Here is a 57,671-nt window from a genome sequence, read left to right on the forward strand (position 1 = left end):
TGGGCAGCAGAGCTTAAACAGCCGGGAAGGCGGAATGATTATTGGCATGGTTGCAGCCTCCGGCGGGCTGGGCAAGACAACGGCCGCACTCAATATATCCAAGCAGCTGGGAAATGAGGGGTATTCGGTTTTTTATTTGAATTTGGAAACGGTGGATTCAAGTTCGTTATTCACAGGTTCCGGCAGTTCTAGTGAAGGAGAAGGAGAGGGGCTGTCCAGACTGCTTTATGATCTCAAGGCGATGGGACATAACGGAAATCCCTTATCTGTCGCTTCGTATTGTGTGCGCCGTTCTGAAATTCAGGCCGACACCTTTCAACCTGTCGATAACCGCAAGGAACTGATAGACATGACCTGTGATGAAGCGGTAGAGCTGATTCGGACGATTGCCGAAAGTGGACAGTATGATGTCGTAATTGTAGATGGCGAGTCTGAAAATAGTGACCGGGCTCAAGCTGTGCTTAAAGCCAGTCATAGGCTGATTTGGCTGCTGGCTGACGATTTAATGAGCATGCACAAGTGCGGGCTATGGCTGGATGTTCTGGAAGCCACACAGCCGGAAGGACTTGAAGCCATGCTGACCAAAACCCGCTTTGTGGTGAACCGTTATATGGGAACTATGGTCAACTCGTTACCTCGGGATTTTATGGAGCTGAACGGGGCGCTGCCTTACATTCCTTCATGGAAGCAGATGCAGCATCGTGAGCTGCTGCTTAGTTCGCCGATTTATCAGCGGGAAATTCGCCAGCTGTGCCGCGAGCTGCTGAATGTGGAGACTGTAACACAGCCGCCCGCTGCTTGGTCTTAAAGGGGGCCGATGAACATGAATGAAGAACGGTTTCGTGCACTACGAGCGGATATCCGGGGAGGCCTGGACGTCACGTCCTCGGTAGGGGATGCAGAGTTAGTGCGGCATATTGAAAATCGAATTTTGCATGACACAGAGCTGGCAGGTTTGACCTCCAGAGAAAAGCATGCGCTGGTCCGTAAAATTTTTAATTCCTTCCGTGGGCTGGATGTGCTCCAGCCGTTGATCGATGATCCTACGGTTACGGAAATTATGATTAACAGTCATCGGGAAATTTTTGTGGAGCGGGCAGGTGAGGTGATCCAGGCACCCGATCAATTTGAATCCCGTGAGCGACTGGAGGATTTGATCCAGACGATTGTAGCCGGGGTGAACCGGATTGTGAATGAGTCTTCGCCGATTGTCGACGCCCGATTAAAGGATGGATCACGCGTAAATATTGTGCTACCGCCAGTAGCTCTCAAAGGGCCGACGATGACGATACGGAAGTTTCCCGAGCGTCCGATGACGATGGATGATTTGATACGAATGGGGGCGCTGGATGCAGAAGCCGCCCATATGCTCAAGGACTTGGTACGTAGCAAGTACAACATTTTTATAAGCGGGGGTACGGGTTCCGGTAAAACCACCTTTCTGAATGCATTATCCCAGTTTATCCCGCCGTCGGAACGGATTATTACGATTGAAGATTCGGCAGAGCTGCAAATTGTAACCGTCCCTAATCTGGTTTCCATGGAAACACGGAATGCCAACACCGAGGGCAAGGGCGAAATCACGATTCGTGATCTGATTCGTTCCTCCCTGCGTATGCGGCCCAATCGCATTGTGGTGGGTGAGGTCAGGGGGAGCGAGGCGTTGGATATGTTACAGGCGATGAACACAGGACATGATGGATCGTTATCGACGGGGCACGCGAATAATATTCGTGATATGGTCAGCAGATTGGAAACGATGGTACTGGGTGGGGCTGATCTTCCGCTTGGTGTGGTACGACAGCAGATCAGCTCGGCCATTGATATATTCGTGCATCTGTCACGATTGCGCGACAAATCCAGACGGGTGCTGGAAATTAGCGAGGTAACTGGCTTTGAAAATGGTGAAGTGATACTCAATCCGCTCTATCGTTTTCAGGAGCGGGGGGAAAGTAAAGGACGCATCGTCGGAAGGCTGGAGTGTTGCGGTGAAGGTCTGCAGCATACGTTGAAGCTGCAAATGGCCGGGATGAAGCCGGAAAGCTGGAGCAGGGGGAAGCGTCGGTATGAAGCCAGGAAAAGCGGCTGTGAAGTCGGGGCAAGCATCCCGTCAGGCTAATTCTCTGCCGGACTATACGGTATATACACTGTCACCTGTGCAAAAAAGCCTGTGTATCCTCTTTAGTGGCGTGCTATTCGCGATGATCGGCTATCTTTTTTATCATCAATGGATATTGTCGTTGCTGTGCGCTGCTGGAGCTTTAGTGACGCCACGTTATTTTCGTCAGCTTTTGCTGCAACGGCGCAGGTCGGCTCTAAGCATTCAATTCAAGCAGGCTTTATATTCGCTCTCGTCTTCCCTTTCGGCGGGAAGGTCGGTGGAGAACGGCTTTCGTGAAGCCGTGGAGGATTTAAGGCTACTTAGCCCGGAAGGAGATCATGATCTGATTTTTGAATTTAACATTATTACAGCCTATCTGGAAATTGGACAACCTGTGGAGACGGCTTTGCAGGATTTTGCTCATCGGGCGCAGATGGAGGATATTACGAATTTTGCGGACGTGTTTGCAGCTTGCAAACGAACCGGGGGTGATCTGGTGGAGGTCGTGCGACGGGCTTCAAGTGTTATAGGGGAGAAGCTGGAAATTCAGCAAGAGATCGGTGTGATGATCGCGCAGAAACGTTTTGAATCGAGAGTTATGTTTGCGGCGCCTTTTTTGTTTGTACTGTTTATGACCATGACTGCGGGAGATTACATGATGCCGTTATACAGCGGGACAGGTATGATTTTGTCTACCTTTTGCCTATTGGTGCTTGGTGGCTGTCTCGTGTGGATCAACCACATTATGAAGATTGAAGTGTAAGGAGAGATAGCGTGGTGATATTGGTTTGTCTGGTCATGCTGGTTCTGCAAGTGGGAGGTTGGGTGGTGCTGAACCGGATATATGGTGCTAAGTATGCGAGCTTTCGTCATATGAAGCTGGAAGGACTGCGGCTGCAAAGGCTCTCGGTTCCTTTCGTACACATGATCCATGCTTCACGTGCCGCCCAAAGACTGCCTTTACTGATGTTCAAGCTACAGCGCTCGGTACAAAAGCTGTACGGTATGCGCAACAGCGGGGAGAAAACGATGATTTTTTTAGCTGAGATGCTCTGCTACGGATACTTGATGGTCGCTGGTGGAGCTTTAATATCGCTCATGATGGGCGGGGATACGACCGGGCTGGTGCTCGGATTAGGGCTGGGTATTCTGGTGCCTATCGCGTTGGTCAAGGATTTGCACGGGAAGGTACAGAAGCGGGATCAGCAAATTTTAATGGAGTTACCTGAATTGCTGAGTAAAATCATGCTTTTGGTCGGTGCAGGCGAGACGGTACAGCGGGCATTGCTTCATTGCGTGGAGCGCAAAGGGGCGGATACGGTACATCCGTTGTATCGGGAGCTGCGTCAGACGGTGGGGGAATTGGAAAGTGGCTATTCCTTTCAACAGGCATTTGAGCATTTGAGCAAGCGCTGCGGCATTCAGGAAATGACGGTGTTTACGACAACGGTGTTGCTGAATATGAGACGCGGCGGAAGCGATTTTGTGATGGCTTTACGTGAGTTGTCCCAGACGTTATGGAGCAAGCGGACTTCGATTAGCCGCACAAGAGGAGAGCAGGCTTCATCTAAGCTGGTATTTCCGATGGCGCTGATTTTGCTAACGGTTATTGTGCTGGTGGGTGCTCCCGCTTTAATGATGATGAATATGTAGGAGGAATACAACGATGATGACATTAGTAACAGGCAGTATTCGTAAATTGTACAAGGATGAAGACGGTTTGGGTACGTTGGAAATGATTCTGATTATCGCGATTCTGATTGCGGTGGCGATTATTTTCAAGGATCAGATCAAGAAGATTGTAGAAGGTCTGTTGAAAAAAGCGGATAAAAAGAGCAACGACTTCATGGATTCATAATGCTGCGCAATTTGGCACACAAAGAAGAAGGGAGCTTCTCATTGGAAGCTTCCCTCGTCTTTCCCATACTGTTGCTGGTCATTTTTGTGATGTTATTTTTTTGCCTGTACATATATCAAAAATCCATCTTGGTGCAGGTCGCTTCTACTGCTTCGGAACGAGCCGCTTATAGCTGGGATAACAGCTTCAAGGAACCGCGTACAGGCGCATTTGCCCAAGGCCAACGGGATTCGCTTTATTGGCGTTTGAAGGATGATGTGATGCTGGGAGCTTTGTTTGGTTGGGCTGGAGCTAATAATCGGGCAAGTGTGCAGGTGCCCGGTGGCGGTGGGGGAGGCGATTTGCCTGCTCAGAAGCTGTCGAATGCCGAGAGAGGCATGCCTGCCGGTATGCAAGGACAGATGACGTATGAGAACAGCCTGATCAGCCGCAAGGTGACGACGGAGCTGAATAAAATAGTGAAAGTGCCTTTGCTGAATCAGTTTCTGGATCAGACGGATTTGCAGGGGACCATGAGCTCAGGGGTAGTGGAGCCTGTGGAATGGATTCGCACGGTGGAGCTGACTCGATATTATGGAGCAAAGTTTATGGGCAGAGGATCAGGGGAAAAGGTAAACCCGGCAGTTGCAGGACAAGTATTGACGCAATATGGACAGAACGGTCAGTAAGAAGCGGGGAACGCGAATGGACTGGAAAGGAGGAAGCGGGTGTTTGGAAGAGGACGTAATGCAAAGGATGGAGAGTCAGGTGCCGTCACGGTTTTTTTGATTCTGATTTTGGCGGTCATGTTCGGCTTCATTGCTGTTTTTATTGATTATGCACGAATTGCTGCGCTACATGTGCAAACCGAACGGTTGACCCATGCGGCGGTTCGTTCAGTCATGTCTGCCTATGATCCAACATTGCAACAGGATTACGGTCTGTTTGCTTATGGTGAGAGCAGCGGAGAACAAATTATGGTCAAAGTGCTGAATGACAGCGCCAAGCGTACGTCGCGGGCAGACACACTGCCGCTTATGAATATGAAGCTGGAGTCAAGCTCTTTGCATATGGAAAGAGAGCTTGGTAAATATGCCATATTTAATGAGCAGATTCGAGAAGAAATGAAGTATAAAGCGCCTGTCGATTTTACAGTGGAAGTGCTGGAAAAGCTGAAGCCGCTCTCTCAGAACATGAAAGAGGCCTCGCATACGGTTGATTTGCTGAAACGGCTGCAAAAGCTGTATGACAAACGTGAGGCCAAGCTGGATGACATGCTGGAAAAGCAGCGTGAGGCAGGAGCTTATATGGAAGAGGTTCGCAAACGGATTATTAAACAGAGGGGTGCGTATATCCCCAATCAGTATATTTGGGATTCGCTTGAGGTTGTAGCCGATATTGCCGCCCAATATAAGCATTACGTGCATGTGTATGAGGATAATAAAAAGAGTGTAGACGACGTTAAAATCATGCAGATCGAGAAATATGCGAGCAGGGCGAGATTGGCACTTGATCGTCTGGGCCAAGCCATGACCAAGGTAGGAAAAGAGCATGATGAGCTGCTTGTAGAGGCTAAGGAGCCGCTGAATGAAGCCAGGCAAATTAACGAAGAGATGCGTCAAGTCATTGCTCAATATAAACAGAGAGCTGCCAATGCAGGGTATGATGAGGTTTCCGCAGCCCCTACTCCGAGTGGAGGCAGCTCCAGTGCTGATCCGTCTGTAGGAAGCGCAAGGCAGAAGGCCGACGATTTATTGATTCCAGATAAGGAATTTGATCAGATGGAAGCGACTATAGAAAAGCAGCGAACGGCTATTCATACGGTTAACAACAGATTAACGAGTGTGATCCGCACATTATCCTTTTATACAGATCCGAATTTCAATACAGATATGTTCAGACAAGAAGTGATCTCAACGCTCAAGGAAATGGATCAATACTTGAATGCGTATGCCTGGTCGGGACCTTCTAATGTACTCGATGATGAAGCCAGAGCAATGGACACGCGACGCGGACCTGATAAAGAACGCAAAAAAATGGAAAAAGAGGCGAAGAACAAGCTCAAGCAAGCCTATCGGATCATTGAAATGCTTTCAAAAGGTACGCAAGGTGCCGGACAATTTCAAAAGTTGGAGCAGTATTACGATGAAAGTATTTCTTTTAACCAGTCTGCATCCAGCCCGTCTGTATCGGCTGATTTGTCCTATGACACCTATGATGCGGCAGGAGCTTCCATGGACAGTATGGATGGTCTATACGGGGCAGCATCCGGCTTGCTGACGCAAATGGGTGATGAATTTTTCCAGAATGAATATGCGCTCTCATACTTTAATCACGTGGATTTTAGTCGATTTGGCAGTTTAGCCGGATCAGGCAGAAGTGTGGGAAACGCAGCGCAAATTTTGGGAGACCAACTGGAGTTGAATAATCAGGAGGTCGAGTACATTCTGTACGGTTTCCATAATCCGACCGGAAACCTGGCCTCCGCTTATGGCGAGATTTTTGCCATGAGGCTGGCCATTCGTACGATGGAGGGATTGGTCAAAAATAGCTCCAAAGGCAATCCGTTGGTCGTTTTGGCGGCAGCTCTTCTATATGGGGTAGAGAAGGCGATTGAAGATATGATTATGCTGGCCCAGAAGGGGTATGTGCCTTTGTCTGATTTTCTTAAATTTCGAATGACGTACAAGGATCATTTGCGATTGTTCTTGATGCTCCATAGCAATAATGAACGCAAAATGTCCCGCATGCTGGCCCTGATTCGCCTGAATACTGATGTCAATCCTGCTGAACGGCAAACGTATGCAAGGGGAGAGGTTAAGAACGGGATGAGGCTGTTGTTTTTACCTGGGGTGATGAAGATGCTGGGCACTGCCTCAGAGGAAGGCGAAAGCATTAAGGGAAGTGTGTACTATGTTACTAAAACAGCCCATTTTTCTTATTAATCGGTATTTACAGCGGATTGGGGGACGGAGTTGCCGTGAACAAGGAAGTATCGTTTTAGAGGCGTCGCTGGTGTTGCCGTTGTTTCTGTTTTTTATTATTTTTCTGATTTATATGGTACAGATGACGCTGGTATCTACGGCCTTGCAGACCACCGCTTCAGAAGCGGTTAAACAGGTTTCGGCTAAAATCTATCCGGTGTCTCTGGCTGTGGATGCGGCATCTGCGAAAATAGATGCAGTTCGCCAACCGCTGGATGAGCTGCCCAAGTTATCTGTGAGTGAATATGCAAGCCAATTCGCTGCCCAACTGCCACCTCCCATCGGTGATTGGGTAGAAAGCGCTGTGCAGGGGGGCAAAAAGCCCATGGAAGAGTTACGAGGACGCTTGACGGAAGCCGTACTTGATCCTGCTCTAAAGCCGCTCTTAAAGCCTTTTATAGAGGATAGCATTCTGGAGTACGACCGTATACACGTAACGAGCGTGCATGTGCCGTCTCTTACGGGAACTAAGGACCCTTATTTTAGGGTTGAGCTGTCTTACGAGCTGCCGATGAAGGTTCCTTTTCTGTATCGTAGTATTGTGCTCCAAGCGGCGGCAGAGGAACGTCTTTGGATCGGTGATACGGGAGAGGGAGCAGGTACAGGAGATGCTACAGCGGCTAAGGATGCGCAGGGTTCCATACAACTGCTTGCCAAGCCTGAGCCTGCTGTGAAGGGTATATACAATTTGATCAAGGCCAAGGTGGAACCTGGAACGTCTGCTAATCTTTCTGTACTTTATAAGTCGGGTCAAAGCACGGCTCAACACTTGGGCTGGACCTCTGCCGATGCGGACGGGATTATTGAATGGAACTGGTTTGTAGGTACAAATACGACACCCGGTCAATGGAGCTTTGTGATCGAAACGGAGGATGGACAACGTATCGAGGTTCCATTTTCGGTGGAGAAGACGGCGGACGGATAGAGGAACACAGATGGTTCGCCATAGCACGGATATATGGGAACGATGCGAATAGGTAGAGAAAATAACGACGGAAAAGGTTTGAAACGCTTCGTGCTTATCATTAAGGGGGGAATTGCATTGACGTGGATGTATATCGTATGTGGTGTTTTGCTGGCGATTGCACTGGTCACGGATTTACGTAGTATGAAAATTCCTAACAAGCTTACGCTGCCCGGCATGGCGATGGGCTTGCTGTTTAATACGGTGTTTGGGGGCTGGCATGGATTTTTATTTGCAGCAGCTGGATTGGGGACGGGATTCGGCTTCATGTTGATTCTGTACTGGATGGGAGCTGTCGGTGCAGGCGATGTGAAGCTGTTTGGCTTGATCGGAGCATGGACGGGGGCTGCTTTTGCATGGCAGTCGGCTCTCTATTCGATTTTTTTCGCGGGTATTATTGGTTTGGTGATCCTGCTGTGGAGACGGGAAACCATGATGAGATTGCGGCGTGTGGCTTTTAATCTGGGAGGATTCTTTCTGTTTCGCAGCGGCAAGGCGCTGACGAACGGGAGGGAGGCACACCTCAGGTTTCCTTTTATGACCGCTGTCATTCCGGGAGCGATCAGCGCTTATCTTTACTTTTTGCCATAACAGGTTCGGTTAGGTAGATAGCATGGTACTCACGGAGATCGGGAAAATGCTAAGGAGGTCATGATTTGTTTGGTTTAAGCAGGGATTTTGCCCGCAACGGCGGGACATTTATGATTTTAAACAAGGAAGGCGGGCTTAAGACCGATGATTTAAATTCCGTGCAAACCGGAATGATGACTGGCAATCGGATTCCCGGTCTTCTGGAGCTGAGAATCAAGGAAGTCGATTTTCAGGTGGAGCTGCACTACGATATTTCGGGTCAACGTATGCTGTCCCAGGTATGGAAGGGAGGGGGAGTGTCGACTTCCGATTTCTATCGTATTCTTTTTGCAGTAGTGGATGCTCTCCATCGTAGTCCGCAGTATATGCTGGATATGCGCCAATTTATTTTACACGAAGATTATATTTTTATGAGCGGTTCAGGTTCAAGGGAAAACGTCAGTTTAACCTATGTCCCTTTGCAGGGTGTATTGTATGAAGGACAGGCTGGGAGCCAATTTAAGCAATTGGTTATTCGCTTGATGACACGTGTGGTTCATTTTCAAGGGGCCCATATGCAGTATATATTTGAATTATGTGATAGGGATGAATTTGATCCGAGAGCGTTGAAGGAACTGCTGTTGCAAGGGATGGCGGTCGGCACTGACAGTGTTAGCGTTCAAGGTGAAGATGGAGAAGGACGCAGCAGAGATACCCATGTTCAAATGGGAGTTCAAGGAGAGCGTGATGGATTGCATTCAACAGCAAACGGAAAATCTTTTCCGTTTGCTAATCAATCCTTATCCGGTCATTCGTCAACGCGTGATCATTCAGCGAGTCAAGAAGGATATGGGCAAGGAGAGGAATACAAATTTTTCGCCTCAAGGGATCCGAGAATCGGGAAAAAAATGCATGAGGATCAGGATACACTACAGGAGATCCAGGAGCTTAAACGGATCAATCGGCTCAAGCCGTCCGTGAAGCCCCAGGAGAATGATGAGGCAGATGTAGAAATAGAAGAAACGGAGCCTGCATTGCAGAAATACAAAACGTATATTGCTTTAGGCTGTCTTCTAGCTTCAGCCATCGTGTGGCGCTATATTTATCTGGACCATCCAGATACGGTGCCGCTGGCTATTTCCGTTGTGCTGACCTTGGTGCTCGTAGCCGTTGCTTATATGAGCTGGACAGGAAAATGGGGACGCAAGGATGCTTCGTCTCATACTTATGCTGATTCAGTCCCTATGCTGGATTCGGAATGGCTTGGCGCAGCTTCTCCTGCACAACGGAAAAATGACCGTTATCAGGTTGACAAGCTAACCGGATTCGTAGCAGGACGTCAGAATAAGGATAAGCACTCTTCCGATTCAGGTAATCAAGGACAGGAAAGCTGGCGCTGGTCTTTTCCTGACCCGGAGTCTGAAAATGTGGGTAGCCGGGATACGGGACAAGGAGATAAAGCTTCTGCACGTCACGACTTGCACGAGCCACAGGGGATAGGTGCGGCTCGAAGAAATGATTTGGAAGCCAGTGATACCAGCGAGGCATATTATAAGTCCTTGTCTGGTGTGACGGAGCTGTTAAATGCTACATCAAGGCAGGAAACCGTGCTGCTTCGTGCAGATCAGGCAGTACATATTCCACACCTTCAACAATCACCGATTGCTTGTCTGGAGCGCAAGCCACCAGGAAGTGGAGCGGACGAGCGCATTCGATTGCAGCCGGATCAATTTGTTGCAGGCAGTTTCTTCATCGGAAGAGACCCGCAATTGGTCCAGTTTGTAGAACATACGGAGGGAGCGTCCCGTTCTCATATTGAGCTTTGTATAGATGCAGAAGGACAAGGTCACATCGTCAAGGATTTGTCTTCGACGAACGGAACCGTTCTGAACGGAGAGCCAATGGTGCCTTACAAGGAGTATGCTATGAAGGACGGAGACACTTTTAAAATAGCCGGAGTATCCTATACTTATCGACTGGAATCTTTTAAATCTTCCTCCAACGCTTCTTGAGTGAAGGGTAGTTTGATACGTATAAAGAAGAAGCCCGATTAATGCTACGGGCTTCTTTTGTATTTTAATAGAAAGGAGGTTTATTCAGTTTCTTCCACTTGAACAACGTCAAATAATTCCCCTAAAGTAATTCCTAAATATCCACAAATATTGGCTAGCAATGAGGTTGAAAGACGTGAATTATCCAGACCTTGATTGTTTACTAGCTTATAGATCGTTCCGATTCTCTCTCCTGTATCTTTTGATAGCTTATAAGGTGTAATGTTTTTTTCTTTAAGAATTCTCTCCAAGTTACAGGTTAATTCGAATTTAATCTTCATGACAATGGATAGCCTCCAAGAACATATTGAATTATTATTGATAACAGATGTATATAGTCTTATATTGTTTATATAATCAACAAATGTTCATGTTCATTAAATGATTATATCATTTTAGTAAAGGGATGTACAACATACCCTTAGCTTTGCTATGGACATTTTACCAAAAAGTGGAGTTATTATAGGCAAAATCTTGAGGCTGTACGTGAATCTGATGTTTTGATTATCACGCATTCACGCTATAAAAAGTTGTGCGAAGACGATGAACTAAGGCGATGGTTCACAAAGGGTAGAATATTAAAATTTAATCCATTTATACCAAAAAAATCATTGGAAACAATTGACTTTTTCCAACCATATACCGATAATATTAACAAGGGGTTATTGCTGTTCTACTAGAAAACGTCATCCTTTTTGGAAATAGGTCTTTATGCTCGGATAGCAATTCATACCACCTTAATAATATTTTTTGGAGGTAAAAAAGTATGAGCATGAAAAAACGTTTAGGTGCAATGTTACTGGCGGTATCCATGAGTGCCGCAATGTCCGTGACTGCATTTGCAGCGGAGCCGAATGTTAAGGTATCCACCAATGTGGCTGGTGAAACTGTCTATACACAGACAGTGGATGTACAGTTAAGTGCCGCTCCCAATGCTTCCAGCAGCAGTAGAACAGTGAGCGCAGGCAAAAGCCTAGGGTTGGCATTAGCCCCCGGCAAAAGCGGTTTTTCCGATCAGGTTAGCTTCCGGTTTACGTCATTGCCTCTTAATGCCAAGGTAAAGTCGATTGAGATTGACCCAGGAAGAGGAATTATCAACAACAACAATAGAAATATGCTGGGGACGGTTGTTTTTTCTAATTTGAATGTATCCTCTCCTAGCGGCAAATCTGCTACTATCGCATGGAAGCCCAGTGGAATGACTGAGAGAGCAAGTTTTCTAGATCAGGAAGCACGTGGTACATGGACAGCACAGGTCTTTGGAACAAACATTGCAAGTTCTACCGGAGATAGATGGTTCGGCAGCCTTTCTTATAAATCTGTTGAAATGACTATTTCCTACGTTTTGGAATAATCCGTTAGGCTAGGGCGGGGTAATCTCTTTGGATTGCCCCGCTTCATTTTTTCTGTCATTCATCTTTACTTTTCCCAAAAAACTGACAATGAATTGTGGTGTACGAAAACATATATTTCCTCATTACAGAATTAGGAGGTAAAGCAATGAACATTTCACGTATGCCGACATTTACAAGCAGTTACGGCCGGTTGCAAAACACTGATATGGGAAAAGACGAAATCAAAAAGACGGATAAAAGTTCCAACGCAGAGAGCAGCACGGCCACATCATCAAGGATTTGTCCTCGACGAACGGAACTGTTCTGAATGGAGAGGCGATGGTGCCATACAAGAAGTTCATCCCGAATGCTGGAGACACTTTTAAGATTGCCGGAGTGTCCTACGCTTATAGACTGGACTCTTTTAAATCTTCCGCCAACGCCTCTTGAGTGAAATAGTTTGATATGTATAAAGAAGAAGCCTATTAATGTTATGGGCTTCTTTTTGACGTTTAATTTGGGGGTAGCTATTGAGTACTTTGATTCAATTTATCATCTGGAGTATGTTCAATGACATCTGTCAAATTACATTCTAGCTTGTTACATATATCGTCGATAATTTTCATAGCTATGTACTCGTTACGCCACATTTTAGCGGCAGTTGACGGGGAGATATTCATTAGTTTTATAAACTCCATTTTAGAGATTTTCTTTTTAATCAAAGTTATTTGTAATGGTTCAAAACTAATCATTTATCATTCTCCTTCTTTAATACCAGATGACATAGAAAATATGATTTAATTCCAATAAGTCGGAAATAATTACGTTAAAACAGTTGAATAATGAAAGGGTTGATGATATCGTTTATAACAAGTCGTAAATATTTACGACAAAGTGAAAAAAATCTAAAAAGGAACTGATGAAACAAAGCTAAGCTATATCATATCATCCTAAAAAAATGATGTACAACACCCTTAGCTTTGCTATGGACATTTTACCAAAATAGAACTGGAGATGACACCTATGATTTTAAAAGAAAAGTTCAATAAACAAGATATTAAAAACATTGTTCGTATGAAAAAGGTCTGGGGACAGGAAGTAGGCAACGGAGAAACAGAGTTGTACTATTATCACATTATTGACGTGCTTAATCGAAAATGGCAAACGATTGGCTATAACGTTTCCGATGCTATTCGAGTATTTCAAAATGGAAGCGACGATAAATGGATGTATATTATAGAGCAAGCCCCATTTAATCCTGATCTCACTACTAATGATCTAATTAATATGCTTGGTATTACTTCTGATGCTTCGCGTACTCGAAATGCTATACAAATTATACTGAATACGGTTGAAAGACGAAATGCTTTTGTTAATCGAATTACTAATGTGAATGAGGAAGTGTACTTTTTCTCCTAGAAGTGATGCAAGAGCAATATCTTACGTATAATCAACTTTTAGACGAAGAGTTTATGAAACTGTACACTGCAAATCCAGTGAATGCCTTAGCTTTATATTTCCTTGAACCCGTTGACATCATTGCGTTTTGGGAGTGGGAAGCTGCTGGTGGTACGTGTGAAAAAGCCATTCAATACAAACTTGAAAAACCTTTGATGACTTTGATTCAGGCGATAGAACGTGCTGAGGATGAAACAAGAGGTTTGGCATCTGGATATTAACCTCTCTATAACCTACATAAAGGGAAAATACATCCGACTACCCAAAATATAAATAGCTTTAAACCTGTAATCAACAACCCCTCTATTCCGTAAAGGAGCTTATCTATGTACAAAACCGGAAAACTCATTGACGGTAAACTTTTTTCTCAAGACTTGGGACGATAAATGGATTAGCCTTCGATTGCTCATTCTTCTTGTGAAAAGAACGTGTGAATGACTATTTGCGATACTCAGGGCTAAGTCTTTTGATACAGGTATAAAGAAACACTCTTTCTTATAACAATTTAGGAGATAAGGCTGTTTTCCATAAATTTGAATAATGCTATCATGTCATAATGAACTTGAACCGAGGTAAATTATGACAACCATTAAAGTGACTCCTGAACAACTTATAACCGTCTCCAAGCAATTTGACCTTGCACAGAAAACAGCGATTCAGATGAATAGTCAATTGATGCAGCAAATTTCTTTTATGCAGCAATCATGGGATGGTACAACTAAACAACAATTTTATAGTCAATTTCAAGTCTCTCAGAAGAATATGACTGACTTTGTTACCCTGACGGATTCTATTGCGAGGGAGCTACGTCACCATGCAGACAAATTCAGATTAGCTGATCTGATGAAAGCAGGTTACATTGACGCAAGTTGTTTACCACCTCCACCTAATGCATGTGCTGTTCCTCCTCCAGATACACGAAATGCGTTTCAGAAATCGGCAGATAGTTTATTGGAGCTTGGTCAAGATTTCTTGAACGCTGCTGAGGAAAGGTATGAAAAACGCTATGATTCAGTAGGAGGATTTTTAGACTATTGGACATTTGGTATTCCGAAAGGTCTGTATCAAGGATATGCGGAGCGAGCATCCAAGCAGTTTGATTCAGCAAATGATTTTTTTAACTTCTGGACTTTTGGTGTACATGGAACGATCAGAGAAGCTACAATGCCTACAAATGCTTGGTCAAAGGAACATTGGGCCAATATGATTAGTACAGCAGCAATATTTGGAGGAGTTAGCTCAGTAATTAAGCCTAAAGTTGGTTTGGGATCGTCAATAGAATATGAGGTGAAATCTGGGACTATTGTTGAAGCCGAAGGGACTTCAAAACGTTTATCTGATAATATGTTAGGTAAAAATGATGCTGACCCATTTAGGGATATTTATGGTCCGGGAAGACTTTCTCACCCAGAAGAGTGGAGTAACATTATTAAAAACACACAAGAAGCGGGCGTTGAAGTTAGGATTTTGGATAGAGATATTATGGCGTATGCTCCCAAAGGATCAGGGAAGCCTGGTCAGCTGAATATATATGAGGATGCTTCAATTAGTGCATTGCGACATGAGTATCAACATTTCCTTGATGATAAGGCTAAAGGATTTCCAAGTTTGGATGTAACATATGAATTCAAAAATAGAATTATCATGGAGCTTAGGGCTTATATGGTGGAAATAAAAGAAGCAGAGAGAATTATTGTATAATGAATCTACTTACTTTATCAAAAGAAATACGAGAGGGAAAGATAAGTGACGATAAATTGGTGGAGTGTCTGGATATTCATCATAACCAGGTTATGATGAATGCTATGAGTCAGATAGCAAAAAAGAAGCTCTGCAACGAAAAAATTATCGAAAAATTGAAGCATATTAGCCAGTTCAGAGATCCTAAGGTAAATAAGCTATTTGGTATTGATACTCTTGGACACTACAGTATTGCTGTACTTCGAGTATTGAACACCTCTGAATCTATAAAACAATATGATCTTTTAATGGCTGAACTAGATGATTTTGATAAGGAAATAGTTGAGAGGATAGCTGAAGGGATAGGCTAAAATGAAAATAGATTATCTAAAAAAGGAACTCTGAGCTGGTGAGATGCCGCCACATAGAGTTCCTCTTTTTAAAATCAATTCAATGCTGCTTATGAGGAGAATATAATTCCTCCAGTGCTTCCTTCAGTGAAGGATATTTAAACTGAAATCCGTGCTCCAGCGCCTTGCGCGGGATTACTTTTTGACCATCCAATACGAGGGTACTCATCTCACCGACTAGCTTTTGTACGAGAACGCCGGGAACGGGAAACCAGTGTGGACGGTGGTATACCTCAGCCACGGTTCTACCAAACTGGTCGTTCGTCAACGGATGTGGTGATGAAGCGTTCACAGCCCCAGTGATATCCGGCGTATGGATGCAGTGGGTGATCAGGCGGACGATATCCTTAATATGAATCCAACTCATCCATTGATGGCCGCTGCCTATTTTTCCGCCGAATCCAAAGCTGTAAGGCAGCTTCATCAGTGGAAATGCACCGCGTTTGCTGTCCAGTACGAGACTAATGCGCAGCTTGATTAACCGGGTATCGGAAGGGTAGGCGTTGGCGGCTTCCTCCCACTGCTCGACCACTTGAGACAGAAAGTCTTCCGAACGGCGCGGGCTGGTTTCATCGAACGTTTCAGTAAGAGATGTGCCGTAGGCGGCGACAGCCGAAGCCTGAATGATAACTTCCGGCTTTTTTTGCAGAGCATTTAGTGCTTGGGCCAATTTGGCAACAGACAGCAGGCGTGATTGGAGAATTTTTTGTTTGGACTTATCCGTCCAGCGCTGATTCAGCGTTTCGCCTGCCAAATTAACGGCCACATCTGTGCCCTCTAATGCTTCCGGCTTTTGTTTCAGTTCGTTCCAGCTCATATATTGCAAGCGTGGGCTCGCTTCGTGACCTACCATGGGTTTACGGGTGATTACCTTCACCGTATGCCCGTCGTTGAGCAAGCTTTTGGTCAGCGCACACCCTACTAATCCAGTACCTCCGCATATGACGATGTTCATGGAGTTTGACTCTCCTTCCGATTCGCAAAAAAATATGTATGTTATAGAATATAACCCTTTTCAAGAAAAAAACCTCATTCGAATGTATCTGTATACGCTAAAGGATGTCAATCCATGCTTTCATTTACCTCGTTTCCCTTCGTGTAATCCTGATTTGTGTGTGCACTACCATAAAAGCCATGTTGTTTGATTTCGATAATCACGTTAAAATGATTAAATCAAAATAAGATAAGCATAACAGAATAACAGGGATAAGGGGATGAAACCGAATCATGCTGAAAATTGGTTCTCATGTGTCCTTTTCGGACAAGGGTCTGCTCAGCGCTACAAAAGAAGCGTCTTCATACGGGTCCAGCTCGTTCATGATATACACGGGTGCACCGCAAAACACGCGTCGTAAGCCGATGGAATCCATGTATCTGGAGGAAGGCAAGCAGTTGATGGCTGAAAAAGGGATGGATGATATCGTGGTGCATGCCCCGTATATTATCAATCTCGGCTCTTACAAAGAAAATACCTATGAGCTGGCAGTCAGCTTTCTTCAGGAGGAAATTCGTCGCACCCACGCGATTGGCGTGAAAAATATCGTGCTTCATCCGGGCGCTTTTACCGATAAGGATGCAGAGTATGGCATTCAGCGTATTGCTGATGGCTTGAACGAGGTACTGAACGGTGTGAAGGAGACGGATGTTAACATTGCGCTGGAAACGATGGCAGGCAAAGGCACCGAAATGGGACGTAGCTTCGAGGAAATTGCCTCCATTATAGATAAAGTAGAGCACAACGAGCGTCTTACTGTCTGTATGGATACCTGTCACATTCACGATGCGGGCTATGATATTGTGAATGATCTGGACGGCGTGTTGGAGCAATTTGATCGTATTGTCGGGCTGGATCGCATCGCAGTGGTTCACGTCAATGACAGTAAAAATCCAGTCGGCGCTCATAAAGACCGCCATACTCCGATTGGATCGGGCTGGATTGGCTATCAGACCATTCATAATGTGGTGCATCATGAAGCACTTCAAGGACGTCCATTTATTTTGGAAACGCCATGGATCGGAAAGGAAGCCAAAACTCAGCGTCCAATGTATGAGGTTGAAATAGCTTTGCTTCGCGGGAATGTGAAGGAGCGTTTTGGCGATGAATTTTTGGGTCAAGTAGAGCAATTGAATTCGTTTTTCAAAAAGCAGGATGTGGATGTACGAAAATTTGTGCTAGACACCTGGACGCTGCTGAAAAATGATGCCAAAGCGAGAAAAGCCGACCCACGTGAGCCGCTGGAGCGTCTGTACGACATGATCACGGAAGCAGCCCTGTTTCCAGAGCTGAGCGAAGAACATATTAATCATCGTCTGATTGCCTGGTTTGCCGGCAGTCATTTGCCAGTGACAGTATAAGCCAAGGGGGATTTGTAGCCACATGGAACTTCACGTAAAACATCAGCCAAACAGTACTCAATCTGCGCATGAAAACCGTGCGCGTATGCTCGTATCCTGTCCTGATGGCCCGGGTATTGTAGCGGCCGTGTCTCGCTTTTTGTACGAGCATGGAGCCAATATTGTTCAATCTGATCAATACACGATGGACCCGTCCGGCGGTATGTTTTTTATGCGGGTTGAATTTGATCTGCCATATTTGAGTGAAACCCAGCCCCAACTGGAGCAGGATTTTGCCGCGGTTGCAGAACAATTCCGGATGGAGTGGACGATTTCAGCGGTCAGCCGCAAGAAAAAGCTCGCTATTTTCGTTTCCAAAGAAGATCATTGTCTGGTAGAGCTATTGTGGCAATGGCAGGCAGGGGATCTGGACGCGGATATTTCTTTGGTCGTCAGCAATCATCCGGATATGAAGGAGTACGTGGAATCATTCGGCATTCCGTATCACCATATTCCAGTGACAGCCGATACCAAGCCGGAGGCGGAGCGCCGTCAACTGGAGGTTATTGGTGAGGATATCGACGTCATTATTTTGGCCCGGTACATGCAGATTATTTCACCCAAGTTCATTGAGCATTATCGCAACCGGATCATTAATATCCATCATTCGTTCCTGCCTGCATTCGTGGGTGGAAAGCCATATGCTCAAGCCTATAATCGCGGTGTGAAAATTATTGGCGCTACTGCGCATTATGTAACTGAGGAACTGGACGGCGGCCCGATCATCGAGCAGGATGTGCAGCGGGTAAGCCACGGTGATGATGTCAATGAGTTAAAACGGATCGGTCGCACCATTGAGCGGGTCGTTTTGGCAAGAGCCGTGAAGTGGCATGCAGAGGACCGAATTTTGGTTCATGAAAATAAAACGGTCGTTTTTAACTGATTTTTATATTTTTTAAAATGTAAAAGTTCATACTTCTTACAAGCAAAGCCCGTCGAAATGACGGGTTTTTTGCTTTTTTCTACAGCTGCGGGTGTCAAAACCGGACAAAATGCATTATTTGTCGCGATTTTATGATTTTTAAACGATTTTCTAAATTAAGTCTCCATCTTCAAGCGTGTTAAGGAACGTTAGTTCCAATGGTAAGGTGGAGATGAATTTCAGTTTGGCGTAGCCAAAAAGGTTTGCTTATTATTTGGGTTGGTTTATAATCAGTCGTATCGAGTATAAGGATTGGTATATCAATGAAATTAGATAGTAATAATCATTCAGTGTTCTTATTGTATTATCATCTCGTACTTGTCGTGAAATATAGAAGAAATGTATTTGATGATGAAATATCCGATTATGCAAAAGACATGTTTGTGCGACTTGCGGAGGGTTACAACATAACTCTGATGGAATGGAATCATGACAATAACCATGTTCACGTTCTGTTCAAAGCACATCCGAACACTGAAATGACAAAGTTCATAAATGCGTATAAGAGTGCAAGTTCTCGACTCATCAAAAGAGATTTTCCGCAAGTCAGAAAGAAGCTTTGGAAAGAAATGTTTTGGTCAAGAAGTTTTTGCTTACTTACAACAGGTGGCTCGCCTGTTGAGGTAATAAAGAAGTATATAGAAAATCAAGGCCAAAAGTGAGGTGAGAATATATGGCTAAATATAATAAAGCATATAAGTTCCGTTTGTATCCAACAGAGGAACAAGCCCACCTTATGCGTAAAACTTTTGGTTGTGTTCGTTTTGTGTATAACAAAATGTTAGCTGAACGCAAGGAAGTTTACGAACAATTCAAGGACGATAAAGAAGCCTTGAAAAAGCAAAAGTTCCCTACCCCTGCAAATACAAAGATGAGTTTGTGTGGCTGAAAGAAGTCGATTCTTTGGCATTGGCTAATGCCCAATTAAACTTGCAGACTGCTTACAGAAATTTCTATAGTGGAACGACTGATTTCCCTACATTCAAGAGTAAGAAGGCAAGAAAATCATACACAACCCATGTTATGAACGGAAACATTATGCTTATGAATGGCTATATCAAATTACCAAAGCTCAAACGGGTGAAAGTAAAACAACATAGAGAAATCCCTGCTGAACATATCATGAAGTCATGTACGATCTCGATGACATCCACTGGGAAATACTACGTGTCTATTCTCACTGAATATGAGACGGAACGTATTCAAAAACAAGTCGAAACCGTCGTTGGGTTAGACTTTACAATGGCTGAACTATATGTCGGTAGTGAGGGTGAGAAAGCCAATTATCCTCGTTTCTACCGTCAAATGTTAGATCGTTTAGTGAAAGCACAACGTACCTTATCCAGACGTGTGAAAGGTTCTTCTCGTTGGAACAAGCAAAGGATGGTAGTAGCAAAGATTCATGAAAAAATCACCAACCAACGAAAAGACTTTCTACATAAGGAATCACACAAATTGGCCAAACGGTATGACGGAGTGGTCATTGAAGACCTCAATATGAAAGGAATGTCGCAAGCCCTGAACTTTGGCAAAAGCGTTGCTGACAATGCTTGGGGAATGTTCACGACATTTCTCCAATACAAGTTAGAGGAGCAAGGAAAAAAACTGATAAAAATAGACAAGTGGTTTCCATCGTCTAAGACTTGCTCGTGTTGCGGTAAAGTAAAGGAATCTCTATCCCTTTCTGAACGTATATTCCACTGTGAATGTGGTTTTGTGTCAGATAGGGATGGGAACGCTTCTATCAATATCAGAAGCGAAGGATTGCGGCTGTTAGAGCAATTGTAGCCCACAATAGAGCATGGTTCAGGCTTGATAGCTCGTACCGTTAGGTACGATTACCTTAGAAGCCCTCACCTCTAAGCGTTAGCGTAAGTGGAGGGTAGTACACATGAGGTTAATACTTTGCGGGTATATTTATATGAGGACTCGGTACGACATTTCGACAACCATCTTTATAAACGATCTGGCAAACCTGCACGGCAAATGGTACAATATTTAAGGATGTATAAGTCATATTGAAACATTCAAGCAGATTCACTCACTTCAATGGGCGTCGTTACTATATCGGACGGCGGTATTGGAGAGCATGACCAAATGCAATTGGCATACTTTTTACAATATGAGGAGGCTAACTATGACTGACCAGAATCAAGCGATTCAAAAGGATGAAAACTCCACGATCGACAATTTGTCCATTACGACAATCCGTACGTTGGCAATCGATGCTATCGAGAAAGCAAACTCGGGACATCCCGGCATGCCGATGGGTTCCGCGCCGATGGGCTACCAACTTTTTGCTAAAACGATGAATCATAACCCGAATCACCCTACATGGATTAACCGTGACCGTTTTGTACTGTCCGCAGGACACGGCTCCATGCTGCTGTACAGCCTGCTGCACCTGAGCGGCTATGATCTGCCTATGGAAGAACTGAAACAATTCCGTCAATGGGGCAGCCTTACACCAGGTCACCCTGAGTTTGGACATACCGCTGGTGTAGACGCTACGACCGGACCTCTGGGACAAGGTGTAGCTATGGCCGTAGGTATGGCAATGGCTGAAGCTCAACTGGGCGCTACCTATAATAAAGATCAATTCAAAGTTGTGGATCACTTCACGTATGCAATCTGCGGCGACGGCGATCTGATGGAAGGCCTGTCTCACGAAGCGGCTTCGCTGGCTGGGCGTCTACAATTGGGCAAGCTGATTGTATTATTTGATTCCAACGATATTACACTGGACGGCAAGCTGAACCTGTCCTCTTCCGAAAGTGTTGCAAAACGTTTTGAAGCTTACAACTGGCAAGTGCTGCGCGTAGAAGATGGTAACGACCTTCCAGCGATCCAAAAAGCGATTGAGGAAGCGCAAGGCGACTCGACACGCCCTACGTTGATTGAAGTGAAAACAGTCATCGGCTACGGAAGTCCGAACAAACAAGGTAAAGGCGGACATGGCGGTACTCACGGTTCCCCACTGGGTGCAGACGAAGCCAAGCTGACTAAAGAATTTTACAAATGGGTATATGAAGAGGACTTCCATGTACCGCAAGAGGTTCGTGAGCATTTTGCTAAAGTAAAAGAGCGCGGCATCGCAGCTAACAAAGCATGGGATGAGCAGTTCGCGAAATACAAAGCGGCTCACCCTGACCTGGCAGCTCAGTTCGAAACAGCCGTAAACGGCGACCTTCCAGAAGGATGGGACCGTGATCTTCCGAAGTACACGACCGAAGACAAAGCAGTTTCGACTCGTGTGGCTTCCGGTAATGCACTGAACGGATTGGCTCCAAACGTACCGTTCCTGACTGGCGGATCTGCCGATCTGGAAAGCTCCACGATGACACACTTGAACAACCTGACGAACTTTACACCAGAAGACTATGCCGGCCGTAACATCTATTTCGGTATCCGTGAGTTTGGTATGGCTGCTGCGATGAATGGTATGACATTGCACCAAGGGGTAAAAGTATTCGGCGGTACATTCTTCGTGTTTACGGATTACCTGCGTCCGGCCGTTCGTTTGGCAGCTCTGATGGGATTGCCTGTTACTTACGTTCTGACTCACGACAGTATTGCTGTTGGTGAAGATGGCCCGACTCATGAGCCAATCGAACAATTGGCTTCCCTGCGTATTATCCCGAACCTGACGGTCATTCGTCCGGCGGACGGCAATGAAACTTCTGCTGCTTGGGCTTACACGCTGGAAAACAAGAAAAACCCGGTTGCTCTGGTATTGACTCGTCAAAACCTGCCAATCCTGGCTGCTACTGCTGAGCATGCACGCGAAGGTATCAAACGCGGTGCTTATGTCGTTGCAGATGCGACAGACAGCAAGCCGGTTGCTCAAATTCTGGCTACGGGTTCCGAAGTACAACTGGCTGTTAAAGCCCAGGAAGCACTGGCGGAGCAAGGTATCCAAGTACGCGTTATCAGCTTCCCAAGCTGGGATCTGTTCGAAAAACAAGACAAAGCATACAAAGATTCCGTTCTACTGCCTGAAGTAAAAGCACGTTTGGCTGTAGAAATGGCTTATCCACTGGGCTGGGAAAAATATGTCGGCGACCAAGGCGACATTCTCGGTATCAGCACATTTGGCGCATCCGCACCTGGCGACCGCGTCATTAAGGAATATGGCTTTACGGTAGAGAACGTTGTTAATCGTGTAAAAACTTTGTTGAAATAAAACAATCTTTAAACAGACAGTCGTAACCTGAGCAAGGCTTACGGCTGTTTGTTTCATACATTGAGGAATTTTGTAGCCTTGTGTATTTTCATACTGAGGCTTGGATCAAAACTATGTTATGATCCATAAATATTCATTCAACCATTGATGAGCAGATGAGGGGATAACGAATGACACAGTTTGATGGAGTCAGCGTAGTTAAAAAAGCAAATGTATATTACGGCGGTCAGGTCACAAGCCGTACAGTTATTTTGGGTGATGGCAGTAAGGTTACATTGGGTATTATGCTGCCTGGAACGTATGAATTCGGAACGGATTCTCGTGAGATTATGGAGATTTTGGCAGGGGATTTGAAGGTGTTGCTTCCAGGTACTGAGGAATGGCTGGAAATACAGGGAACGGCAACGTTCCACGTGCCTGCACAATCTTCATTCAAGCTGGAAGTACGAAGCGTAACAGATTACTGCTGTTCTTACCCGGAATAAGTAGTGAAAAAAGGGCAAGCACCACTCGACTCTAAGTCAAGTGTGCTTACCCTATAAGCTATGCGATATGTACAAAAGCACAGCAACATGGTTAAAAAGAAGGATGCGGCTTATTCGAGTGGCTTACCGCCAATAGTGCGGCCGATCCACGATTCATAGGTCTTCACGACAGCGGATAAGTCCTCGTCGCCATAGCCTTGCGTTTGCCCGGCTTGAAACAGGCTTTTGGCAATGGACAGCATAGGCGCCGGGATGGACTGGCTATCCGTCAGCGAGGCAGCAAGCTTCAAGTCTTTGAGCATCAAGGCCAGTGAGAACTGGTTGCTGAAATCATGCTCGATGATTTTGCGTCCTTTCAGGTCAGCAGCCTTGCTGCCTGCCGATCCGAGCTGTACCAGTTCAAGGAAGCTTTCCGCCGGAATGCCGGACTTAGCAGCAATGGCGAAGCCCTCAGCCAGAGCGAGGTTGTTAATACCGACCATCGTGTTATGTGCGAGCTTGGCGACGGCTCCGCTGCCATTCGGTCCCATGTGAAGCACCTTTTTGCCCAGCGTATCAAAAACGTCCGACTGTGCGGCAATGGCCTCCGCGTCACCGCCAACCATGAACACAAGCGTGCCGTCTACAGCAGCAGGCTTACTGCCCGTTACTGGAGCATCAATGAAGGAACAACCCAGCTTGTCCGCTTCGGCGGCCAGTTGTTTGACCAGCTCAGGTGAAATGGTGCTGTTGTCCATCACAGTTACACCAGACGTAAGACCGGCAAACACGCCGTCCTCGCCGTAGTAGATATCACGGATCGAGTGATCATCGCTGACCATGGTAATGACCAGCTGCTGGCCTTCAGCCGCCTCACGGGGCGTTGAAGCCGTACGTGCGCCTTGTTCTGCCAGTGGTTCGCAGCGTGAGGCGGTGCGGTTGTAGACCGTGACTCCATATCCCTGTTTCAGCAGGTTGGATGCCATCGGGGCGCCCATGGTGCCCAGTCCGATAAATCCGATGTTCTTCATAGCTAATCACCTTTCTTGTTGGAGGTTGCCGTCCGATGCAGATGCGAGTTCGGCTTGATTTGACGGTTTGAATCAGTTGATCTCCGTTTATTGTAGCATGGGTATGCCACCCTATCTAGACTAGGGTCTGGCAAGGCACCGGACATACAGGTAACGCAAGCTTGTCAGGCCCTGCAAATTAAAGTATCCTATTCCTAAGTCCTTATGTTCGTATTCATGGTCTTAGCAATACAAAACAGGAGGTTCCAAACATGTCTAAAAAAGTTATTTTTGATTACACCAAAGCGCTCTCCTTTGTAGGACAGCACGAAATTGATTATTTTGCAGAACCCATCAAGCTGGCTCATGAGCAGCTGCATAACCAAACCGGTGTAGGTTCCGATTTCCTGGGTTGGATTGACTTGCCTACCAATTATGATAAAGAAGAGTTTGCACGCATCCAAAAAGCTGCTGCAAAGATCCAAAGTGATTCCGAAGTGCTGATCGTCATCGGCATCGGCGGTTCTTACCTTGGCGCACGCGCTGCGATTGAAATGCTGTCGCATTCCTTCCACAATGCACTGCCTAAGGACAAGCGCAAAGGCCCGGCTGTTTATTTTGCAGGCAATAACATCAGCTCTACATATGTGAATCATCTGTTGGAACTGATTGAAGGAAAAGATTTCTCCGTGAATGTCATTTCCAAATCAGGTACAACAACAGAGCCAGCTATCGCTTTCCGCGTATTCCGTGCGGCTCTGGAGAAAAAATACGGTAAAGAAGAAGCGCGCAAACGTATTTATGCAACAACAGATAAAGAACGCGGTGCTCTGAAAAAACTGGCTAATGAGGAAGGCTACGAATCCTTCATTATTCCTGATGATGTAGGTGGCCGTTACTCCGTGCTGACAGCAGTAGGCTTGCTGCCGATTGCTACAGCTGGCATTAACATTGAGGAAATGCTCCAAGGGGCGGCAGACGCTTCCAAGGAATACAGCAATCCGAATGTAGCTGAGAACGAGGCTTACCAATATGCAGCCGTTCGTAACGCGTTGTACCGTAAAGGTAAAGCTATTGAAATTCTCGTGAACTATGAGCCGTCCCTGCATTTCGTTTCCGAGTGGTGGAAACAATTGTACGGCGAAAGCGAAGGCAAGGATTACAAAGGTATCTACCCTGCTTCCGTTGACTTCTCGACTGACCTGCACTCCATGGGACAATTCATCCAGGAAGGTAGCCGTAACATTTTCGAAACGGTTATCCAAGTGGAAAATGTACCTAGCCACATCACCATCGAAGCAGATGAGGATGATCTGGATGGACTGAACTTCCTGGCAGGCAAAACGGTGGACTTTGTAAATAAAAAAGCATTCCAGGGTACATTGCTGGCTCACACAGATGGACAAGTACCGAATCTGATTGTGAACATTCCTGACTTGAGCCCTTACTCCTTCGGGTACCTGGCTTATTTCTTCGAAAAAGCTTGTGGCATCAGCGGCTACCTGTTGGGTGTGAATCCGTTCGATCAACCGGGCGTAGAAGCTTACAAGAAAAACATGTTTGCTCTGCTGGGTAAACCAGGCTTCGAAGAGCAAAAAGCGGAGCTTGAAGCGAGATTGTCCGAATAAGGAAGCTGTAAACTCCTGACTGAAACAGGATTTCAGATAGGAGCGTTATAGCGTATAGCACCAAATAAAGTACAGGAAAGCAGTTCACCGGCTGCCAGAAGCGGGGGACTGCTTTCTTGTAAAATGAAGTAAGGAAGGTTATACGTGAAATGTTGGAACAATACCGAACTGTACGCGGCTCCGGCAGCAAGGAAATTGTGATCCGGAAATCCCGTTTTATCGGTCACATCCAGCCTGTTCAGACCGAGGAAGAAGCGGCTGCTTTTATCGAGCGCATTAAAAAAGAGCATTGGAACGCAACCCATAATTGTTCTGCCTACATGATCGGGGAACGAGACGAAATCCAGAAGCAATCGGATGACGGTGAACCGAGCGGTACGGCGGGCAAGCCCATTTTGGAGGTTATCCGTAACCAGAAGCTGAAAAATGTGGCAATTGTCGTTACCCGTTACTTTGGGGGGATTTTGCTGGGAGCAGGCGGTCTGATTCGTGCATATTCAGACGGTGCTGTTGCAGCCATTGAGGCAGGGGATGCGATTACGCGTGTGCTGCATCGTGAAATTTTTGTGGAATTGGATTACACCTGGTTGGGCAAAGTGGAAAATGAATTGCGAAATCGCAGCATCCGTACAGGAGAAACCATGTTTACGGATAAAGTTACCTTAACCTGTCTGCCGCTGGCTGGTGATGCGGAATCCTTCAGCAACTGGATAACAGACTTGACACAGGGGCAATCGCTTGTGTCGGAGGGAGAGCAGCTTTACTTTATTGAAGGGGAATAAAAAATATGGCTAGAAGAGCAGTAGAACAGGAGTTGTCAAGAGGGCGGATTCTGGAAGCGGCCAGGCACTTGTTTATTACCAAGGGCTACCGTGCGATTTCAATGCGCAGCATTGGCCAGCATCTGGGTTACAGTCATGGTTCGTTATACTATCATTTTAAAGAGAAGGCTGAACTGTTCTACGCCATTGTAATTGAGGATTTTAATACGTTACGCGGAATTCTACTACAAGGAGCAACAGGCACCCCAGAGGATGGTCTGAACAGACTGGAGCACTTGATGCTGGAGTTTATCCGTTTTGGCTTGGAAAATCCTTATCAATACGAAATTATGTTCATGATGCACGATGAAGAACTGTTCGCTTACTGTCGCACGGAGCAAAACCGTTGTGTGGAATTATTCGCGTCCATGATCCGTCAGGAATTGAGTGATCAGGGACATTCAGAGGAAGATTCTTCACGAGTACCGCAAAGTCTGTTTTTGTCTATGCATGGCTTTGTATCCTTTTATATTCAGGATGGTTTAACATTTGAAGAAATCAGGCCCGCTGCTTTGGCACATGTAAAGCTGCTGTGCAGAAACCTATGAGCGTACCTGCAATCACACGCCTCGGCTATGAATCTGTAGGGCGCTTTTCTGGATATGTTCACTTCATGACGGTGCCTTATCATTACGGTACTTTGCGAAAGCGACTAAGATTGTAACAGACGATGATGCATCCAGCAGGAGAACATCATGGTCTGTTTTTTTGCATGGTCAGTCCTTCATGATTTTCACATGGTACTGGCGTCTGCGCGGTCCGTCGAATTCGCAAAAATAAAGCCCCTGCCACCGTCCGAGCAACAACTTTCCATCATGAATAATGACAGTCTGAGAGGGACCTGTGGTGATAGATTTTAGGTGGGATGCCGTATTCCCTTCCATATGGCGATATTGGGGATGCTCCCACGGATAAACCTCATCCAGCCTTAAAATCACATCATGTTTGACGTCCGGGTCTGCATTTTCATTAATGGCTATTCCGGCCGTTGTGTGTGGACAATAGATCAGTGCGGTTCCTTCCTGGACTCCGCTTTTTTCGATCAATGAAGCGACCTCGCGTGTAATATCACGCATCTCATCTCGTCCGCTAGTGGATAATTCTAAAGTATGCAACATTATTACACTCTCCCTTCTTCTTATTACTTTACCCATTTTACTTTACCCAATGAACACCTGACGTAATATATAGAGTTGACGACGAAAGCTTTCCTTTGATAAAGTATCACATAAGAAAAACATAGTATATACATTGGAATAATAATATGATTTCAAATGAGGTACGCGCTTTGCGGTAAGCAAGGCTGCTGCTGTTCCTGCACAGGTTCAGAAGCGGAAAGGAAGTGTACGGTTATGCATGTGGAAGTAAGGGGTTTAAACAAGCATTTCGGTAATTTTCATGCGGTTAAGGACGTATCCTTTGATATTCAAGCGGGTCATCTGATTGGTTTACTCGGTCCGAGTGGTGGCGGTAAAACGTCCATTCTTCGGATTTTGGCAGGTCTGGAGCAACCGGATGCGGGAGAAATTCATTTTCACGGAAAAAGGGTAAACGAGCTGGCCCCGCAGGAACGCGGAATCGGATTTGTATTTCAAAACTATGCTTTGTTCAAGCACATGAGCGTGTACGACAATATTGCCTTTGGTCTAAAAGTGAAAAAAAGCTCCAAAGCCCGCATCAAGGAACGCGTCACAGAGCTGGTCGAGCTGACAGGACTCAAAGGTTTCGAGCATCGTTATCCGCATCAGTTGTCTGGTGGACAGCGGCAGCGGGTTGCTTTTGCACGCGCCTTGGCACCGGAGCCTCAATTACTGCTGCTGGATGAGCCTTTTGCAGCCATTGACGCCAAGATTCGCCAGGAGCTGCGTACCTGGCTGCGGGAGTTGATTGAGCGGGTGGGAATCACTTCGATTTTCGTTACGCATGATCAGGATGAGGCTATTGAAGTAGCCGATGAAATTATGGTGATTAATCAGGGACGGCTGGAGCAGAAGGGAACACCTTGGGATATTTATAAAAAGCCAGGGACCCCGTTCGTAGCTTCCTTTATTGGGGAATCGACGGTGATCGAACAGGCGGGCAGTCTCAAAGGCTTCGAGGAAGCTGCCGGAACGGGAGCACGTGCCTTGATCCGTCCGGAGTATATTGATGTCGGGCCAAGCGAGGAGTTTGCGCTTTTGTCGGCGACCGAGGAAGGCATTGTGAAGCATTTGCATTTTCGGGGGAGTGAATGGATGGTCGAAGTACAGGTCGGGGATCATCGACTCATGACGTACCGTTCGCTGGAGAAGTCCACGCTGGAGCCCGGTCAGCAGGTGCGCGTACTGGTGCATCGGGCTTATCTGTATAACGACCAGTCCAGTTGGATGGTGGAAAACCGTCTCAAGAAAGATCCAATGCCTATTATGATTTAAAATTATAACGCGATCATACTTAAGGGGATGTCTGGCCTGATTTCAAGGTTTGGGCATGCTCCTTTTGGCGTTGGGCGCTGGAAGGATTTACGCAGACTTGATGTGTTCGTTATAATAGTAGTAAAAACACCCAGATAGATAGGAGTTAAACCATGAATCGGCTTATTTTTCTTGGCACAGGGGATGCGATGGGCGTTCCGCGTGTATATTGTGATTGTCTCGTATGTACGGAGGCCCGCACGACAGGGGCAAATGTGAGGCTGAGGTCGTCTGTGATGATCGAAAGCGAGACGGAGGACTTTATGATTGATTGCGGCCCGGACTGGCGCAAACAACTGGAAATGCGCGGGCTACGCTTTATCCGTACGATCCTCGTGACGCACGCACATTTTGACCATATTGGAGGACTGCCGGAATGGGCGGATGCCTGCCGCTGGACGGGAAACAGAGGCCGTTTGTACGCTCCACAGGAGGTAATCGACACGATCCTGCGTCAATTTTCCTGGCTTCCGGGGCATCTTGACCTTATCCCTGTCGATCAGGGAGCCTTGCTTGGAGGATGGAATATCCGGGGTTGGCGTGTGAATCACGGGAAGAACGGATATGCTTACGCTTATCGACTGGAAAAGGACGGCTTCTCGTGGGCCTACTGTTCAGATTCGATCGGACTAAATGATGCGGAAATTCTGCCCCTGCACAATCTGGATTTGCTCGTGCTGGGAACGAGCTTTTATCATGAAGAAGCCGAATATGCATCCCGCTCGGTATATGACATGCTGGAGGCTCAGGAGCTTATAGGGAGACTCCAGCCCAACCGCACGGTATTTACACATATGTCTCATGATGTGGATGCCACACGCAACTACGGGCTTCTGGAAGGGATCAGCCTGGCACGGACCGGAATGAGCCTGCCATTGGAATAATGCTGTCCCTTACATCGTCCGGCTGATGCGGAGAAGGGTCGCGATGCCTTCTTTGATTTGCAGCTCGTTGGCATACGAATAGGACAATCTCACATGCGTTTTGCCTTCCTCGCCAATCGGATCGAATACATTACCCGGTACGAAGGTGACCGACTCCTGTACGCATTTGGAGAGCAGTTCATTAGGTTTCAACGTAGAAGGCAACTGGAGCCACAGACTGAGGCCGCCTGCCGGGCTGGTCCATGTCCAGCCGGAATCGCGGAGGCTGTCTTCCATCGTTTCCTTACGAATCTGGAGCGCTATACATAGCTTTTTGAGATGCTGCTGCATGCGTGGAGATTGAAAGTATTGCAGGAACAGCTTTTGATTCAGCAGTGGCGAGCCGTTATCTACCAGCGCTTTGACGTTCAGCAGGCTGTTCATGAGCTGTGGTCGGCAGGTCACGGCTGCGATTCGCAGACCTGGCGCGACATATTTGCTATAGCTGCGAATGTAGACGACGCTTCCCGAAATATCATAAGCGAAAATAGGTAACGGCGGCTTTTGCCCAAAGCTGATGTCATAGGTACTGTCGTCCTCGACAATAAGGCAGCCGTAGCGCTCGGCCAGCTCGGGCAGACGCTTGCGCTGTTCATCGGGTACCGTGAAGCCAGTCGGGTTATGAAACGTTGGATTGATATAGAACACACGTGGCTTTTCTGTCTTCATACACCATTCAATTTGTTCCATATCATAGCCTTCCGGTCGGATATCGGTCATGGTCAGGCGCGCACCTTGTCTGCGGAATATTTCCATAGCAGGGCCATAGGCGGGACGCTCGGTCAATACGCGGTCCCCTGTCCGGATCAGAGAACGGGAAATCAGGTCGATAGCCTGCTGTGCGCCGGAGGTAATCAGTACTTCGTCCGGTGACAATGCAAAATGCTTATCGACGCTAAAATGCTGCGCCATCGCATCCCGAAGCTCGGAATCGCCCTGTACAGAGGAATAAGTGGCCGCTACTTTCGGATGCTTTTCAAATACCTGCATCATCAGCTCACCCCAATATCGGTTGGGCAGGAGAGACGGGTCAATCAGCGCTTTGGAAAACTGAAAATTCGCATTCACCGATTGAACGCGGCTAAGTCCATCCATTCCTCTCCAGGCTGAGACAGACGGATCATCTGCCGCATGGGCGGATTCAGAGTGAAACGTGAGATCAATGGACGAATGCCCCGAGTAGCCAGCATATTTCGCATGCCGGGTCGCTTGGGAAGCAAGAACGTAATATCCTGATTTGTCCTTTACATAGACCATCCCCCGTTGCTTCAACTCCTGATAGGCCCGGAAAACGGTTAGCCTATGTACACCCAGCTCCTGAGCCAGGCTTCGTACGGACGGCAGCTTCGTGTCTGCTAGCCAATCCCCGCGATCAATCCGCACAGTCACGTAATGGATGACCTGCTCATACAGCTTTAAGGCATGATCGGCCGGAAAGAGTAATTCGTTGTTGTTCTTGCCCACGCTGTCCACGCTCCTTTTGTGTGTATTTTACTATAAAACATTTCAAAACCGTATACAACTGTTCTGTAGGTACACATCTGTTCTGTTCGTCTCCCTGTATGCTTGAAAGCAACTGAAGGGAGAGGGACGTATAATGGTTGGAATCGCGTTTACGGTAATGTGTCTTATTTTTGGTACAACGTTTTTGGCTATAAAAGTGGGAGTAGAAGCGGGACTTCCGCCGTTTTTGTCGGCGGGTGTACGTTTTTTCGCAGCAGGGGCTATATTGTTTGTCGCCATGAAGCTGATGGGTAAGGTTCGCTGGTCGTTAGTATGGCGGAAGGAAATGGTATTCATTGGAGCGGGAACGACCTTTGGTACGTTTTCGGCCTTGTATTGGGCAGAGCAATATGTCAGCTCGGGGATCGGAGCCATTTTGTCAGCCACGGGGCCGATGATGATTGTTATTTTGCAATCAATGCTGCTAAGGCAAAAAACGTCGCGGATTACAGTCATTGGCTGCATGATCAGCTTTCTTGGCGTGGTGCTGGTGGTGCTGCCTGGATTGGCGGTTCAGATCAGCGGCCTGTGGCTGGCGGGATGCCTTGTCATTTTGCTGGGGGAGCTGTGTTATTCCGGGGGGGCTCTTTATTCCAAGCGGGTGATGGATGTATTTCGGGAAACGAACCCGATTGCCCTGAATGCGGCGCAAATGCTCCATGGGGGATGGATGCTGCTGTTACTGTCTGCGATCACGGAGCCGTGGAGTTCTGAGGGGTGGCAGTACCTTCCTGCCATGGGCTCTTTATTGTATCTGATTCTGTTTGGTTCGATGATTGGACATACACTGTTTTACTGGCTCATGGAGCGTACAAATCCTCTTTTCCCGACGACGTGGTTGTATATTTCACCGCCGATTGCGGTGGGATTGGGAGCCTTGGTGTACGGAGAGCATGTAAGCTGGTGGATGCTGGCGGGGGTGCTGCTCATTGTGACCGGATTAATGCTTATGAACAATGGAATGATCCGTCTGGTGAACAGGCGAAAGGTGCGTTCTGCTGCCTGATATTTAGAATTTGTTAAGCATCCTATGATATGACAGAAAAAACCTCCAAGCTATCGCGTGTTACTGAACATGCGACGTTTGGAGGTTTTGTTGTGTTGCTATTTCATTAGCACAAATTATTCAGCATTCAGAACAAATTTGTCGATGGCGTGCTTAACGCCGTCTTCGTTATTGCTGCTAGTGATGTAATCAGCCAGCTTTTTCAAATCAGGAATGGCATTCTCCATCGCTATGCCGAGACCCGCGCATTCGAGCATTTCGTGATCATTCCAGGAGTCGCCGATTGCAATCGTTTCGGACAGATCACAGCCGTAATGGTTAGCAAGGAACGTAAGAGCGTGACCCTTGGTGCCTTCATGATGCATGATTTCCAGAAAATGAGGCTTGGATTTGGTAATATGCACTTCATCACCAAGCAGCTCGCGCAGTTCTGGAATCAATTTGTCCAGCACTTCCGGCTCGTCAATAATCAGCATTTTAGGCGTAGGCAGTTCTATCAATTTGCTGAATACAGGCTCTACAAAATATTCCGTATTGTTTAGCGCGGTGTAATCTTTGATTTTCTGATTATCTTCACGTGTGTACAATTTGTCATCTATATACGTTTGCAGATGCAGATTGCGTTCCACGCAGAATTCATACAAGCGACGTGCAGCCACGAGTGGAACATAACGCTCATACAGCACGTTTTCGTCCAGCAGGTTTTTAATCAAGGCACCTTGGTACGTAATAATCGGTACGTTCAAGCCAGTTTGGCGGGCGAGTTGTTTGGCAGATGCATAAGCACGTCCAGTTGCAAGTGTAACCACGACACCTTTGGCTACAGCGGCTTCAAGCGCCAGTTGTGTTGCAGGAGTAACTTCTTTCTGATCGTTAATGAGTGTATCATCAATATCAATGGCAATTAATTTATACATATCGGTATTCTCTCCTTTATCTCTATCATGGGGCAATGTCCAAATTGTATCTTATAATATTCAAAATGACAATATCACAATGAAAAGGGGACGACTCCCTTAAGAGCCTGTCCCCTTATAACCACTGAAGAATTGGATTGAATCAATGGGGAAAAGTGGATGTTAGTCTTCCAAAAATACGAGTCCGACAAAATCGTCCAATTCAATATTACCGAAATAATGCTTCAAATCAAGAGAGGACAAGGCTTGACGAACCTCACCTTCATCGTAGCGTTTGCCGCGCAGAATATTTTCAATATCAGCGACGTCACCCACACCGAAGAAATCGCCGTAGATTTTAATATCACGGATGTGGCCTTCCTTGAGATCCATGCGGATATCAATAATGCCGACCGGAAATTTACGTGTGTGCTTGATATTGCTTTCAGGGGATTGACCGTAGTTCCAGTCCCATGATTGGTAGCGTTCAGCGGAAATTTCATGGATTTTGGCCCAGTCGGCATCGGTTAGCTTATATTGGGGTACCTGATCCAGCTCTGCATCGAATATGTAGCGCAGCAGCTCCTCGCGGAATTGCTCAATGGTCATCTCACGGTCCATTAGCTCGCTGATGTTAGCGACACGGCTACGGACAGATTTAGTACTTTTGGATTTAAACTTTTCGGGATTGGCATGCAGTGATGCGGCCACATTGTCCAGGTTCAGGTTAAACATCAGTGTACCGTGGCTGAACATGCGTCCGCGCGTGGCAAATTGGGCGTTCCCTGAAATTTTCCGCTCACCAACCTGAAGATCGTTGCGTCCGGTCATTTCGGCTTCCACACCCATTTGGCGCAGGGCGTCAATGACAGGCTGTGTGAATTTGAGGAAATTATGAAAGGACTCCCCGTTATCCTTGGTAATGAAGCTGAAATTTAAATTACCGAGGTCATGATATACAGCCCCGCCACCAGACAGGCGACGAACGACTTGAATGTTGTTGTCTCTGACAAATTCGGCGTTGATTTCTTCAATGGTATTTTGATGCTTGCCTATAATAATAGAAGGCTGATTAATGTAAAACAGCAGATAGCTGTCGTCCAGCGGAAGATGCTTGAGTGCGTACTCCTCAATGGCAAGATTAATGGCTGGATCGTGTATGCCCTGGTTGTCGATGAACAGCATGTCCATTCCTCCGTATATATAAACTGTGTAGTTTTATGTGTACCTCCTTCTATTGTAACCCAAGTGAGCGATGTACACAAAAGCTCATTTGCATTGACGCAACGCGAAAAGCAGCCCCATAATGGAGCTAATGATTCGGAACGGCCGGAAAGGATGATAGGCAATGATAGAGGTTTACGGTCACGGTGGGGACAGGGAGACGGCTGCGGCGACATTCGGCGGGGCGGCTGCGGATTTTGTGGATTTTAGCGCGAACATTAATCCGCTGGGTCCGCCACCAGAGGTGCTTGAGGTGCTACAAAGCGCGTTGGACACTGTGGTTCGCTATCCAGACCCTGGACACCGGAATTTTAAAAATATGCTGGCGCGGCGACTGCATGTTCCACCAGAGTCGCTGAGTATCGGAAACGGTGCGGCTGAGAGTATGGCGTTGCTGTTACTGGGACTGGCTCCCAAGCGTGTGGGCACGGTGGAGCCGTGCTTTTCGGAATATGCCGAGCTGGCAGGCAAATTTGGAGCCGAGGTAAGCAGGGTGTACGGCAAGGCCTCGCTTCAATGGAAGGCGGATGTGGAGGACATACTCCAGCTCATGGAGCAGGTGGATGTTCTGTTTCTCGGTCAGCCGAATAATCCGAACGGTGTGCAATACGGCGATCAGGAGCTGCGCGAGCTGGCAGAGGCGGCGGGGAAAACGGACACCGTGCTGGTGGTGGATGAAGCGTTTATTGATTTTATCCCGCAGGAGCGGCAAATTTCACTATTGCCTGTGCTGGATCGGTATCCCCATGTGATTTTGATCCGGTCGATGACGAAATTTTATGCGATTCCGGGCTTGCGCTTGGGCTATGCGATTGCTCATCCGGACTACATCCGGCGAATGACCGCCAAGCAGGTGACCTGGAGCGTGAACGGAATGGCGTTGCTGGCCGGAGAGGCGTGTTTGCGGAGCGGTGAGGCGTACGAGCGCCGCACGCAGGAGCTGATTGCTACGGAGCGTAGCCATCTGCTGACCGCTTTGGCGGAATGGGGTTGCGGTGTCATCCCCGGTGAAGCGAATTACGTGCTGGCACGGGCGCCGGGGACGTGGAGCGCATCGGCCATTCAACAGGCGCTTGGACAGCGCGGGATTCTTATACGTAGCTGTGCTATGTACCCGGGGCTAACGGCGAGCCATTTTCGAATTGCAGTCAAGGACACGGAAGCCAACGGCATGCTACTGTCTGTATTGGGTGAAGTGCTGGAGGAGGAACGGCGGCGTGATAGTTAGCTTGATCATGATGGCTGCATATCTTCTGGACAGGCTGATCGGCGATCCGAGGTGGTTGCCACATCCGGTCATCGGCATGGGACATGCCATTTCTGCCTTGGAAAAGGCGATTCGCCGCCGGGTTCACAGTGACCGTGGTTTGAAACGCGCTGGCTTGCTGCTGCCATTGATTGTGGTGGGCGGCTCCTTCGCGCTTGGCTGGGCGTTACTGCGCTTGCTTGCCTGGATTCATCCGTGGCTGTCTATCGGCGCGGAAATTGTGCTGATCGCCACCACGATTGCTTCCAAAGGACTAAAGGACGCCGGAATGGCGGTGTATCGCGAATTGAAGGCAGGTGACCTGTCTGCGGCACGCCGGGAGCTGGGGATGATCGTCGGGCGGGATACGCAGCGGCTTGATGAGCCTGAGATTGCGCGCGGTACCGTCGAAACGGTGGCTGAAAACATCGTGGACGCAATTATTTCCCCGCTTTTTTATGCCCTGATCGGGGGAGCACCATTAGCTCTGGCTTATCGTGCTGTGAATACCCTCGATTCCATGGTTGGCTACAAAAATGAAAAGTATCTGCATTTGGGCTGGGCCTCGGCACGTCTGGATGATGTGGCTAATTACATTCCGGCACGCCTGACAGTGGGTATGCTGGTAGTAGCGGCGTGGGTTTATGGGCATGATGCTGGACGTAGCTGGCGTATGGTAAGGCGAGATGCGCGGCTGCATCCCAGTCCGAACAGTGGCTTTCCAGAATCAGCAGTTGCGGGTGCGTTGGGAATTCGTCTCGGGGGCTATAATGTATATCATGGCGTGCGCTCTTTCCGTGCATATATGGGAGAACTGGTGCGACCGATGGAGCCGGAGGATATCCGACATACGATTCGGCTGATGTTTGCCGTGTCCAGTATGTTCGTGGGATTGTGTCTGTTCGTGTCCGCCGGATGCTATGCACTGGGGTGGACGCAGTGATGAAGCGTGACGCACCGAACACCGGCAATAGAGCAGGAAGTGACATGACCTTGAAGCATTATTTTACAGAACACCCGCAATGGGATTTGGAGCTTGTGCTGGTACGTCACGGCACAACCTTATGGAACAGGGAACGTCGATACCTGGGGCACTCCGATCTGGGCTTGCTACCGGGAGCAGAGCAGGAATTAGAGTCTTTGCGGGAAAAATTACAGAGACATTCCTTTGCCCGAATCTATTGTAGTGACTTGATACGTTGTCGTCAGACCTTGCAGATCATTTTGCCAGAATCGGAACTGAAACCAGATAATATGTCTGCTTGGTCTGCCACCATGGAACCACGTCTGAGAGAGCTTCATTTTGGGGAATGGGATGGAAAAACGTATGATATGCTCAAGGATGTGGCGTTGTACCGCGCGTGGATTGATGAGCCGCAACGGGTTACGCCGCCGGGTGGAGAGTCCTGGAAAGACTTTGTGAACCGCCTGGGTGAATTTCTATACTCTTTGTATGAGTGGCGTAAAATGATGGAGATTCAGAAAACAGGTTTGTCTGATGCTCCACCTTCTGTTCTGGTCGTCACGCATGGTGGAGTGATTCGTCAGTTGGCTTGTATGCTGGTACCGGGTCATGATTTTTGGAGCCTGAATCCGAAGCCGGGAGCGGCAATTACGATTCGGTTGAGTTTGGCACAAAAGCCATTTGCAGATTTAACCGCCACCCGTTCTACAGAATCACATCCAGATTTGGCTACAGGGCATAAGTTCACCGGATGGCTGGTGGAGCAGGCATGATGTTTATAGCTCTGGCTCCGCATTTGCTACTCCCGAATAACCTGGATGAACTGACTACGCTATACTTCTCATGATCACAGACATAGGGCAGGTAAACAGGCGGTTTGGGTTGTAAGCCAGTCTTTTTTAACCTATAATCATCAAGTAAAAGAACGGCTTGACCAACACTACATCAAATATCCAGCAGACGAGGTCGGTGCAGCGGGATGAAACCCTCGGGTTCTTTCCGGTGCGCTGTTAAAAGGGAAGCCGGTTTGAATCCGGCGCGGTCCCGCCACTGTAAATGGAAAAATGCCAGCCCGCTCTGCTTTATGTGCCATAAAGCATATGAAGGAGCAACAGGCTGTCGCATGTTTCTGTAAGTCAGGATACCTGCCCGTCCGCCTGTCACCATAGTCCTTCGAGGAAAGGATGACGTGTTCGCAGTGACTGTCCATGCGGAAGAAACTGCCGCCTGCGTACGATCTGCGCTAACGTGACCCCTGTGTCCTTATCTGAGGATGCAGGGGTTTTTTGAAAGGAAAAGAAGGCTGGATTTAGCAGATATCGGATGATGTTCAAGTGACGCTCTTAAAAGAATTTATATGGAGGGGTGTAAATTATGGCAGGGAATAAAATAAAGGTCTGGACTACAGGCTTATTGGCTCTGGTCTTGGCGGTTGTGCTGAGTGCATGTGGAGCTAACGGAAAGAACGCTGAAAATAAAGGGGATCAAGCTTCACAGCAACCGGGGCAGACGGCAACCGCTCAGGAGCCTCCGGGCAAAACGGTCTACCCGCTGACCATTAAGGATGCGACCGGGCAGGAGTTTACGTTCAAAAAAGCGCCGGACAAAATCGTTTCCGTCTCCCCGGCTGAAACCGAGGCGCTGTTCGCCATCGGACTGGATAAGGAAATTGTCGGTGTATCGGACTATTCGGATTACCCGGAAGCGGCTACAAAGAAGCCCAAAGTGGGCGGTATTATGAAGCCGAATGAAGAGGCGATCATTGCTGCGAATCCGGAAGTCGTTTTTGCAGGGATATCACTCAGTGAGCAGGCGACAACCAAGCTGCGTGACATGGGAATTATGATTTTTAAAACCGAGCCGAAAACGGTTGAAGATGTCATGGCTAATATCGAACTATATGGGAAAATTACCGATCATCAGAAAGAAGCGAGAGCGGTAACCGACAAGATGAGAGCCGATGTAGCGGAAGTGAAAAACGGTGTTAAAAATATCGGTAAAGGGCAAAAGCTGAGAGTCTACGTCGAATTTTCACCCGGCTGGACGGTCGGCAAGGGCGAGTTTATGGACGAGCTGATTTCTTTGGCGGGCGGCGAAAATGTGGCTGCAACACAAAAGGGCTGGTATCAGATCAGTGAGGAAAATATTATTGCGGCCAATCCGGACGTCATTTTATACAGCAAAAATGTCAAGGACGACAAAACAGGCCAGACACTGGGCGATATCATCAAAGCCCGTAGTGGATGGGATCAAATATCGGCTGTTCGTCTCAACCGGGTGTTTGCCGTGGATGATAATCTGATCAGTCGGCCGGGTCCGCGTGTAACGGAAGGTCTCAAGGAAGTGGCCAAGGGCGTGTATCCTGAAATTTTCAAATGAATCGTAGACTGATTGGCTTTGGAGGGGCAGGTCTTGCTTTATTGCTGCTGACGCTGCTGCTCTGTCTCGGCATCGGTTCAGCCAAGCTTCCCGTCAGCCAAATCACGGGTATTCTGGTCAACCATCTGCCGTGGTTAGGTGAGACGGTTACACCGGATTGGAATACATCCACAGAGCAGATTATTTTGAAGGTCAGACTGCCGCGTGTGTTACTGGGTATGCTGGTAGGCGCAGCGCTTGCGCTGGCGGGAGCCGGATTTCAGGGTGTGCTGCGCAATCCGCTGGCTGATCCTTACACGTTGGGGGTATCCTCGGGGGCTTCGGTAGGGGCAGCGGTACTGATTTATTGGGGGCTTCAATTTTCATTTGTAGGCGTATGGACACTGCCGCTGGTGGCGTTTACGACCGGAATGCTGACGTTGTGGATGGTGCTGACGCTGGCGAGGGAAGGCGGCAAAATTCCGACGCAAAGTCTCATTTTATCGGGCGTGGTGATGCAATCTTTTCTGGGTGCGGTCGTTTCCTTTCTGACAGCCATGTCCAGGGAGACGGTCAATGAAATATTGTACTGGACAATGGGAAGCCTCAGTCTGCGCGGCTGGTCGTATACAGGCATTCTTTTACCTTATGTGGTCATTGGGCTGGTGTTTCTGTGGAACCGGGCACGAGTGCTGAACATTCTGGCCTTGGGTGAACGTCAGGCGGCTCATATGGGGGTTAATGTAGATGCAACGAAGTTATCTGTTCTGATCATATCCACGCTGCTGACAGCCGCGGCTGTCTCGGTATGCGGAGTGATTGGCTTTGTGGGACTCGTTGTACCGCATATTATCCGTCTGGTGACGGGCCCCGACTATCGGATGATTGTTCCGTTATCCGCGCTGGGCGGGGCTATTTTTATGGCATGGGCCGATACTGCGGCGCGTACATTGCTGGCTCCGACGGAAATTCCTCTTGGTGTCATGACGGCCTTTGTCGGTGCACCGTTCTTCGCATATCTCCTGTACCGGAACAAGAAGCTGCGCAGGGGGGATTGCTGTGAAAGAAGCAAATGGACCACAGGAGACGCGAGTCCGGGCGCTGGAGATTGCCAGTCTGACTCGTGATTTCGGGGAATTCCATGCGTTGAAAAATATAAGCTGGAGCGTAGACGAAGGAGATTGGTGGGGCATCATCGGTCCGAACGGCAGTGGAAAGTCGACGTTGCTGCATCTGCTTTCCGGTGTGGATCACCCGACTTCGGGCAACGTTCTTATATATGGAAAAAAGGTCAGCAGCTATGGCAGAAAAGAGCTTTCCCGTTTTGTGGCTGTACTCCAGCAGGAAGGGCTTCCTCCAGTGGGCTACACGGTAAGGGAAGTTGTGGAAATGGGACGCTTTCCCCATCAGGACTGGTTTGGTAGAGAAAAGGTGGATAAGGAAAAAGGGATGGACCCGGGAATCATCACGGATCGCGTGCTGGAGAGGCTGGGTCTTACTATTTTGGCGGACAGGCCGTTAGACCAATTGAGCGGGGGACAGCGGCAGCGTGTGGCTTTGGCGAAGGTGATGGTGCAGGAGCCGCAGATTTTGCTGCTGGATGAGCCTACAACCTATTTGGATCTGCGCTATCAGCTTGAATTTATGGAGCTGCTGGCGGAATGGCGCCGGGAAACAGGTGTGACGATTATATCTGTTCTGCATGATCTCAATTTGACTGCCCAGTTTTGTGATGATTTGCTTGTGCTCAAGGACGGGATGGTTGAAGGGTTAGGAGCTTCGTCAGAGCTGCTAACAGAGGAACGTATTCGCCATGTGTACGGTGTTGAGCCTGTGATGCTGCCTCACCCGGATAGTGGTGTGCCGCAGCTTTTACTGCGAAGACGTGCAAGGGATGTATCTGGTCAGGGTGAACGACTTGAGTAGCTTGCTTGAGTCAAGTGCTGAAGCAACAGAATTTACGATGAGATCGCTAAACACATATATACGGAGCAGGGAGTGGAAGGCATGAACGAAAAATTACGGCAGTTAATAGACAGCATTGCACAGCCGGATGGGGCGACAGCCTTGGCGGCTTCGGAGCATCTGGATCAATTAACGAAGCCACCGGGAAGTCTTGGAAAGCTGGAAAGTCTGGCTATACAGTTAGCAGGCATTACGGGGGTGGACAAGCCTGAGTTTGACCGTAAAACCGTTATGGTGATGGCTGCGGATCATGGTGTGTGTGAAGAGGGGGTCAGCGCCTTCCCGGCTGAGGTTACACAGCAAATGCTGTATAACATGCTGTCCGGCGGCGCGGCAATTAACGTGCTGGCACGTCATGCAGGAGCAGATGTCAAGGTGCTAGACGTGGGTGTGAACGCAGATGTCGCTCATGCGGATCTGGTGAACCGCAAGGTGCGTATGGGTACCGCGAACATGGCGAAGGGGCCGGCGATGCTGCGTACAGAAGCCGAGCAAGCGGTTTTGGCAGGAGCTGAAGCCGTTGCGGAAGCAGTCAAAGGCGGCACACGACTGTTCGTAACCGGAGAGCTGGGCATTGGAAATACGACGGCCAGCGCTGCGGTCGTATGTGCCCTTACCGGGCTGGAGCCAGAAATAATCGTCGGCCGGGGCACAGGTGTGGATTCGGCTGGGCTGACCCGTAAAATAGCGGTCGTCTGCCGCGCATTGGACGTGAACCAGCCTGATGGGAACGATGCCTTAGATGTACTGACCAAGGTCGGCGGTCTGGAAATTGCCGCATTGGCAGGCGTCATCCTCGGCGCAGCCGCTCATCGCTGTCCGGTCGTGCTGGACGGCTTTATCTCCGGCGCAGCTGCGCTCGCTGCGCGTACACTTGCGCCTGCAAGCGCAGCGTACATGCTCGCTTCGCACGCCTCGGACGAGCGCGGGCATGCGGCGGTGCTTCGCGAGCTCAAGCTGGAGCCGATGCTTCATCTGGACATGCGGCTTGGAGAGGGCACAGGCGGTGCGCTTAGCCTGCACCTGATTGATGCGGCGTGCCGCATTATGCGCGAAATGGCGACCTTTGCCGATGCAGGCGTATCGGACGGTCAGGGAGCCGCGCAGCGATGAAGGCGCTCGTGACCGGCGGCGCACGCAGCGGTAAAAGCGGCTTTGCCGAGCGATTGTGCATGTCGCGCGCCCCGCGCGCCTGCTACATTGCAACGGCGCAAGCCTATGACGTAGAGATGAAGGACCGTATCGCCCTTCATCGGCTCCAGCGCGAGTCTGCCGGGTATGGCTGGCAGACGCTGGAGGAAGAGCAGGCGCTGCCGGAGCTGCTGCGGCGTCTGGGCGGCGGCGTAGAGCCACGGCTGGCTGCGCAAGGCACCAATCCTGGCGACGAAGCCTCTGCATCGGGCGCATCTGCTGCGTTCTCAGTGGCGCAGCCTGACGCATCGCCAACAGGCGAAAGCCGCAGCGTTTTGCATTCTGCGGCGCAGTCTGTCGCTGTGGAACAGCAGCGCGGCAGTGACACTGCCAACTTGCACGCCAGTCAAACACCGCAGCCAGCGTCCGCGCCGATGGTGCTGGTCGACTGCCTGACCCTTTGGCTGTCGAACGTGCTGCTGGCCGCAGGTGAGGACGACGAAGCTGCGGCCCGTGCCGCCATGGATGAACTGGCGATAGCTGTGGAGCAGTATCCGGGGCCACTTGTCATCGTGACCAATGAGGTCGGTGATGGCATTGTGCCCGAGTATCCGCTTGGACGGCTGTATCGGGATTTAAGCGGGATGATGAATCAGCGGATCGCCCGCCTTTGTGATGAGGTATTTCTGGTGACGGCTGGCATTCCCGTAGAACTAAAACAGTTGGAATACAAGCTATGAGCGGCGAACGTCAGGCGATTGCGGCGGCTTTTCAATTTTTGTCCCGTCTTCCAGTTAAGGCGGAGCTGGATTTTTCGCCAGAGCTGCTAAAACGTAGTGCAAGCTATTATCCGTTGGTAGGGATGGTCATTGGCCTCATTGTATGGTGCTTTGCAGCGCTTGCTTCTCTGATATTGCCACCGTTGCCATGTGCAGTTCTTACTCTTGCTGTTTGGGTCTGGCTCACGGGTGGATTACATCTGGACGGCTGGATGGATGCGGCTGATGCTTTGTTCAGCTACCGTTCCCGTGAACGGATGCTGGAGATTATGAAGGATAGCCGTGTAGGAGCGATGGGTGTCATTGCTTGTGTGTTGTTGCTTATGCTCAAGGCTTCTTTGCTGTATACGGTGCTGGCTGAACGGGATCTGTCCGGTTTATTGCTGCTTCCGATGGTTTGGAGCCGCTGGTTTATGGTAAGCGCGATGAAGCGCTGGCCGAAAGCTCGTAATGATGATGGACTGGCGGCGCGTTTTGCTGATATGAGTAGCAGACGTGCCGGATTGGCTGTGTTCTGGGCTGTACTCATTACGGTGTGTGCCGCAGTAGGGCAATTTATCATTGCCGGATGGTTCACAGGAACAGGCGGCTTGGGCAATACATCTTTTATAGCGTATGGGCAGTCAATTTTTTCCCATCCGGGCGAATTAGCCATTTGGACAGGCTTTTTGCTGCTGCCGCTGCTGGCTAATGGTGTTGGAAGCTTCACAGCAAGCCGTATTAACCGCCGTTTGGGAGGACTGACAGGGGATATTTACGGAGCCTTGAACGAATTGCTGGAGACCGTTTTATTGCTGTTTATTGTAATTTTGCACGGACTGTAGGCAGATTTTTAAATGAATTGGTAAAAGGGGAAGAGGCAATTGTCAAATTTCGAACCGTCCCGCACGAATCCCGCAGCGGTGCTTATGCTCCAGGGCACAGCATCGGATGTGGGCAAAAGCGTGGTGACCACTGCACTGTGCCGTATATTCACGCAGGATGGCTATCGTCCCGCACCGTTCAAGTCACAAAATATGGCGCTAAATTCTTATGTCACCGAGGACGGCAAAGAAATTGGACGCGCTCAGGGTGTGCAGGCAGAAGCCTGCGGTATTGAAGCGACGACCGACATGAATCCGATTTTGATCAAACCGGTCAAGGATATGCATTCACAAATTGTTGTTCACGGTGTGCCTTATGCATATATGAGTGCTTCCGATTATCGAAAGAATTTTTTGCCGCAAGCCAAACAGACGGTCATGGACGCGCTGAATCGGCTGCGTGATACCTATGACATTGTGCTTATGGAAGGGGCAGGCAGTCCGGCAGAAATTAATTTAAAGGACCGCGATATTGTAAATATGAATCTTGCGGGCTGGGCGGACGCTCCCGTGCTGCTTATTTCGGATATCGACCGGGGCGGTGTTTTCGCTTCTCTGGTAGGAACGATTGAGCTGCTGGAGCCGCATGAGGTGCAGCGTATCCGTGGATTTGTCATTAACAAGTTCAGAGGGGATTTGTCCCTGCTTCAGCCGGGACTGGACTGGCTGGAGGAACGAACCGGTATTCCTGTACTCGGCGTGCTGCCCTATCTACCGGATATCCGCATTGAGGCAGAGGATTCTGTGGTGCTGGACAAGAAGCCCAAGCTGTCTGCAAAGGATAAAGCGCTGGACATCGCGGTCATTCGTTATCCGCGTATTTCCAATTTTACAGACACGGATGCTTTGGCCGTAGAGCCGGATGTGAGTGTACGTTATGTCACGGAGGCCGGAGAACTGGGTGTACCTGACGCTATTATTTTACCGGGGACGAAGGACACGATTGGCGATCTGCTTGAATTGCGGACAAGAGGTCTGGAGCAGGACATTCGGGAGGCTATGAATACGGGACACACGCAGTTGGTTGGCATTTGTGGAGGTTATCAGATGCTCGGCACAGCCTTGTTTGATCCCGAAGCGGTCGAATCTGGGTTGCCGCAGCAGGCAGAAGGGTTAGGTTGGCTGGCGCTATCCACGACCTTTTTAAAGGAAAAGCAAACGGTACGCGTACAGGGAACCTTGTCTAATCACTGCCCCTTGTTGCTAATTGCACCCGATTCGGATTCTGCTCCCACGTCGATAATTGAAGGCTATGAAATACATATGGGCGTCACGGAGTGTGTTACAGAACCACACGCGCCTAAAGATGGTACCGAGGGAATGAACCCAATGCACACCTTATTCCATATCCGTCGCGGCGAGGGAACAGCCTTTGAGGAAGGTTGGGGAACAGCGGATGGTAAAGTATGGGGTACCTATTTGCATGGTGTGTTTGATAATGATCGTTTTCGCCGTTCCTGGCTGGATGGATTGAGACAAGCCAAGGGCTTGGCAGGGCTGGATAGCACCTTTACCGTACGTGAAGCCAAGGAACGTGAGTTTGACCGTGTTGCAGAGGTGGTGCGGGCTCATTTGGACATGGACCGAATCTACCGCATTATGGGGATGGACTCTTAACCTTTATAGATGATCGTATAACATCACGCTTTAAAAAATAAAGAGGTATCTCCACAGCCGTGTTCGTGGCCGCGAGATACCTCTTTCCTTGTAGTTCAGCTTACTTGATTTTGAATTTTTGTACGGCTGTTTGCAGTTCGGTCGCTTGCTTGCTTAATTGGCGTACGACCTCGCTGTAGCCTTCCATTTCATTCAGTTGCTCATCGGAATTTAAACCGATTTCCTGAATCATAAGCTGGGCATTGGCAGCGATGAGAGCTGTCTCTTCCACGGAAGCCGATACTTCCTCCGAGCTGGCGGATACCTGCTCTGTTGCTGCGGATACCGTCTGGATCGTCGCGTTGATCGTCTGCATGAGCTGACTTAGCTGATTAAAGGCTGTACTCGCTTGCTGCACCATTTCCGTTCCCGAATGGATTTCACGGCTGACCCGGGTCACAGAGTCAACGGACTGCTGCGATACTTCCTGGATGGTTACCAGGTAATCGGAAATTTGCTGTGTCGCTTCTTTCGACTGCTCGGCCAGCTTGCGAACTTCTCCGGCTACAACGGCGAAGCCGCGTCCATGCTCACCCGCACGGGCAGCCTCAATGGAGGCATTCAGGGACAACATTTGAATCTGCTTCGTAATATCAAAAATAGCTGAAACAATGCTACCAATGGCCTCGGAGCGCTCATTCATACTATGGATGTATCGAAGCGACTCATCGGCAGCCTGTCCTACCTGCGACATTTGGGCAACAGCATTTTGAGCGAGTGTATTACCGTTCACTGTTTCTTCGGTTGCTTCACTGATCTGATCGGATACATCATTGGCAGAGGAGGCGATATGTTGAACACCTTGAGCGATTTCCTCCATAGCCTGTGCATTTTCAGCAGCAGCAGAAGCTATGCTGGTACTACCCTTTGCCACTTCCTCTGCGGCAACTGTAGAGTCCTGTACTTTTACACCCATGGCTTCAGTCCGGCGAAGCAGCTCGTCCGAGCCTTGTACAACCGCACCGGATGTGGAAAGCACATGACCGATCATTTCTTTCAGATTGTGGGACATGGATTGGAAGCTGCGGGCAAGCTGCGCAATTTCGTTGTTACCGATAACCTTCGGTTCTTGCGACAGGTCACCTTGAGCAATTTTTTCACTATGACGAACCAATTCGGCAATAGGCTCTACAACCTTGCGTACGACAATGGTAGAAATAATTCCACCCAGCAGAAGCGTTACAATTGTAATACCTATGCAGATCCATAAAATTTGTTGGGATTTGTCCTGCACAAATCCAACGTCCTCGTTCACACCCAGGACCAGGTTACTGCCCGCTATGGCAAAGAAGGCGGTTTTGTGTAATCCGTATGAATCGCTGTAAATGTCACTGACATTCATCTCGCCTTGTTTTGCTTTTTTGATATCCTCCACAGGAACAAGTACATCTTTAACCTTATATACCGATTTTTCATTTCGTGCGACAACTTCGGCATTACCATCTTTCACCACTGCGATATATGCCGATTCAAGTTTAAGCGTGTTGACCTTATCTTGAAGATAAGATTCCATCTGCATACCAGACCCGGAATCTGAACCATTTCCTTGCTGTGCCTGAACTGCCAAAGAAATATTAAGATCCTGATACACACTCTTGGCCCCGGTTTCCAGCATTTGATCCACCTGAGGAATGACACTGTTATTAATGATACTCATGGATACTGCATAAAAACTGACACTGAACAGAAGGGACGCGAAGAGCAGAATCAATATAATCATAATCCGCAATCTTGCGCCAATGGAACGATTAAAACGTTGCATGGAAAATCTCCTCTCACATGATAATGATAAGTTGGTATTAAAAAGAAAATATACAGATTTCCCTGCTTGAAGTAGGTCGCTTGTCCAATTTACATTAGACACGTCATGATCTACTTATTTTCCTTTTCTGCTTGAAGAAAAAACTGAAAATGTTCGGATTCTATGTATATTTCAGTTGTATTCAAGGGGCAAGAACAAGAAAGGGAAGCAATCCATGAATTACTAAAAAGTAGGTTAGACCTATTTTACATAATTAACAGGCGGTTGAATAGTCATATTTGCCCAAAAACAAACAAAAAAATGTAACTATGGTCGTGGGCTATTAGATGTAAGCTTGATGTAAAATCATCAGAGGATGAAAATGAATATCTCATTCCTTCTTTTAAGACTATTGTAAAAAAGAAGGAATGAAAGTAGTATAAGGAATGTCGCTTTCCATGTACTTCCTGTAAGCAGTTATATATTAAGTACGAATGTGGCCTTCAATATACATAAAAAAGGGGAAAAGGCTTTTATGAATCAGGATTTACTTTCCAAAGAAATGATTTCGCAGGCAGGAGGAGAAGACAAACAGGAGCCTGCTTCCGCTTCCGGCAATGGAAAAACTGGCACAGCAAGGAATCCGATAAGTCGCCTGTTTGATTTTATTTCGGGTGTGTTTACCTCAATCCTGCCGGCACTGATCGGGGCGGGAATCATTCAGGTGATTGCTTCTGTCTTGTTGTATCTGGATATTGATTCTAAATTTAAAATTTTTACAATTGTAATGTACATTGGCGGATTAGTATTTTATCTTTTACCCCTAATGGTAGCAGTAAGTGCAGCCAAAAAGCTTGGCAGCAACATATTCATTGCAGCAGTCATCGGGGGATGCTCGTTTCTTCCCAGCCTTACGGAAGTGCTGAAGTCCGCTAAAGAGATCAGCTCGACCAGTTTACCAGTGGCGGAGCCCCAGTATATTTCTTCCTTTATACTGATCCTTATTACCGTTTGGCTTGCAGCGAAAATTGAGCAAGGATTAGGCAAATTTAATCGCTATGCCATAAAGCTGATGGTTGTCCCAACGTTGACGCTCATGATTATCATGCCTTTATTGCTGTTTGTTTTCGGTCCGCTGTGGACTACCTTGGCTCATACATTGTCAGAAGAATTTTCTTCATTGTTCTTCTTCAATTCGGAAGTATTGGCGGGTCTGCTGTATGGAGGCACTATACCTTTGCTTCATTTTTCGGGCATGCAATATATGCTGGTGAACGATATGCTGGAATCCGTTGCTGCGACGGGCTATGATTACATTGCTCCTGTCATGGTGGCGGCGGTTATGGCTCAAGCGGGGGCGGCGTTCGGCGTATGTATTAAATCCAAAAATTCCAAAGTCAAGGCGCTGGCCGCAACCACAGGCTTGTTAGCCGTGCTAGGAATCATTGAACCGGCCATGTATGGTGTTAATGTACGTTTCAAAAAACCGTTTCTTGCTGCGTTGATCGGCGGGGCCATTGGTGGGGCATTTGTGTGCCTGTTTGAAACGGCGATCACTGCTCTGGTAAGCTTATTCGGACTAATGACTTTACCGCTGTTTAGTGACTCCACGCTTGTGTATGCCGTTTTGGGGATGGTCATTTCGTTTGTGACGGCTGGTGTAATTACGTATTTCATGGGCTTTGTGGAGGAAAAAGAGGAACATTCAAAAGGACCATCCACATCTGGCACCAGCACTGCTTCGGATTTGGCAGTGGAAAAGAGCGCCAACAACTAGGCTGCTTCGAATAAACCATCGAAGGACTTGTCATTTCCCCCAGTGGAGGGATCGTGTTTTCTAACTCCAAAAGCGGACACGCTGCAGCACTATCGTGCAGATTAAAGGCAGTAATTTGGTGCTCCCATCGCCTAGGGGCCTTATGAAAGTGTTTACAAAAAAAACTTGTCAGCTCAGTTCTTATATGATATTATGATGGCAGTTATTCAAAACTGCACATTCGTGGATTGTTACTGATTGTATCAGGCAAAACCATAAGCAGGCACTAAGTGTCAGTTTTGGTATTGCCTTTTTTTACTACTCCAAGCGGCCTAAGGTGATGGAATGAAGATAGCAAAGGTGCTGAATAACAATGTTGTAACGGTCATTGATGAGCAGCAGAAAGAATTAGTCATTATGGGAAGAGGCATTGCTTTTAAGAAAAGCTCAGGCGATGAGATTGATGAAGGGCATATCGAGAAAATCTTTAAGCTTGAAAGCACCGAGGTTTCCCGCAAACTGATGACCCTGATGTCTGATATCCCTATTGAATATGTTGAAATTTCTGATGAGATCATTCAATATGCCAAAACGATACTCGGTGTGGAATTACATGACAGCATCTACATTTCGCTGACGGATCATATCCATTTTGCCATAGAGCGTTATCGTTTGGGGATGGATATAAAGAACGCCCTTTTCTGGGAAATCAAACGAATGTACCGCAAGGAATTTTCGATTGGGACCAAAGCACTGCATATGATTCAGGACAAGCTGGGAGTTACGCTTCCGGATGATGAAGGAGCCTTCATTGCTCTGCATCTGGTGAATGCTCAGCTCAACAGTGAAATGCGCGAAACGATAGCCCTGACTAACATCGTCAAGGATATCATTAACATTGTAAGCCGCTTTTTTGTAATGGAGCTGGATGAAGAGTCGTTAAGCTACTACCGCTTTATTACACATCTCAAATTTTTTGCTCAACGGGTAATGAACGGGACCCCTGTACAAAATGCAGATAATTCCCTTCATGATATGGTTAAGGTGCAGTACAAGAATGCCTACGCCTGTGCTGAAAAAATAAGAGATTATACGACTAAAATCTATGGTCGGAGCTTATCCCAGGATGAGATGCTATATCTCACCATTCATATCGAGCGTATCATTAAAAATCAATGATTTCATGGATGATCAGGGATTTAGGATTGCTACTTCTAAACCAGAAGGCAAAACCTGAATGCTGAAAGAAGATTGGCTTTTTATAAAGCTGTCTGCTTTCTGTATTCAGGTTTTTTTATTGCCAATTTACGCATTTTATACCTTAAAAGAAAAGAGGAAACCCTCATGGATCGAAATCAATTATCCAAAGAGATACTTAAACTGGTTGGTGGTGAAGAAAACGTTGAGCAGGTAGTTCACTGCATGACCCGCTTGCGCTTCAATCTTTATGATAATAAGAAAGCTCAGAAAGATCAGTTGAAAAAAACGGATGGCGTCATGGGAGTGATGGAGAGTGGCGGCCAGTTTCAGGTTATTATCGGTGATGATGTAGCTAACGTGTACAAATCGTTGGTGAGCAACATGTCCAAGGTGCCGCAAAGTGAGACAGTCGCAAGCAATGCATCCAAGAAAAAACAAAACCCGATCAGCAGTCTGTTTGACTTTATAGCTGGTATGTTTACACCTATTTTGCCGGCGATCACCGGTGCAGGTATGATCAAAGGGATCATTGCTCTATTGGTGGCAATGAACTGGATGTCCGATAAGAGTCAAACCTATACGATTTTAGCGGCAATAGGAGACGGAGCATTCTATTTCCTGCCGATTATTCTGGCTGTGAGTGCTGCTAGAAAACTGGGAAGTAACATGTTTATCGCGGCTGCGATAGGTGCCTCTATTTTGCATCCGACGATTACGGCATTGCTGGCATCCAATGTGAAGGTTAGCTTTATCGGTCTTCCGGTGACGGCGGCAACCTATGCATCGACTGTTATTCCCATCGTTATTGCGATCTGGCTGGCGGCCCATGTTGAAAAATTCATTGATAAGTATACACATGCATCATTGAAGCTGATTGTCGTTCCGACACTGACTTTGTTGATTGTTGTGCCTGCAACGTTGATTGCAGTAGGTCCGCTGGGCGCCATTATTGGTAATGGCCTGTCGGGTGGTATTTCTTGGTTGTTTGAAAATACAGGTCCGCTTGCAGGTCTGGTACTCGGTGGTACCTTCTCCCTGATCATCATGACAGGTATGCACTATGCGTTGATTCCTATCATGATTGGTTCTATCGCCACGCTGGGCTATGACTACATGATTCCGATTATGGCAGCAGCTAACTTGGCTCAGGCTGGCGCTACAATGGGTGTATTCTTGAAATCCAAAAATGCCAAAATCAAAACGTTGGCTTTCTCCACAAGCTTGACAGCTATTATGGGTGTAACCGAGCCTGCAATGTATGGGGTAAACATGCGGTTTAAAAAACCGTTTATCGCAGCGTTGATCGGAGGTGCCGTTGGCGGAGGATTCATGGGCTTGTTTGGCACAAAAGCTTATGTTATGGGTGGACTGGCTGGCTTGCCTGGCTTGGCAATGTTTATCGGACCAACTTTCTTGTACGCAATTCTTGGTATCATTATCGCATTTGCGGCTGCTACAGTGGCAACCTATTTGATCGGTTTTGAAGATGTGAAGGAAGAAGAAGCTTCATCAACAGGTGCTGCTGGAGACATCTCTACTGAGGAAGTAGCACCATCTCCTGTGGCCTCACTGCCAAAAGGCGAGAAAATCCCGGTATACAGCCCGATTATGGGTGAGGTTAAGCCGCTCAGTGAAGTCAATGACCCTGCTTTTTCTCAGGAAATCATGGGTAGAGGATGGGCTATTGAGCCATCTGAAGGTCGCGTTGTTTCTCCAGTTGAAGGTACCGTATTCTCCATTGCCAAAAGTGGACATGCCGTAGGTTTGGTGAGTGATTCCGGGCTTGAAATGCTCATACACGTTGGGATGGATACGGTAAAGCTGAAAGGCCTTCATTTTACTCCTCATGTGAAAGCAGGGGATCGAGTGAAAGTAGGCGATCTCATGCTGGAGTTTGATCTGGCGGAAATTCGCAAGGCTGGTTACGAAACGATTACACCTGTTATTGTTACGAACGTAGCTCAGTTTAGTGAACTGGAGCCTGCTGGAAATGAGCATAAAGTGGTTAAGGAACAGGAGCTTTTTTATACAGTAATCGTCTAACGACAACAAAAGATTTTACGTATAATCTAACATCAATCGTTGGATTAACGAAAGGCAAGTCTTCGAAACAGGAAGACTTGCCTTTTTGCGTTTTCAATGTAATCCCCCAAAGCTATACTGGCTTCAACCCATTTATTAAAACAAAACCTACAAAGATAGTTGGTATTGTGATATAGTAATTAACGGATTGAAGGGTCACTTAATAAAATATCATCTGTCTGGAGGAAAAATATATGGATACCTTCTTTATTATTTTGAATGTGCTTGTGCTGCTTGCACTGCTCGGCGTGTTGGTCTGGATGCAGAAAAAACACATTTCCTTTACAAAAAGGGTATTTGCCGGGCTGGGCTTCGGGCTGATCTACGGGGTTATTCTTCAATACGCCTATGGGGCGGGCTCAGAGGTCATTACAAAATCGGTCGATTGGTTCAACCTCGCAGGCAATGGTTATGTCCGTTTGCTGCAAATGGTAGTTATTCCGCTCATCATGGTGTCGATCATTTCGGCTATTATGAATTTGAAGGGAAGACAGAATCTTGGCAAAATAAGCGTGTCTATTATTGCAGTACTGCTGATTACAACGGCTATTGCCGCTTCGGTCAGTATTGTGACCAGCTTGTCGTTCGATCTTAAAGCGATTGAGATTCAAAGTGGGGAAAAGGAACAAGCACAGGGTTTGAAGATGGAGGAGCGTCTTGGAACAGTTCAGGATATGACGATTCCACAGCAGGTGCTGGAATTTATTCCATCCAATCCTTTTGAGGATATGACGGGAGCACGTCGTACTTCGACGCTGGCAGTAGTGATTTTCTCGGCTTTTATCGGGGTAGCCGTGCTTGGACTGGATCGTAAAAAGCCAGAGCAGGCGCAAACCTTCCGTAAAGTAATCGACGCCGTGTACGCGGTGGTGATGCGGATTGTGACGCTGGTGCTGAGATTGACGCCTTACGGTATTTTGGCGCTGATTACTAAAGTTGTAGCCACGACGAATCCGGATGAAATCTTGAAGCTGATCAAGTTTGTACTCGCTTCTTATGTGGCTCTGTTGGTCATGTTCGTCATTCATCTTATTTTGCTGGCTCTGTTCGGCTATAACCCGGTAACGTATGTGAAAAAGGTATTGCCTACGCTGGTTTTTGCCTTTACATCCCGTTCCAGTGCGGCAACGATTCCGCTAAATGTTGAAACGCAAACGAAAAAGCTCGGTGTGTCAGACGGCATCGCGAATCTGTCTGCCTCCTTGGGAGCGACCATTGGACAAAACGGCTGTGCAGGTATTTATCCGGCCATGCTGGCGGTCATGATTGCGCCAACCGTGGGCATAAATCCGACGAGCTGGGATTTTATCCTCACGCTCATTCTGGTCGTTACGGTTAGTTCCTTCGGCGTGGCGGGTGTAGGCGGTGGTGCCACCTTCGCTTCTCTGATCGTGCTTTCGACCATGAACTTGCCCGTAGCCTTGGCGGGATTGCTTATTTCGGTTGAGCCACTGATCGATATGGGACGCACAGCGCTGAATGTCAATGATTCTATTACGGCAGGACTCATTTCAGGCAAGGTGCTTAAGGAGAATGATCAGGATGTGTTCAACGATCAGGGTATGGATCTAGATACGACGGTAAGCTCCTAATTGGAACGATAGGGACTCTCTTCGCAGTTTAGGGAGCAGGTTTACTGTTCACGAATCGTAATCTGTGATACATTAAAATAATGTTTTTCCGGCTTACTCCGGATGAACCGCGGTTCGCAACCATCCCGCGCTATCAAAACTAGGAGGATTTCATGTTTAATTTGCTATGGGGGGCAGCCTTTGTCCTCGTCAATTTTATGTTCTTTTTGTTATGTTATCGTTTGTTCGGTAAAAAAGGGTTATACGCCTGGATTGGTGTGGCTACCGTACTTGCCAACATTCAGGTAACCAAAACCATTGATTTGCTCGGTATTACGACGACATTGGGAAATACAATGTATGTCTCTATGTACATGGCCAGCGATTTGCTGAATGAAAAATACGGGCCTAAAGAGGCACGCAAAGCGGTGTGGTTCGGCTTTTTCACGCTGATTATGACGACGCTAACGATGCAGATGGCGCTGGTGTTTCAGCCTAATACAACCGATTTTGCCCAGGCGCCGATGCAGCAATTATTCGGACTATTACCCAGACTTGCGCTTGCCAGCCTGACGGCCTATGCGGTTAGCCAATTGCTGGACGTTCGTCTATACTCGTGGATTCGCAAGTTTTTCCCGCAACGTCACCAGCTCTGGATTCGCGGCAATGGCAGTACGATGATTAGCTCGTTTATTGATACGCTCATTTTTTGCAGCATCGCCTTTTACGGCTATGAATGGGGAATATGGCTGGAGCTACTGTTCACCACCTATATCTTAAAATTTGTACTAACCGCGGCGGGTACACCGATATTGTACATCGCACGCAACTTCCGCTTTGCAGAAGAGGAGGGGCAGACGCTCAAGCCGTAATTTGGCTTGGGGTTGCTCCTCCTTTTTTTTGTATAACCAATGAAATCGTTCTTATTCTTATATATAAATCGTTCAATGAAGCTTACAGTTACTTATATTGAAGTATATAGATCGTCAGATGAATTGTAATATTGGAGACTACGTAAGGAGAAAATCAAACCTTGTACTATGAAGGAGGCTACAGGAATGATGCAGTTTACCCCATGTATCCGGTGTGAATTTCGTTATGTGACACAAAGGGCTAGAGAAAACTTTATGGCAGAGAAAATGGCAGGAGAACCCTTGCTATGCCTGCATTGTATCGGCGAACTTACGGGTAAAGTAATGGATCAGTTCGGTAAACTTGTTTATCCTCATGAGGTTGAACAGTCTAATTGGCAGCAGCATATTCCGAGGTCGTCTATTGAGGGGTGTAGACCCTGTATGAAGAAACGAGGACGATGAAGAGATCAAGTACATCGCTACAGTTAAAACATCCAATACTTCACTTATATTGATATCGTCAGGAAGGTGGTTTGCTCAAAGGTCAAGTTGTCACGGGTTCAGATCATGACGCGGGCCTTGAGAACACATATAAATACTCCATTCCAATCGGGATACCATTAGAATGGAATAATAAACTGGAGGTTTTTGAAGATGGGAATGACGAAAAACAAAAAAATGTTGATTAAAGGTGCGGGCAAGTTTATGGCTAAAATTCCGAATAGTGATGAACTCATCACGATTGGAACACTGAACAACATGCTTTTGGACATCCAACTGGATATGCACGATATCGAGGGTGGAGATTCCAGTGTGCCCTTGGATGCATTGCTTCGTAAAAAAACGATTGATATTACAGCTCAAGATGCCAAATTTGACTTAAATCTGGTCCGTCTCGTCCTCTGTTCCAAGCTTCGTGAAGGTGTTAGCGGAGCGTCTTACCGACTGACAACGGAAACCGTGACGGTTCCAGGGGAATCCCCATACCAGGTGCTGCTCACAGAAGCCGCAGCGACAAGTCCTGCAATGAAGGCTTACGAGGATGTAATTACAGGCACAGATGTAACCACAGAAGTTACCGTGACAGGTAATAAGGCAGTGTTCGATGCAGCGTTGGCCGGGAAAAAAGTAGTGATTGTCTATCCTGTCGCTTTGAGTGGAATCCAGCAGGATGATGATGGATTTGTATGGGAGCTGGAAGAGAAGCACGTTATTCAGGAAGTAAACGGGAAGTGTGAGGCAGAGCTTGTCTTTGGTACCTCGCTGCATACCACGCCTGAAATTTCAGTGCGTACGCTAAATGGAAACAAGCTTCTCAAACGTTCGCTCACCGGAACCCCTACCGAGGAGCAATACCTTGTTGAAGGGGGAAAGCTGATTTTCAATGCAGCGTTGAAGGATGTAGCCATTTATGTAAACTATAAACGCAATGAAGTGGTGGATGTTCTGGATATTTCGAGCAGGGATTTACCGTTGACGGTTCACCTGGTTCATGATGGCCGTTTTGAGCAAAAGGACGGTTCTGTGCAAGGATACCAAACGGAATTGTATCAATGTCGTGTGAAATCCAATTTCACGATTGATGCTCAGCGCCAGCAGGCGTCTACGCATAGTGTAACCTTGACGGTCATTGACCCGGAACGCTTTGATAACAAGCTCGGCACGATCAAGCGTTATGAGATCGCAACAACATCTGCTAACAACTGATACGTAAGGATGTGTTTTCGAAATGAATGAAAGAGAGTTCACCGTTCCATCTAAAAATGAGCCTTCCAAGTCAGATGCGGTGGTAGAAAGTACAAAGAAGGTTTTGACAGAAGAGGAAGCACAGATCAAAGAAAAAGCTTTCTTTGAAGAAGATGAAAAGGTGCGTCTCCGTGACGGTAAAACGTATTATTTGCCTCCGCTTGGGTTAAAGGATGCGCGTAAGCTGATTAAAAAGCTGAACGCTATTGATTCCGGCATTATTATTGCAAATCTGATTCCAGATGACCCGGAAGGTGCGGATCGTTATCATGAGCTGATAGATGTGCTGATGATGGGCTTCAAGCCTTATTATAGCTGGATGACTCCTGAGCATCTGGAGGAGTATGTTGACCTCGAAACGGCCAAGCAAATTATTGATGCCATGATCGGACTGAATGGAATAAAAAAGTCCATGTAGCCACTGAGGATGAGGAGCTGGAGTATGACCGGCAAGCTCCCGTTGACTGGGCGAATCTTTTTTTTAAGCTGGCCCATTATTGTCACCTGGATAAGCATCAGGTTTGGGACCTTACGCTCCCTCAGTTGGGCTACTATCTGGAGCAGTGTCATGACCATATCGAATTTACAATTAAAGTATCCTCCATGTCTGCCGGTGGGCTATGGAGCGGGACTGATCAAATGGATCGTTCGGATACCCGCCATACAGCCCGTGAAGAAGTCAGGGAAGACGGCTCATATATGGGCAGCTATAAGATAGCGGACGAAGAAGATATGGCATTTCTGGCTAATATGCTTGGATGAAAGGCACTCCTGCTCTGCTCCGTATGGAGGGGCGGGAGTTTCATTTTATAAAAGGCGGTGAATGTATGGGCAATATAGAGGTTGATGTGCTTGTGGAGCTACAGGCATTTATTCAGACACTAAGGCATTCTTCTCGTGCTGATATTCGGGAGCTGGCTTCACGCTTAGGGCGTTTGAGTGA

Annotated in this window: 53 protein-coding genes, 3 pseudogenes and 1 riboswitch (2 of these 57 only partly in view); of the genes and pseudogenes, 47 read left to right on the forward strand and 9 right to left on the reverse strand. The window is 47.5% G+C overall.

Annotated features, from left to right (window positions below):
- The 10 genes from QMK20_RS06555 to QMK20_RS06600 form a co-directional block, all read left to right on the forward strand.
- Window positions 1-808, forward strand: partial view of a P-loop NTPase family protein gene (locus tag QMK20_RS06555; RefSeq protein ID WP_283655080.1) — the 3' portion only. 350 nt of this gene lie to the left of the window's left edge; only the last 808 of its 1,158 coding nucleotides appear in the window; the start codon falls outside the window, past its left edge; its stop codon occupies window positions 806-808.
- Window positions 809-823: 15 nt separating this feature from the next.
- Window positions 824-2,119 carry a TadA family conjugal transfer-associated ATPase gene (locus tag QMK20_RS06560; protein WP_283655081.1) on the forward strand — a complete coding sequence of 432 codons (1,296 nt, stop codon included), beginning with the start codon at window positions 824-826 and terminating at the stop codon, window positions 2,117-2,119.
- Window positions 2,067-2,864 (forward strand): type II secretion system F family protein, encoded by a 798-nt coding sequence (locus QMK20_RS06565; protein ID WP_283655082.1) that lies wholly within the window; start codon window positions 2,067-2,069, stop codon window positions 2,862-2,864. Before QMK20_RS06560 ends, QMK20_RS06565 begins: the two co-directional genes overlap by 53 nt.
- Window positions 2,865-2,875: 11 nt before the next feature.
- Window positions 2,876-3,754, forward strand: a complete 879-nt coding sequence (locus tag QMK20_RS06570) for a type II secretion system F family protein (protein WP_283655083.1) — start codon at window positions 2,876-2,878, stop codon at window positions 3,752-3,754.
- A 13-nt stretch (window positions 3,755-3,767) separates the two neighbouring features.
- Window positions 3,768-3,959 (forward strand): Flp1 family type IVb pilin, encoded by a 192-nt coding sequence (locus tag QMK20_RS06575; RefSeq protein WP_013309278.1) that lies wholly within the window; start codon window positions 3,768-3,770, stop codon window positions 3,957-3,959.
- The gene (locus tag QMK20_RS06580) at window positions 3,959-4,627 is read left to right on the forward strand and encodes a TadE family protein (RefSeq protein WP_283655084.1); all 669 of its coding nucleotides are present in this window, start codon (window positions 3,959-3,961) and stop codon (window positions 4,625-4,627) included. The genes QMK20_RS06575 and QMK20_RS06580 overlap by 1 nt, the downstream gene beginning before the upstream one ends.
- Before the next feature lie 39 nt (window positions 4,628-4,666).
- Window positions 4,667-6,883 (forward strand): hypothetical protein, encoded by a 2,217-nt coding sequence (locus tag QMK20_RS06585; protein ID WP_283655085.1) that lies wholly within the window; start codon window positions 4,667-4,669, stop codon window positions 6,881-6,883.
- Window positions 6,852-7,847: a TadE/TadG family type IV pilus assembly protein gene (locus QMK20_RS06590; RefSeq protein WP_283655086.1), complete on the forward strand. Its 996-nt coding sequence runs from the start codon at window positions 6,852-6,854 to the stop codon at window positions 7,845-7,847. Before QMK20_RS06585 ends, QMK20_RS06590 begins: the two co-directional genes overlap by 32 nt.
- A gap of 117 nt (window positions 7,848-7,964) precedes the next feature.
- Complete coding sequence (locus QMK20_RS06595) at window positions 7,965-8,477, forward strand: A24 family peptidase (protein ID WP_283655087.1); 513 nt, start codon at window positions 7,965-7,967, stop codon at window positions 8,475-8,477.
- Between the two features lie 65 nt (window positions 8,478-8,542).
- Window positions 8,543-10,468, forward strand: a complete 1,926-nt coding sequence (locus QMK20_RS06600; RefSeq protein WP_283655088.1) for a DUF6382 domain-containing protein — start codon at window positions 8,543-8,545, stop codon at window positions 10,466-10,468.
- A gap of 80 nt (window positions 10,469-10,548) precedes the next feature.
- Here QMK20_RS06600 and QMK20_RS06605 read toward each other — a convergent pair whose 3' ends face one another.
- A complete protein-coding gene (locus QMK20_RS06605; protein ID WP_283655089.1) occupies window positions 10,549-10,788 on the reverse strand; it encodes a helix-turn-helix domain-containing protein in 240 nt (79 codons plus the stop codon).
- Between the two features lie 485 nt (window positions 10,789-11,273).
- On the opposite strand from QMK20_RS06605, the gene QMK20_RS06610 reads away from it, so the two are divergent.
- Entirely contained in the window at window positions 11,274-11,861 is a 588-nt protein-coding gene (locus QMK20_RS06610; RefSeq protein WP_283655090.1) for a hypothetical protein, read from the forward strand.
- 256 nt (window positions 11,862-12,117) lie between these two features.
- A pseudogene (locus QMK20_RS27570) lies at window positions 12,118-12,291 on the forward strand (FHA domain-containing protein); the annotation flags it as partial.
- A gap of 77 nt (window positions 12,292-12,368) precedes the next feature.
- On the opposite strand, the gene QMK20_RS06615 reads toward QMK20_RS27570, so the two are convergent.
- Window positions 12,369-12,593 carry a helix-turn-helix domain-containing protein gene (locus QMK20_RS06615; RefSeq protein ID WP_283655091.1) on the reverse strand — a complete coding sequence of 75 codons (225 nt, stop codon included), beginning with the start codon at window positions 12,591-12,593 and terminating at the stop codon, window positions 12,369-12,371.
- Between the two features lie 271 nt (window positions 12,594-12,864).
- On the opposite strand from QMK20_RS06615, the gene QMK20_RS06620 reads away from it, so the two are divergent.
- The 4 genes from QMK20_RS06620 to QMK20_RS06635 all read left to right on the forward strand — a co-directional run bounded on the left by QMK20_RS06620 (window position 12,865) and on the right by QMK20_RS06635 (window position 15,350).
- Window positions 12,865-13,260, forward strand: coding sequence for a hypothetical protein (locus QMK20_RS06620; RefSeq protein ID WP_283655092.1), 396 nt, complete (start codon window positions 12,865-12,867; stop codon window positions 13,258-13,260).
- A 5-nt stretch (window positions 13,261-13,265) separates the two neighbouring features.
- Window positions 13,266-13,520, forward strand: a complete 255-nt coding sequence (locus QMK20_RS06625; RefSeq protein ID WP_283655093.1) for a hypothetical protein — start codon at window positions 13,266-13,268, stop codon at window positions 13,518-13,520.
- Between the two features lie 358 nt (window positions 13,521-13,878).
- On the forward strand, window positions 13,879-15,000 hold the full coding sequence (locus QMK20_RS06630) for a WXG100 family type VII secretion target (protein ID WP_283655094.1): 1,122 nt from the start codon (window positions 13,879-13,881) through the stop codon (window positions 14,998-15,000).
- Complete coding sequence (locus QMK20_RS06635) at window positions 15,000-15,350, forward strand: hypothetical protein (RefSeq protein WP_094155898.1); 351 nt, start codon at window positions 15,000-15,002, stop codon at window positions 15,348-15,350. Before QMK20_RS06630 ends, QMK20_RS06635 begins: the two co-directional genes overlap by 1 nt.
- 79 nt (window positions 15,351-15,429) lie before the next feature.
- Here the strand turns inward: QMK20_RS06635 and QMK20_RS06640 are convergent, their stop codons facing one another.
- Entirely contained in the window at window positions 15,430-16,344 is a 915-nt protein-coding gene (locus tag QMK20_RS06640; RefSeq protein WP_283655095.1) for a TIGR01777 family oxidoreductase, read from the reverse strand.
- A gap of 272 nt (window positions 16,345-16,616) precedes the next feature.
- Between QMK20_RS06640 and QMK20_RS06645 the strand changes: the two genes are divergently transcribed.
- The 6 genes and pseudogenes from QMK20_RS06645 (at window position 16,617) to ppnP (ending at window position 23,373) form a co-directional block, all read left to right on the forward strand.
- Window positions 16,617-17,744 (forward strand): deoxyribonuclease IV, encoded by a 1,128-nt coding sequence (locus tag QMK20_RS06645; protein ID WP_283655096.1) that lies wholly within the window; start codon window positions 16,617-16,619, stop codon window positions 17,742-17,744.
- 22 nt (window positions 17,745-17,766) lie between these two features.
- A complete protein-coding gene (gene purU, locus QMK20_RS06650; RefSeq protein ID WP_134910680.1) occupies window positions 17,767-18,666 on the forward strand; it encodes a formyltetrahydrofolate deformylase in 900 nt (299 codons plus the stop codon).
- 302 nt (window positions 18,667-18,968) lie between these two features.
- Window positions 18,969-19,367, forward strand: coding sequence for an IS200/IS605 family transposase (gene tnpA, locus QMK20_RS06655; protein ID WP_283655097.1), 399 nt, complete (start codon window positions 18,969-18,971; stop codon window positions 19,365-19,367).
- A gap of 11 nt (window positions 19,368-19,378) precedes the next feature.
- Window positions 19,379-20,493, forward strand: a pseudogene (locus QMK20_RS06660) (RNA-guided endonuclease TnpB family protein).
- A gap of 349 nt (window positions 20,494-20,842) precedes the next feature.
- Window positions 20,843-22,888, forward strand: a complete 2,046-nt coding sequence (gene tkt, locus QMK20_RS06665; protein WP_283655098.1) for a transketolase — start codon at window positions 20,843-20,845, stop codon at window positions 22,886-22,888.
- Between the two features lie 170 nt (window positions 22,889-23,058).
- Window positions 23,059-23,373 (forward strand): pyrimidine/purine nucleoside phosphorylase, encoded by a 315-nt coding sequence (gene ppnP / locus QMK20_RS06670; RefSeq protein ID WP_283655099.1) that lies wholly within the window; start codon window positions 23,059-23,061, stop codon window positions 23,371-23,373.
- A 110-nt stretch (window positions 23,374-23,483) separates the two neighbouring features.
- Here ppnP and QMK20_RS06675 read toward each other — a convergent pair whose 3' ends face one another.
- Complete coding sequence (locus QMK20_RS06675; RefSeq protein WP_283655100.1) at window positions 23,484-24,383, reverse strand: NAD(P)-dependent oxidoreductase; 900 nt, start codon at window positions 24,381-24,383, stop codon at window positions 23,484-23,486.
- 251 nt (window positions 24,384-24,634) lie between these two features.
- Here QMK20_RS06675 and QMK20_RS06680 point away from each other — a divergent pair, with 251 nt between their 5' ends.
- The 3 genes from QMK20_RS06680 to QMK20_RS06690 all read left to right on the forward strand — a co-directional run bounded on the left by QMK20_RS06680 (window position 24,635) and on the right by QMK20_RS06690 (window position 27,359).
- Window positions 24,635-25,990: a glucose-6-phosphate isomerase gene (locus QMK20_RS06680; protein WP_014280425.1), complete on the forward strand. Its 1,356-nt coding sequence runs from the start codon at window positions 24,635-24,637 to the stop codon at window positions 25,988-25,990.
- 149 nt (window positions 25,991-26,139) lie between these two features.
- Entirely contained in the window at window positions 26,140-26,772 is a 633-nt protein-coding gene (locus QMK20_RS06685; protein ID WP_014280426.1) for a YigZ family protein, read from the forward strand.
- Window positions 26,773-26,777: 5 nt separating this feature from the next.
- Window positions 26,778-27,359 (forward strand): TetR/AcrR family transcriptional regulator, encoded by a 582-nt coding sequence (locus tag QMK20_RS06690; protein ID WP_283655101.1) that lies wholly within the window; start codon window positions 26,778-26,780, stop codon window positions 27,357-27,359.
- A gap of 168 nt (window positions 27,360-27,527) precedes the next feature.
- Here QMK20_RS06690 and QMK20_RS06695 read toward each other — a convergent pair whose 3' ends face one another.
- Window positions 27,528-27,929 (reverse strand): secondary thiamine-phosphate synthase enzyme YjbQ, encoded by a 402-nt coding sequence (locus tag QMK20_RS06695; protein ID WP_283655102.1) that lies wholly within the window; start codon window positions 27,927-27,929, stop codon window positions 27,528-27,530.
- A 234-nt stretch (window positions 27,930-28,163) separates the two neighbouring features.
- On the opposite strand from QMK20_RS06695, the gene QMK20_RS06700 reads away from it, so the two are divergent.
- Both QMK20_RS06700 and QMK20_RS06705 read left to right on the forward strand, forming a co-directional pair.
- Window positions 28,164-29,225, forward strand: coding sequence for a sulfate/molybdate ABC transporter ATP-binding protein (locus QMK20_RS06700; protein WP_283655103.1), 1,062 nt, complete (start codon window positions 28,164-28,166; stop codon window positions 29,223-29,225).
- A gap of 152 nt (window positions 29,226-29,377) precedes the next feature.
- Complete coding sequence (locus tag QMK20_RS06705; protein ID WP_283655104.1) at window positions 29,378-30,148, forward strand: MBL fold metallo-hydrolase; 771 nt, start codon at window positions 29,378-29,380, stop codon at window positions 30,146-30,148.
- A 9-nt stretch (window positions 30,149-30,157) separates the two neighbouring features.
- On the opposite strand, the gene QMK20_RS06710 is transcribed toward QMK20_RS06705, so the two are convergent.
- Entirely contained in the window at window positions 30,158-31,651 is a 1,494-nt protein-coding gene (locus QMK20_RS06710; RefSeq protein ID WP_283655105.1) for an aminotransferase-like domain-containing protein, read from the reverse strand.
- A 133-nt stretch (window positions 31,652-31,784) separates the two neighbouring features.
- On the opposite strand from QMK20_RS06710, the gene QMK20_RS06715 reads away from it, so the two are divergent.
- The gene (locus QMK20_RS06715; protein ID WP_283655106.1) at window positions 31,785-32,696 is read left to right on the forward strand and encodes a DMT family transporter; all 912 of its coding nucleotides are present in this window, start codon (window positions 31,785-31,787) and stop codon (window positions 32,694-32,696) included.
- Window positions 32,697-32,812: 116 nt separating this feature from the next.
- Here QMK20_RS06715 and QMK20_RS06720 read toward each other — a convergent pair whose 3' ends face one another.
- Both QMK20_RS06720 and lplA read right to left on the reverse strand, forming a co-directional pair.
- A complete protein-coding gene (locus QMK20_RS06720; RefSeq protein WP_283655107.1) occupies window positions 32,813-33,613 on the reverse strand; it encodes a Cof-type HAD-IIB family hydrolase in 801 nt (266 codons plus the stop codon).
- A 162-nt stretch (window positions 33,614-33,775) separates the two neighbouring features.
- Complete coding sequence (gene lplA, locus QMK20_RS06725) at window positions 33,776-34,777, reverse strand: lipoate--protein ligase (protein ID WP_283655108.1); 1,002 nt, start codon at window positions 34,775-34,777, stop codon at window positions 33,776-33,778.
- Between the two features lie 163 nt (window positions 34,778-34,940).
- On the opposite strand from lplA, the gene cobD reads away from it, so the two are divergent.
- From cobD to QMK20_RS06775, 10 genes and pseudogenes are all read left to right on the forward strand, one after another.
- Complete coding sequence (gene cobD, locus QMK20_RS06730; protein WP_283655109.1) at window positions 34,941-36,044, forward strand: threonine-phosphate decarboxylase CobD; 1,104 nt, start codon at window positions 34,941-34,943, stop codon at window positions 36,042-36,044.
- Entirely contained in the window at window positions 36,034-37,005 is a 972-nt protein-coding gene (gene cbiB, locus QMK20_RS06735; protein WP_283655110.1) for an adenosylcobinamide-phosphate synthase CbiB, read from the forward strand. Before cobD ends, cbiB begins: the two co-directional genes overlap by 11 nt.
- A 44-nt stretch (window positions 37,006-37,049) precedes the next feature.
- Entirely contained in the window at window positions 37,050-37,799 is a 750-nt protein-coding gene (locus QMK20_RS06740) for a histidine phosphatase family protein (protein ID WP_283656221.1), read from the forward strand.
- A gap of 200 nt (window positions 37,800-37,999) precedes the next feature.
- Window positions 38,000-38,193: riboswitch (cobalamin riboswitch) on the forward strand.
- Between the two features lie 207 nt (window positions 38,194-38,400).
- Complete coding sequence (locus tag QMK20_RS06745; RefSeq protein WP_283655111.1) at window positions 38,401-39,405, forward strand: ABC transporter substrate-binding protein; 1,005 nt, start codon at window positions 38,401-38,403, stop codon at window positions 39,403-39,405.
- Window positions 39,402-40,439: pseudogene (locus QMK20_RS06750) on the forward strand (FecCD family ABC transporter permease); the annotation flags it as partial. The gene QMK20_RS06745 and the pseudogene QMK20_RS06750, both read left to right, overlap by 4 nt.
- A gap of 4 nt (window positions 40,440-40,443) precedes the next feature.
- Entirely contained in the window at window positions 40,444-41,310 is an 867-nt protein-coding gene (locus QMK20_RS06755; protein WP_283655113.1) for an ABC transporter ATP-binding protein, read from the forward strand.
- Window positions 41,311-41,391: 81 nt separating this feature from the next.
- Window positions 41,392-42,462 (forward strand): nicotinate-nucleotide--dimethylbenzimidazole phosphoribosyltransferase, encoded by a 1,071-nt coding sequence (gene cobT, locus QMK20_RS06760; RefSeq protein WP_283655114.1) that lies wholly within the window; start codon window positions 41,392-41,394, stop codon window positions 42,460-42,462.
- Window positions 42,459-43,220 (forward strand): bifunctional adenosylcobinamide kinase/adenosylcobinamide-phosphate guanylyltransferase, encoded by a 762-nt coding sequence (locus tag QMK20_RS06765; protein WP_283655115.1) that lies wholly within the window; start codon window positions 42,459-42,461, stop codon window positions 43,218-43,220. The genes cobT and QMK20_RS06765 overlap by 4 nt, the downstream gene beginning before the upstream one ends.
- Entirely contained in the window at window positions 43,217-44,083 is an 867-nt protein-coding gene (gene cobS / locus QMK20_RS06770; RefSeq protein ID WP_283655116.1) for an adenosylcobinamide-GDP ribazoletransferase, read from the forward strand. The genes QMK20_RS06765 and cobS overlap by 4 nt, the downstream gene beginning before the upstream one ends.
- A gap of 39 nt (window positions 44,084-44,122) precedes the next feature.
- Window positions 44,123-45,739: a cobyric acid synthase gene (locus QMK20_RS06775; RefSeq protein ID WP_283655117.1), complete on the forward strand. Its 1,617-nt coding sequence runs from the start codon at window positions 44,123-44,125 to the stop codon at window positions 45,737-45,739.
- Window positions 45,740-45,839: 100 nt separating this feature from the next.
- Here QMK20_RS06775 and QMK20_RS06780 read toward each other — a convergent pair whose 3' ends face one another.
- Entirely contained in the window at window positions 45,840-47,540 is a 1,701-nt protein-coding gene (locus tag QMK20_RS06780; RefSeq protein ID WP_283655118.1) for a methyl-accepting chemotaxis protein, read from the reverse strand.
- A gap of 514 nt (window positions 47,541-48,054) precedes the next feature.
- On the opposite strand from QMK20_RS06780, the gene QMK20_RS06785 reads away from it, so the two are divergent.
- The 9 genes from QMK20_RS06785 to QMK20_RS06830 form a co-directional block, all read left to right on the forward strand.
- Entirely contained in the window at window positions 48,055-49,296 is a 1,242-nt protein-coding gene (locus QMK20_RS06785; RefSeq protein ID WP_283655119.1) for a PTS transporter subunit EIIC, read from the forward strand.
- A gap of 324 nt (window positions 49,297-49,620) precedes the next feature.
- A complete protein-coding gene (licT, locus tag QMK20_RS06790) occupies window positions 49,621-50,454 on the forward strand; it encodes a BglG family transcription antiterminator LicT (protein ID WP_283655120.1) in 834 nt (277 codons plus the stop codon).
- A 165-nt stretch (window positions 50,455-50,619) separates the two neighbouring features.
- Window positions 50,620-52,518, forward strand: a complete 1,899-nt coding sequence (locus tag QMK20_RS06795) for a beta-glucoside-specific PTS transporter subunit IIABC (RefSeq protein ID WP_283655121.1) — start codon at window positions 50,620-50,622, stop codon at window positions 52,516-52,518.
- A gap of 233 nt (window positions 52,519-52,751) precedes the next feature.
- Entirely contained in the window at window positions 52,752-54,149 is a 1,398-nt protein-coding gene (locus QMK20_RS06800; RefSeq protein WP_283655122.1) for an L-cystine transporter, read from the forward strand.
- Between the two features lie 152 nt (window positions 54,150-54,301).
- A complete protein-coding gene (locus QMK20_RS06805; protein WP_283655123.1) occupies window positions 54,302-55,000 on the forward strand; it encodes a queuosine precursor transporter in 699 nt (232 codons plus the stop codon).
- A 636-nt stretch (window positions 55,001-55,636) separates the two neighbouring features.
- Window positions 55,637-56,689, forward strand: coding sequence for a hypothetical protein (locus QMK20_RS06815; RefSeq protein WP_283655125.1), 1,053 nt, complete (start codon window positions 55,637-55,639; stop codon window positions 56,687-56,689).
- Between the two features lie 22 nt (window positions 56,690-56,711).
- Complete coding sequence (locus tag QMK20_RS06820) at window positions 56,712-57,146, forward strand: DNA polymerase III subunit gamma/tau (RefSeq protein WP_283655126.1); 435 nt, start codon at window positions 56,712-56,714, stop codon at window positions 57,144-57,146.
- A 125-nt stretch (window positions 57,147-57,271) separates the two neighbouring features.
- Entirely contained in the window at window positions 57,272-57,490 is a 219-nt protein-coding gene (locus tag QMK20_RS06825; protein WP_283655127.1) for a hypothetical protein, read from the forward strand.
- A gap of 65 nt (window positions 57,491-57,555) precedes the next feature.
- On the forward strand, window positions 57,556-57,671 hold the beginning of the coding sequence (locus tag QMK20_RS06830) for a hypothetical protein (RefSeq protein ID WP_283655128.1). It continues 676 nt past the right edge of the window; 116 of the gene's 792 nt are visible here — the first part of the coding sequence; its start codon is at window positions 57,556-57,558; its stop codon lies beyond the right edge, outside the window.

Source organism: Paenibacillus sp. RC334 (genome assembly GCF_030034735.1).
GTDB lineage: Bacteria > Bacillota > Bacilli > Paenibacillales > Paenibacillaceae > Paenibacillus > Paenibacillus terrae_A.

Coding starts and splice junctions, on each gene's coding strand:
- QMK20_RS06560 (WP_283655081.1), top strand. CDS start 824: ATGAATGAAGAACGGTTTCGTGCACTACGAGCGGATATCCGGGGAGGC.
- QMK20_RS06565 (WP_283655082.1), top strand. CDS start 2,067: ATGAAGCCAGGAAAAGCGGCTGTGAAGTCGGGGCAAGCATCCCGTCAG.
- QMK20_RS06575 (WP_013309278.1), top strand. CDS start 3,768: ATGATGACATTAGTAACAGGCAGTATTCGTAAATTGTACAAGGATGAA.
- QMK20_RS06580 (WP_283655084.1), top strand. CDS start 3,959: ATGCTGCGCAATTTGGCACACAAAGAAGAAGGGAGCTTCTCATTGGAA.
- QMK20_RS06590 (WP_283655086.1), top strand. CDS start 6,852: ATGTTACTAAAACAGCCCATTTTTCTTATTAATCGGTATTTACAGCGG.
- QMK20_RS06605 (WP_283655089.1), bottom strand. CDS start 10,788: ATGAAGATTAAATTCGAATTAACCTGTAACTTGGAGAGAATTCTTAAA.
- QMK20_RS06610 (WP_283655090.1), top strand. CDS start 11,274: ATGAGCATGAAAAAACGTTTAGGTGCAATGTTACTGGCGGTATCCATG.
- QMK20_RS06615 (WP_283655091.1), bottom strand. CDS start 12,593: ATGATTAGTTTTGAACCATTACAAATAACTTTGATTAAAAAGAAAATC.
- QMK20_RS06620 (WP_283655092.1), top strand. CDS start 12,865: ATGATTTTAAAAGAAAAGTTCAATAAACAAGATATTAAAAACATTGTT.
- QMK20_RS06625 (WP_283655093.1), top strand. CDS start 13,266: ATGCAAGAGCAATATCTTACGTATAATCAACTTTTAGACGAAGAGTTT.
- QMK20_RS06630 (WP_283655094.1), top strand. CDS start 13,879: ATGACAACCATTAAAGTGACTCCTGAACAACTTATAACCGTCTCCAAG.
- QMK20_RS06635 (WP_094155898.1), top strand. CDS start 15,000: ATGAATCTACTTACTTTATCAAAAGAAATACGAGAGGGAAAGATAAGT.
- QMK20_RS06640 (WP_283655095.1), bottom strand. CDS start 16,344: ATGAACATCGTCATATGCGGAGGTACTGGATTAGTAGGGTGTGCGCTG.
- QMK20_RS06645 (WP_283655096.1), top strand. CDS start 16,617: ATGCTGAAAATTGGTTCTCATGTGTCCTTTTCGGACAAGGGTCTGCTC.
- purU (WP_134910680.1), top strand. CDS start 17,767: ATGGAACTTCACGTAAAACATCAGCCAAACAGTACTCAATCTGCGCAT.
- tnpA (WP_283655097.1), top strand. CDS start 18,969: ATGAAATTAGATAGTAATAATCATTCAGTGTTCTTATTGTATTATCAT.
- tkt (WP_283655098.1), top strand. CDS start 20,843: ATGACTGACCAGAATCAAGCGATTCAAAAGGATGAAAACTCCACGATC.
- ppnP (WP_283655099.1), top strand. CDS start 23,059: ATGACACAGTTTGATGGAGTCAGCGTAGTTAAAAAAGCAAATGTATAT.
- QMK20_RS06675 (WP_283655100.1), bottom strand. CDS start 24,383: ATGAAGAACATCGGATTTATCGGACTGGGCACCATGGGCGCCCCGATG.
- QMK20_RS06680 (WP_014280425.1), top strand. CDS start 24,635: ATGTCTAAAAAAGTTATTTTTGATTACACCAAAGCGCTCTCCTTTGTA.
- QMK20_RS06685 (WP_014280426.1), top strand. CDS start 26,140: ATGTTGGAACAATACCGAACTGTACGCGGCTCCGGCAGCAAGGAAATT.
- QMK20_RS06690 (WP_283655101.1), top strand. CDS start 26,778: ATGGCTAGAAGAGCAGTAGAACAGGAGTTGTCAAGAGGGCGGATTCTG.
- QMK20_RS06695 (WP_283655102.1), bottom strand. CDS start 27,929: ATGTTGCATACTTTAGAATTATCCACTAGCGGACGAGATGAGATGCGT.
- QMK20_RS06700 (WP_283655103.1), top strand. CDS start 28,164: ATGCATGTGGAAGTAAGGGGTTTAAACAAGCATTTCGGTAATTTTCAT.
- QMK20_RS06705 (WP_283655104.1), top strand. CDS start 29,378: ATGAATCGGCTTATTTTTCTTGGCACAGGGGATGCGATGGGCGTTCCG.
- QMK20_RS06715 (WP_283655106.1), top strand. CDS start 31,785: ATGGTTGGAATCGCGTTTACGGTAATGTGTCTTATTTTTGGTACAACG.
- QMK20_RS06720 (WP_283655107.1), bottom strand. CDS start 33,613: ATGTATAAATTAATTGCCATTGATATTGATGATACACTCATTAACGAT.
- lplA (WP_283655108.1), bottom strand. CDS start 34,777: ATGCTGTTCATCGACAACCAGGGCATACACGATCCAGCCATTAATCTT.
- cobD (WP_283655109.1), top strand. CDS start 34,941: ATGATAGAGGTTTACGGTCACGGTGGGGACAGGGAGACGGCTGCGGCG.
- QMK20_RS06740 (WP_283656221.1), top strand. CDS start 37,050: ATGACCTTGAAGCATTATTTTACAGAACACCCGCAATGGGATTTGGAG.
- QMK20_RS06745 (WP_283655111.1), top strand. CDS start 38,401: ATGGCAGGGAATAAAATAAAGGTCTGGACTACAGGCTTATTGGCTCTG.
- cobT (WP_283655114.1), top strand. CDS start 41,392: ATGAACGAAAAATTACGGCAGTTAATAGACAGCATTGCACAGCCGGAT.
- QMK20_RS06765 (WP_283655115.1), top strand. CDS start 42,459: ATGAAGGCGCTCGTGACCGGCGGCGCACGCAGCGGTAAAAGCGGCTTT.
- cobS (WP_283655116.1), top strand. CDS start 43,217: ATGAGCGGCGAACGTCAGGCGATTGCGGCGGCTTTTCAATTTTTGTCC.
- QMK20_RS06780 (WP_283655118.1), bottom strand. CDS start 47,540: ATGCAACGTTTTAATCGTTCCATTGGCGCAAGATTGCGGATTATGATT.
- QMK20_RS06785 (WP_283655119.1), top strand. CDS start 48,055: ATGAATCAGGATTTACTTTCCAAAGAAATGATTTCGCAGGCAGGAGGA.
- licT (WP_283655120.1), top strand. CDS start 49,621: ATGAAGATAGCAAAGGTGCTGAATAACAATGTTGTAACGGTCATTGAT.
- QMK20_RS06795 (WP_283655121.1), top strand. CDS start 50,620: ATGGATCGAAATCAATTATCCAAAGAGATACTTAAACTGGTTGGTGGT.
- QMK20_RS06800 (WP_283655122.1), top strand. CDS start 52,752: ATGGATACCTTCTTTATTATTTTGAATGTGCTTGTGCTGCTTGCACTG.
- QMK20_RS06805 (WP_283655123.1), top strand. CDS start 54,302: ATGTTTAATTTGCTATGGGGGGCAGCCTTTGTCCTCGTCAATTTTATG.
- QMK20_RS06815 (WP_283655125.1), top strand. CDS start 55,637: ATGGGAATGACGAAAAACAAAAAAATGTTGATTAAAGGTGCGGGCAAG.
- QMK20_RS06820 (WP_283655126.1), top strand. CDS start 56,712: ATGAATGAAAGAGAGTTCACCGTTCCATCTAAAAATGAGCCTTCCAAG.